Source organism: Streptomyces sp. NPDC028298 (genome assembly GCF_055565895.1).
On the sequence record NZ_JBVHTL010000008.1, the window covers coordinates 342624 to 398675 of the forward strand.

Genomic DNA, 56052 nt, shown 5'->3' on the forward strand with positions numbered 1-56052 from the left:
ACCTCACGGGATTCTGGTCGGCGGTGTGGGAGTTCTACGGGCTGGACGCGGTCTCCGACTACGAGGAGGTCCTGGCCGACGCATCGATGCCGGGAGCCGACTGGTTCCCCGGCGCCCGGCTGAACTTCGCCGAACGCTGCTTCGCCCGAGCCACGGACGCCCGCCCGGCGCTCGTGAGCCTGGCCGAGGACGGCACGCCCGAGGAGACCTCCTGGCGGGAACTGCGCCGGCAGGTCGCCGATGTCTCGGCGGCGCTGCGCGGCATGGGCGTCGAGCCCGGCGACTGCGTGGCCGGATACCTCCCCAACCTCCGCCAGACCGTGGTGGCGCTCCTCGCGACGGCCGCCGTCGGCGCCGTGTGGACGGCCTGCTCCCCGGACTTCGGCACACCCGCCGTGCTCGCCCGGCTCCGCCAGGCACGGCCGAAGGTCCTGGTCGCGGCGGACGGATACCGCTACGGCGGCAAGACGTACGACAGGCGCCCGCAGGTCGCCGAACTCGTGGACGGCCTGCCCACCGTCCGCCACCTCCTCGCCGTCGACAACCTCTTCACCTCCCCGGCCGACCCGTGGTCCGGGCGGCCCGGCGTACAGCGGCACCTGTGGTCCGCGCTGCCGTGCGCGGACGGCGAGCCGGAGTTCGCCGAGGTGCCCTTCGACCACCCGCTGTGGATCCTCTGGTCGTCCGGAACGACCGGGATACCGAAGGGGATCGTCCAGGGGCACGGCGGCATCGTGCTCGAACTGCTCAAGGCCCTGGGCCTGGGCATCGACCTGCGCGCCGACGACCGCTATCTCTTCATCACCTCCACGAGCTGGATGGTGTGGAACTTCCTGGTCGGCGGGCTGCTGCACGGCAGCACGGTCGTCCTGTACGACGGCAGCCCGACGTATCCCGGTCTCGACGGCGTCTGGGAGATCGCCGAACGGACCGGCGCGACCGTGCTCGGCGTGGGGGCCGCGTACCTCACCGCGGCGGAGAAGGCCGACACGCGTCCCGCGGACACGTTCGGTCTGGGCCGGCTGCGGACCGTGCTGCAGACCGGATCGGCCCTGCCGCCCGGCACCTGGCGGTGGGTCCACGACCGGCTGACGCCCGGAGTGCGGCTCCAGTCCATCTGCGGCGGCACCGACGTCTGCTCGGTCCTCGCCGGGAGCACCCCGCTGCTGCCCGTCCGCGTCGGCCGCATCCAGGCGCCCGCCCTCGGCGTCGCCCTGGCCTCCTGGGACCCCGAGGGACGCCCGCTGACCGGTGAACAGGGTGAGCTGGTGGTGACCGCGCCGATGCCCTCGATGCCGCTCCGCTTCGTCGACGACCCGGACGGGACCCGCTACCGGGCCGGCTACTTCGACACCTACCCCGGAATCTGGCGGCACGGCGACTGGGTCACCGTCGACACCGATCTGTCCGTCGTCGTCGCGGGGCGCTCGGACTCCACCCTGAACCGTTCCGGCGTACGCATGGGTTCCGCCGACATCTACGCCGTGGTCGACCAGCTCCCCGAGATCGCCGACAGCCTCGTCATCGGTGTCGAACAGCCCGACGGCGCCTACTTCATGCCGCTGTTCGTCGTACCCGCCGAGGGCACCGCGCTCGACGACGGGCTGCGCCGGCACGTCGCCGGGGCCATCAGGAGCCGGCTGTCCCCGCGCCACGTGCCCGACGTCATCGTGCAGGTCCCCGCCGTGCCGCGCACGCTCACCGGCAAGAAGCTCGAGGTCCCGGTCAAACGCGTCCTCCAGGGCGCCCGCCCCGGCGAGGTCAGCAGTGAAGGGTCCATCACCCACCCGGAGATGCTGGCGTGGTTCGCGGAGTTCGCCGTCACGTGCGCACCGGGCGCGGGGCGCCAATCGTGATCAACGACAGCCCAATGACGATCAATTAACTGTCCCCTGACGCGCCTTTCGATGCTCCTTCCGTCAGTCCCGAAAGAAGCCGGATCTCCCCGGCGGGCGGTCCGTAGGGTCCGGGTCACCGGCCGGTCGGGAACTCCTCCGTCCGCGCGGTGACCCGAAGGAGACATCGGTATGGCAAATGTGGAGATCTCCCTCAAGGAGACGATGACGTCGATCGAGGGCGCGCTGGGCGTGGCCCTCGTCGACTACACGAGCGGCATGGCGCTGGGCACGCTGGGGGGCGGCAAGGACCTCGACCTGAACGTCGCCGCGGCCGGCAACACCGACGTGGTCCGGGCCAAGGTGCGCACGATGGAGCACCTCGGGCTCAAGAGCAAGATCGAGGACGTACTCATCACGCTGGAGAGCCAGTACCACCTGATCCGTCCCCTGACCGGCCGCGACGGCAACGGACTGTTCCTGTACCTGGTGCTCAACAAGGGGACGTCCAACCTGGCCATGGCCCGCCACCAGCTCGCACGCATCGAAGCCGAACTAGAGGTGTAGACAGCCACGTTCTCCGCGCTTTCGCATGCCCACGACTTGAAGACTTCTTCATTTAGGTACATCCAGATGGAGTCAATCTCGTGGGCGTGCGGAGGTGGAGCCGCCAGGATCGGTCCTTCGGGCACCGTTCGCGGCGGGACGCGGACAGCCACCGCACCAGCCCGGAGAAACAGCCCGTCCCCAGGCGGCAGGGAGCGAACGATTTTGAACAGGCAGGTTCCCCTCTACCAGGCCAAGGCCGAGTTCTTCCGCATGCTCGGACACCCTGTGCGCATCCGCGTCCTGGAGCTGCTGCAGAGCGGCCCCGTCTCGGTACGCGACCTGCTCAGCGAGATCGAGGTCGAACCGTCCAACCTCTCGCAGCAACTGGCCGTGCTGCGCCGCTCGGGCATCGTGGTGTCCATCCGCGAGGGCTCGACCGTCAGTTACGCGCTCGCCGGCGGCGACGTCGCCGAACTGCTGCGTGCCGCCCGCCGCATCCTCACCGAACTGCTCGCCGGACAGACCGAGTTGCTCGCCGAGCTCCGCCAGGCCGACGTCGAGACGGGCCTGCCTCCCGGTCCCCGCGAGGGTGACCTCGTCGTCACCCGGTCCGTACGGCCCTCACCCGCGGTCCGCGGACACTGACGCACGCGCACCCGGCTCGCTCCCCCGTCGAGCCCCCGCCCGCCACGAAGCGGGCCTCAGGCCCAGCCCCGGCGCGCGGCGTGCCAGCCGAGCTGGATACGGCTCTCGGCGCCGGCCCGCGCCATGAGTTCACCGATGCGCCGCTGCACGGTGCGCCGCGAGACGCCGAGGCGCGCCCCCACCGCCTGGTCGGTGAGCCCGGCCAGCACGAGGGCCAGCATCCGGGCGTCGAACTCGTCTATCTCGTCCGGGCGTTGCTCGACGATCCCGTCGCCGGCCGTGTGCGGCGCCAGCGGATAGGCGTGCTCCCAGGCCAGCTCGAAGTAGGCGACGAGGGCGTCCAGGAGTCCCCCGGCGTGCACGAGCACCGAGGCGGCGGCGGTGTTGCGGCCGCTGTACAGGGGGAGCATCGCGAGATCGTGGTCCGCGATCATGAGTTTGACCGGGACGGCGTCGGCGACCCTCACCTGCTGTCCGGCCCCCAGTACGGCGAGGGCCTGGGTGACCAGACCGGGCTCGCTCAGCGCGTCCCGGTGCAGGATCGTCCGGTAGAGCACCCCCCGGTGGATCCCGCCCTCCTCCGCCGTGTTGTCGTCGCGTGACACGACCGTCTGTTCGGGCACCATCATCGACCGCACCTCGTGCCGGGCGGACTCCTGGAGCTGCCGGAACCGGTGCCGGACCGCGTCGATGTCGCCGATCACCTCGACCGCACCGCCCTCGGCCCCCGAGCGGTGCTGCTCGGCGAGCGTGAGCACCGCGTGCTCCGCCGCGCTCAACTCGTCGCGCCGACGCCGCAGTTCCCCGCCGAGGGCGACCGCGGGAGGCGCCGCCACGAAGACGGTGGCGGCGCCCTCGGCCGTCTGCGGCACGACGAGACCGCGCCCGGCCAGCGTGGTGAGGATGTCGCGCGCCTCGGACTCGGGGCGGCCGCTGCGGGCCGCCAGTTCCTCGACGGCCGCCCGTCCCCGCGCCACCAGGAGACGGTAGATCTCCTCCTCGGCCGGACCGAGACCGAGCGCGGTGAGCATGGGCACTCCTTGAGGGCGGCTGGGGGCCGGGCGGGGACCTGCCGGTGCGGCCCGGGGGACCCGCGCGGTGGCGCGGTCGTCCCAGGTCTACTTCACCCTCCGGCCCCCTGTCACCTCCGGGTGACGCACTTGCCCGCATCGCCCGAAGTGCCTGTCCCGAAGCGGCCGCCGGGAGGGCATTGTCAGTGGTGGCAGGCAGGATGACGGGTATGACAACACCTGTTGCAGTGATCGTGGACGCCGTCGCCTACGCGCAGGCGGTCGAGGACGCGTTGAAGGCGTCGGCAGCCTATTACGAGGGCGGCACGTCCGTGCTGGACGACGACGCGTACGACCGGCTCGTGCGCGGCATCGCCGCGTGGGAGGCGGCCCATCCCGAGCAGGTGCTGCCCGACTCGCCGACCGGGAAGGTCGCGGGCGGCGCCGTCGAGGGGGACGTCCCGCACACGGTGCCGATGCTGAGCCTGGACAACGTCTTCTCCTCCGAGGAGTTCGTCGCCTGGACGGCGTCGCTGGCCCGGCGCACCGGTCACGAGGTGGAGCGGTACAGCGTCGAGCCGAAGCTCGACGGCCTGGCCATCGCGGCGCGGTATCAGGAGGGGCGGCTCACCCGGCTGATCACCCGCGGGGACGGCACCGCCGGTGAGGACGTGTCGCACGCGATCGGGACGATCGAGGGCCTGCCCGGCGAACTCGCCGAACCGCTCACGCTGGAGGTGCGCGGCGAAGTCCTCATGACGACGGCGCAGTTCGAGCACGCCAACGAGGTCCGCACCGCGCACGGCGGGCAGCCGTTCGCGAACCCGCGGAACGCCGCGGCGGGCACGCTGCGCGCCAAGGAGCGCGCCTACACCGTTCCGATGACCTTCTTCGGCTACGGCCTGCTGCCGGTGCCGGGCACCGAGGCCGCGGAGGCCGCCCGGCTCGGCGAGCTCGCGCACAGCGAGCTCATGGCCCGGGCGGCCGGTCTGGGCGTGAACACGACCGCGAGCACGGCCGTCCCCGGTGTCACGGCGGCGAACGCCGAGCAGGTGCTGGCCCGGGTCCAGGAGATCGGGGCGCTGCGCGCCGAGCTGCCGTTCGGGATCGACGGGATCGTCGTCAAGGCGGACCTGGCCGCCGACCAGCGGGCCGCGGGGTCCGGTTCACGCGCGCCGCGCTGGGCGATCGCGTACAAGCTCCCGGCCGTCGAGAAGATCACCCGGCTGCTGGCGGTCGAGTGGAACGTGGGCCGCACCGGCATCGTCGCCCCGCGCGCGGTGCTGGAGCCGGTCGAGATCGACGGCTCGACGATCACGTACGCGACCCTGCACAACCCGGCGGACATCACGCGTCGCGATCTGCGGCTGGGCGACCATGTGATGGTCCACCGCGCCGGGGACGTCATCCCCCGCGTCGAGGCTCCGGTCGCCCATCTGCGCACCGGCGAGGAACAGCCCATCCTCTTCCCCGAGACGTGCCCGAACTGCGGGTCCGCCATCGACACCAGCGAGCAGCGGTGGCGCTGCGAGCAGGGCCGCAACTGTCATCTGGTGGCCGCCCTCTCGTACGCGGCGGGCCGCGACCAGCTCGACATCGAGGGCCTCGGCCACACACGGGTCGTCCAGCTCGTCGAGAGCGGACTGGTCGCCGATCTCGCCGGTCTGTTCCACCTGACGCGCGAGCAGCTCCTCGGCCTGGAGCGGATGGGCGAGACCAGCACCGACAACCTCCTCGCCGCGATCGAGACGGCCAAGGGCAGACCGCTGTCCCGGGTGCTGTGCGCGCTGGGTGTCCGCGGCACCGGCCGTTCCATGTCCCGGCGCATCGCCCGGTACTTCGCGACGATGGAGCACATACGGGCGGCGGACGCGGAGGCGATGCAGCGGGTGGAAGGGATCGGCACGGAGAAGGCCCCCTCGATCGTCGCGGAGCTCGCCGAGCTGGCCCCGCTGATCGACAAGCTCGCCGCCGCGGGCGTCAACATGACCGAGCCGGGCGCGACGCCGCCCGCCGCGCCCGGCGAGGACGGCCCGGACGCGGAGGGCGGCGAGACGGCCGGCGGGCCGCTGGCCGGGATGACGGTGGTGGTCACGGGTGCGATGACCGGCGCCCTGGAGCAGCTCAGCCGCAACCAGATGAACGAGCTCATCGAGCGCGCCGGCGGCCGTTCGTCCTCCAGTGTGTCGAAGAAGACGACCCTGGTCGTCGCCGGCGAGGGTGCCGGATCCAAGCGTGCCAAGGCCGAGAGCCTCGGGGTCAGGCTCGCGGCGCCGGAGGAGTTCGCCGAGCTCGTCGCCGACTACCTCTCCTGATCGCTCCGGGCACGCGGTACGCCGACGCGCCGGGCCAGCACCTGGCCCGGCCAGGCTCCGGAGAGGAACCGCTCGGTGGGGGTGAATCCCTGGCGCTCGTAGAACGCGACCAGTTCGCCCCCGCCGCCCGCCCAGCAGTCGACCCGCAGCAGCTCGACGCCGGACCGCCGTGTCTCCTCGACGGCGTGGGCGAGGAGCGCGGCCCCGATGCCGCGGCCGGCGTGCCGTCGGTCGGACACCAGCAGCCGGACGTACCGCTCGGGTTCTCCGGCGGGCTCGATCGGCATCTGCGGGCTGGGCCCGGTGTCGAGGACCATGGCGCCGACGGGTACTCCCCCGGCTTCCGCGACGAAGGGCGCGTTCTCGGTCATGTACCGCCGGACACGCTCGGCCCCGCCCGTCGTCGCCGAGTACGGGGTCGTGCCCCACTGCTCGGTGTTGCCCCGGGCGTTCATCCAGGCCACCGCTCCGTCGAGCATGTCCAGAACCGCCCGCGCGTCGCCCGGTCCGCCGGGCCTGATCCGTATCGCCCCTGAGAGATCCCGCTCGGTCTCGATCATGGCCGAAGCCTAGGGCGTGTCCTCGGCGTCCCGCCCGGGACATGCCACGCGACGCGGGTACGCCCTAGGCGCACGAAGGGCACAGCCCCCGGTAGGTGACCTCGACGGCGGCCACGGTGAAACCGAATCGTTCCGTCGCGGGAAGGTCGGCCAGCGGGTTGCCGGTGGGGTGGACGTCACGGACGGTGCCGCAGGCGGAACACACCAGATGCTGGTGCGGGCGGTGCGCGTTCGGGTCGTAGCGTTTGGCGCGTCCGTCGGTGGTGACCTCGATCACCTCGCCGAGCGAGACCAGCTCCCCCAGGGCGTTGTAGACGGTCGCCCGGGAGATCTCGGGCAGCCGTTCGGCCGCACGGGCGTGCACCTCGTCGGCCGTGAGATGCACATGATCGCCGTCGAGGACCTCCGCAACGACGCGCCGCTGGGAAGTCATCCGCCAGCCACGCCCTCGCAGTCGCTCCAGCAGGTCACTCATATCGGTTCACCTTTTCAGGATCGGTGGGAACCCGCAGTTTATCCGTGTGCATCCTGGGTCCGATCGAATATGGGTCTGGTGTCCTTCTTGACTTGGACTCTGTCCATCGTAGGATCGGTTTTGGCACTGGCCAAGGGACAAGAACACTTCGGCACGAGCAGGAGAGACACAGATGTCGGGACCACCGCCGTGGAACCACGCGGCGGCGGCCTGCGCGTGACGGCCGCCGTGACACGCAGCCCGGGAAGCTCCCGGAGCCCGGAACCGCCCCGGCGGCGACGCGATCGCCGCCGCGGCGGGCGACCCGGCGCCGCACCTCCCCGCACGTGGCACACAGCCCTCCGTCCGCTCGCCGTGGCGGGATCCGTACCCCGCATCGGACCGGTCCAGCCGGTCCGGCGCGCGCCGCGTACGGCACTCCCACCCCCGGTCGCGCGACGGATCGCCCCCTTTGCGCGTTATCGTCCGAAAACAACGGCCTCCCCGTCGGCTCCGCCGAAGGTTCCGGGGCCGGATTCCGGGGCCCGGCCCCGGCTGTTCCCCCCACCCGTAGTCGCTGAGCACGTAGATCGGCCCTTCCGGAAGGATTCCCATGTCTGAGAACCACGACGCGATCGTCACCGACGCGAAAACGGAGGGGGCGGGCGGCTGCCCGGTCGCGCACGGCCGCGCTCCGCACCCGACCCAGGGCGGCGGCAACCGCCAGTGGTGGCCGGAGCGTCTCAACCTGAAGATCCTTGCCAAGAACCCCGCCGTGGCCAACCCGCTCGGCGAGGACTTCGACTACGCCGCGGCCTTCCAGGCCCTCGACCTCGCCGCGGTGAAGCAGGACATCGCCGAGGTGCTCACGACCTCGCAGGACTGGTGGCCCGCCGACTTCGGCAACTACGGCCCCTTCATGATCCGTATGGCCTGGCACAGCGCGGGCACCTACCGCATCAGCGACGGCCGCGGCGGCGCCGGTGCCGGACAGCAGCGCTTCGCCCCCCTGAACAGCTGGCCGGACAACGGCAACCTGGACAAGGCCCGCCGTCTGCTGTGGCCCGTGAAGAAGAAGTACGGCCAGAGCCTCTCCTGGGCCGACCTCATGATCCTCACCGGCAATGTCGCCCTGGAGCAGATGGGCTTCGACACCTTCGGCTTCGCCGGTGGCCGTGAGGACGTGTGGGAGTCCGAGGAGGACGTGTACTGGGGCCCGGAGACCACCTGGCTCGACGACGAGCGCTACACGGGCGACCGCGAGCTGGAGAACCCGCTCGGCGCCGTCCAGATGGGTCTCATCTACGTCAACCCCGAGGGCCCGAACGGCAACCCGGACCCGATCGCCGCGGCCCGCGACATCCGTGAGACCTTCCGCCGGATGGCGATGAACGACGAGGAGACGGTCGCCCTGATCGCGGGCGGTCACACCTTCGGCAAGACCCACGGCGCCGGACCGGCGGAGAGCGTCGGCGACGACCCCGAGGCCGCCCCGATCGAGGCGCAGGGCCTGGGCTGGAAGAGCACGTACGGCACCGGCAAGGGCGCCGACGCCATCACCTCCGGCCTGGAGGTCACCTGGACCACCACGCCCACCCAGTGGAGCAACGGCTTCTTCGACAACCTCTTCGGCTACGAGTGGGAGCTGACCCAGAGCCCGGCCGGCGCCAACCAGTGGAAGCCGAAGGACGGCGCGGGCGAGGGCACCGTCCCGGCCGCGCACGACCCGTCGAAGAAGATCGCCCCCTCGATGCTCACGACGGACCTGTCGCTGCGCTTCGACCCGATCTACGGGCCGATCTCCCGCCGCTTCCACGAGAACCCCGCCGAGTTCGCGGACGCCTTCGCACGGGCCTGGTACAAGCTGACCCACCGCGACATGGGCCCGAAGTCCCTCTACCTCGGCCCGGAGGTCCCGGAGGAGACGCTGCTGTGGCAGGACCCGCTGCCGGAGGCGCAGGGCGAGGTCATCGGCGCCGAGGACGTCAGCGCCCTCAAGGCGAAGATCCTCGCCTCGGACCTGACGGTCGCGCAGCTCGTCTTCACCGCGTGGGCGTCGGCCTCGACGTTCCGCGGCAGCGACAAGCGCGGCGGCGCCAACGGCGGCCGCATCCGTCTGGAGCCGCAGCGCGGCTGGGAGGCCAACGACCCCGACACGCTGGCCACGGTGCTGCGCACGCTGGAGAGCGTCCAGCGCGACTTCAACGCCGGTGACAAGCACGTCTCGCTGGCCGACCTGATCGTCCTCGGCGGTGTCGCCGCGGTCGAGAAGGCCGCCAAGGACGCCGGTCACGACATCCAGGTGCCCTTCACCCCGGGCCGTGTCGACGCGACGGACGAGCACACCGACGCGGAGTCCTTCGCCGCGCTGGAGCCGACCTCGGACGGCTTCCGCAACTACCTGGGCAAGGGCAACCGCCTCCCGGCCGAGTACCTGCTGCTCGACCGCGCGAACCTGCTGACCCTGAGCGCACCGGAACTCACCGTCCTCGTCGGCGGTCTGCGTGTCCTGGGCGCCAACCACGGCCAGTCCGCGCACGGTGTCCTCACCGCGACCCCCGGACAGCTCACGAACGACTTCTTCGTCAACCTGCTCGACCTGGGCACGACGTGGACGGCGATCTCCGAGGACGCGACCACCTTCGAGGCCCGCGACGACGCCACCGGCGAGGTCAAGTGGACCGGCACGCGTGCCGACCTCGTCTTCGGCTCGAACTCCGAGCTGCGCGCGCTCGCCGAGGTCTACGCGAGCGACGACGCCAAGGCGAAGTTCGTGAAGGACTTCGTCGCCGCCTGGGACAAGGTCATGAACCTGGACCGGTTCGACCTCGTCTGAGGTCGGGCGGCGCGTGACGCCGCCTCACACGGCCTGACGTCGGGCGGCGCGTGACGCCGCCCGACACGGCCTGCCGTACGGGCCGGCCCCTGCCCGGGGCCGGCCCGTCGGCGTGCCACGGCCCGCCCTTCCCGCGGCCTCCACGGCCGCGCGCCCGTCACGTCGCCGGGCGGGGTGGCGTTCTAGGCTGAACGCCATGAGCGCACACTTTGACGTTGTGGTCCTGGGCGCCGGCCCGGGAGGATATGTCGCGGCGATCCGGGCCGCCCAGCTCGGACTCAGCACGGCGATCATCGAGGAGAAGTACTGGGGCGGTGTGTGCCTCAACGTGGGGTGCATCCCGTCGAAGGCGCTGCTGCGCAACGCGGAGCTCGCCCACATCTTCACCCAGGAGGCCAAGACCTTCGGCATCCAGGTGAACGGCGAGGTGACCTTCGACTACGGCGCCGCCTTCACCCGCAGTCGCAAGGTGGCGGACGGACGCGTCAAGGGCGTCCACTACCTGATGAAGAAGAACAAGATCACCCAGTACACCGGCCGCGGCACCTTCCGCGACGACCGCACGCTCGACGTCGCCCTGACCGACGGCGGCTCCGAGACCGTCACCTTCGGCAACTGCATCATCGCCGCCGGCGCCACCACCAAGCTGCTCCCGGGAACCTCGCTGAGCGAACGCGTGGTGACGTACGAGGAGCAGATCCTGTCGGACACCCTCCCGGACAGCATCGTCATCGCGGGCGCCGGCGCCATCGGCGTGGAGTTCGCCTACGTGCTCCACAACTACGGCGTCCAGGTCACCCTCGTCGAATTCCTCGACCGGATCGTCCCGTTGGAGGACGAGGAGGTCTCCGCCGAACTGGCCCGCCGCTACAAGCGGCTCGGCATCAACGTACTGACGTCCACCCGCGTCGAGGCGATCGACGACTCGGGAGGCTCGGTCAAGGTCATGGTGACCACGGGCGGGCAGCGGCAGACGCTCGAGGCCGGCAAGGTGCTCCAGGCGATCGGGTTCCAGCCGCGCGTGCAGGGCTACGGCCTGGAGAACACCGGGGTGAAGCTCACCGACCGCGGCGCGATCGACATCGACGGCCGCTGCCGTACGAGCGTGCCGCACATCTACGCCATCGGGGACGTGACGGCGAAGCTGATGCTCGCCCACGCGGCGGAGTCGATGGGCATCGTGGCGGCCGAGACGATCGGCGACGCCGAGACGATGGAGCTCGACTACGTCATGATCCCGCGGGCCACCTACTGCCAGCCGCAGATCGCCAGTTTCGGCTGGACGGAGGCGCAGGCGCGCGAGCGGGGCTTCGACGTCAAGGTGGCGAAGTTCCCGTTCACGGCGAACGGCAAGGCCCACGGCCTGGGCGAGACGGCGGGCTTCGTCAAACTCCTCAGCGACGCGCGCTACGGCGAACTCCTCGGCGCCCACCTGATCGGTCCCGAAGTCACCGAGCTGCTCCCGGAGTTGACGCTCGCCCAGCAGTGGGACCTGACGGTCAACGAGGTCGCCCGCAATGTGCACGGCCACCCGACTCTCGGAGAGGCCGTCAAGGAGGCCGTCCACGGACTGGCCGGCCACATGATCAACATGTGACGGGCGAGTGCCGCCGCACGGCTTCCGACCGGCAGCGGAGCCGGCCCGGAAGCGGTGCGGCGGAGCCTCGGCGACGCCTCACGCGGAACGTCTCCGCGACGCGGACCGCGTGCCGTCGCCGAAGGCGCCGGTCCGTGCCACGGGGACGGTGGATCCGCTCACGCTGCCCGACCTGCCCCGGACCCGCGCTCCTGCCTGGGCCTCGGAGACCAGGCGGTGGTAGTCCAGGTCCGCCGAGTCCGTGGCCCGCACGGTGAGAAGACTTCCGTCGAGCCTGCGCAGCAGGGCGGCACGGCCGTGAGCGTAGGCCGCCTCGTGCTGAGGCGTGATTCCGCGCGGCACCCAGGAGATCAGCAGGATCTTGTTGCGGCGCGCTCCGTCGACCGACGCGAAGGCCAGGTCGAGGAGGACGAGTCGGGGCTCGTGCGCGGGCAGCGCCGACAGAAGCTCGTCGTGCGTCAGATTGGCCCGGCGTTCGACGACACAGGTGTCCAAGGCGTCGCTGAGCCGGTAGAGCACCGTGTTGACTTCACGCTTCCCCTTCAGCTCCCAGAACGCGCTGACGCAGGTGTCGTCCACGGAGATGTGGTTGCTCATGGCACTCTCTCCCTCCGCCCCGGATACGTAGGCCGATCACGGTCTTGCGGCAGGAGCGTGTCGTGAGGTGATGATCGCGGGGTCGGCCGCGCGCCGAACGGGCAGGAACCTCCGCCCCTCAAGCCCGGCGACTGGTCGCCGAGTCCCGCGGGACGGCCCTGGCGGTGGTGTCGGAGGTCGCGGAGGCGACGCGCTCCACGGTTCGGGCGAGGCGGGGCAGCATGCTTCGGTGCCGCAACTGGATCAGGAGGTCGAGAGGCGCCGCGTGCAGGGCTCCTCCCGGTCCGCGCAGCGGGTGCTCGTCGACCAGGACCAGGGTCTGTCCGCCCCAGGGGCGCACTTCGACGGCGATGCGCGCCGTGCCCAAGCGGCCGCTGTCGGCTTCGAGTTCCAGCCGGCGGGGCGGTTCCCACCGGCGGACCACCGTCCGCCCTTCCAGGGTCCAGGGGCCCAGGTCCACGCGATACGCGAGCGCCGCGTCGACCTGCGGCCATCGCCTGTCCAGTGGCCAGGAGGCGGAAGTCCCCACGACCCACTCGGCGTAGAGCCGGGGATCCTCGAGAACCGCCCAGACGGCGTCAGGAGGCTGCTCGATCACTTGGTGTCGAATGGCCACGACAAACCCCAGGAGTAGCGGAGAACACGCGGAGACCGACGAGTACCCGTCCGCACCGGGATCATGCGGCGGTCCGCACGGGCATCACGCGCGGGTCTCCACGGGCATCATGCGCGTCTCCACGGGCATCATGCGCGTCTCCTCCCGGCACGAGGGCCGACAGGTCGTCCGCCTTCCGCCGCTCCCTCGGACACAGCACAGGTCCCGGCAGCCTGGCCCGCAGGACGGGGCGGCTACCGGGACCGGCCGGCGGGGACTACTTGGGCTTGATGGCGTCCTTGGCCTTCTCCTTGGCCGTGCGCAGATCACCCTTGGACTCTTCGGCACGCCCCTCGGCCTTCAGGGACTCGTTGCCCACGGCACCGCCCACGACCTTCTTGACCTTGCCCTTGGCCTGCTCGCCCTTGGCCTGAGCCTTCTCGTCCGCAGCCACAACCGCTCACATCCTGTTTCCTGAGGAGAAATATTTCCTCTCCTGTGTCACCACTTATGACAGTCTCAAACCCGGAACACACCCCACAGAATTCCGGCCACTCCGAGGCCGTAGGAAATATTCGAGATCCGCTGGAGTGGAGATCGTCGGGCAGGGCACACGACGGCTCGGAGGTTGATAATCATGGTTCCTGTTCTTCTCGTTCTCCTGCTCGCCCTGATCCTCTTCGGTGCCGGTTTCGCACTCAAGGCCCTGTGGTGGATCGCTGTCATCGTGCTGGTCGTATGGGTCCTCGGCTTCGTGATCCGGCCCACGGCCAGCGGCGGCAAGCGGGGCCGTTGGTACCGCTGGTAGAAGAATTGATGTGTAGCGTCCGATATTCAGGACACTCGACATCACGAGGAAAGTCACCGAATTTTGATGACGCCTGTACGACTCCGCGGTCTTTCCTGCGGACCCTGAACACAATTTCGATGAGGGAGCCGTTTCATGAGTGACAGCATCTGGGGCTACCAGCCGACCACCGGCCACGTCGCGGGCACCGACCTGACCGGATACAAGGTCGAGGCGACCGACGGCAGCATCGGGAAGGTCGACAAGCACTCGGACGACGTCAGCTCCTCGTACCTCGTCGTCGACACCGGCGTATGGATCTTCGGCAAGCACGTCCTGCTTCCGGCCGGCACCGTGCAGTCCGTCGACCAGGACGAGCAGAAGATCTACGTCGCGCTCACCAAGGACCAGATCAAGAACTCCCCCGAGTTCGACAAGGACAAGCACGTCGGCGACGCCGGATACCACGAGCAGGTCGGCGGCTACTACGAGAACAACCGCGCCTGACCTCGCGGCACCGTACGCCGAGTGGGGCCGCCCGGAAGCACTCCGGGCGGCCCCGCTTTCCGTGCGTCCATGGACTGGCGTTACGAAGGGACAGCGGGCGCGTGAACCCTTGCGACGGCCCCTGTTTGACAGGGCTTCGCTCGGGAACTCGGCGCACGTGGACGATGGTGTCAGGGGTCTGGATCCGTCCGCTGCAGCGGACGGATCCCAGGACATCGAGCTGACGTTGGTGCAGCGGCTGGCGGAGGCCATCGAGTCGATCCGCTCGCGGAGAGCGATGATTCCGGACGTGCCACCGCAGCCGATTGATCGGGCGGATTCTGATCAGTGATCACACCGCCCGCTGTGGAGCGGGTTGACGGCGCACGCTGTCGGGCCTCGGCCGATCGGCCGAGGCCCGACGGTTTCCGGCTCGGCCAGCCGAACCGCGAGGTCAAGGTCCTCGCTCGGGCAGCCGAACCGCGAGGTCAAGGTCTTCGCTCGGGCAGCCGAACCACGAGGTCAAGGTCTTCGAAGGCACGCGGGTCGCGCCGCTTCTGTCGCCGGCCGGGCGCCGCTTCGCATCCGTCCGCGGTCAGCGGCGGGGGCTCCCCTGTTCGGGGTCGTCATCGGGAGTGCTCCAGCCTTCGCCACGCTGTGCGGGGTCGGCCAGGGCCCGTTGTGCCAGTTCCGTGTTCGGCGCCGGGGTGGACACCTTGCGCCGGGTGGCACGTCGACCGCCGACAACGAATGCCGCGATCAGGACGGCGACCACAGCGACACCCGCCACCGTCAGCCAGAGAGCGCCCATGGAAGAAAGGGCCAGTGTGGTGTGCGCTTCGTCGATCATGGATGCCGGGTACCCAGATCCTCGCAAAGCACCCACTTCCGCAGGCCGTGGCGCCTGGAGGCCCAGCGGCCCCCACCTCTTCGGCCGCCCATCGCGGTACGGCGCACCCTGCCTGCCGTTCGGCGACGGCCCACCGACGACGGGGAGCGCCGCGGCGTACGGGGCCACGCGCGACAATCACCCGCATGAACGACGGATCGAACGACACCCAGAGCCGGCTCATCGGCATCGAACGGCTCCTGGAGTCCGGTGAACGCGAAGTGGCCCCCGCCTGGCGGAGGGTGACGCACGGGGAGCCGCGCTGGGCGGTGACCGCCGCGATCCTGGTGGCGGTCGTCCTCCAGCTCAAGCTTCCTGAGCGGTTGACCCTCCTGCCGTTCGGCGTGCTGCCGGCCCTCGAAGTGGTCCTGCTGCTGGGGCTCGTCGCCGCCAACCCCCGCCGGGTCGAGCCCCGGAACAAGTGGCTGCGGTCGCTGGGGCTGGCCCTCATCGGGCTCATCAGCCTGGCCAACGGCTGGGCCGCGGCCGAGCTGGTGCGGGGCCTCGTCCACGGCGGCGAAGGGACGAACGCCACGACGCTGCTGCTGACCGGCGGCAACATCTGGCTCACCAACGTCATCGTGTTCGCCCTGTGGTTCTGGGAGTTGGACCGGGGCGGGCCGGCGAACCGCATGATGGGCCACCGCCAGTACGCCGACTTCCTCTTCGTCCAGATGCAGAGCCCCGAATCCGCGCCGCCCGACTGGGAACCGGCGTTCCTGGACTACCTGTACCTCTCCTTCACCAACTCCGCCGCCTTCAGCCCGACCGACGTGATGCCGCTGTCCCGCTGGGCCAAGATGCTGATGATGCTCCAGTCCACCGTCTCCCTGGTCACCGTGGTGCTGGTGGTGTCCCGCGCCGTCAACATCCTGAAGTGATCGTGAGCCGCCCACGGTGGAAGGGCGTCCCTCGGCTCAGCGCGCTCGCGGCCGACCTGGCCGAGCGCGACCCTGCGCCGTCCACCCAGCGGACGCGCCAGCAACAAGATGCGCGCTGCATCTACTCTGCGAGACGCGACGACCGATCGAGGGGAGAGCGGACATGGCCGAGGTGCGGACCGAGCCGGACGCCGGCGGCCCGGGGACGGTGGTCGCCCTCCGCGACGTGAGCGTCCACCGTCACACGACCCGCCAGGTGATCCTCTCGGAGATCGACTGGACGGTACGGGCCGGTGAGCACTGGGCCCTGCTCGGCGCCAACGGCGCGGGCAAGACCACCCTGCTGCGTCTCCTGGGCGCGCTGATGCATCCGACGACCGGGAGCGTCGAGGTGCTCGGCTGCCGGCTCGGCCGGGTCGACGTGCGTGAGCTGCGCGCCCGCATCGGCCATGTGAGCACCGCACAGCGCGTGCCGCAGGACCTCGACGCCCACGGCGTCGTCCTGACGGGCCACACCGGGACCGTACAGCCGCTGTGGCGGAAGTACGACGCCGAGGTGCGCCGGCGCGCTCACGAACTGCTCGCCGAACTGGACATCAAGGAGCTGGCCGACCGGCCGTACGGGGTCTGCTCGGGCGGGCAGCGGGCCCGCGTCCTGATCGCCAGGGCCCTGATGGCCGAGCCTGCCCTGCTCCTGCTCGACGAGCCGTTCAACGCCCTGGATCTGCCCTCCCGGGAGGACCTCGTCGAAGCGATGCAGCGGCTGGCCGAGAGCCGCCCGCACCTCGCCACCGTGACGGTCACCCACCACCTGGAGGAGCTGTCCCCGGCCGTCGGCCGGGCGCTGCTCCTGCGCGAGGGGCGCGTCCTGGCGCAGGGGCCCGTCGAGGACACCCTGACCGATTCCCGGATGACCGATTGCTTCGGCCGGCGGATCAGCGTGGTCCGGCACGGCGGCCGATGGGCTGCCTATTCCGGCTCCCACCAGGGTAGTTGACAGCGGTACGAAGCAACTCGCGGCGCGGGAAAGGAAAGCGACGGGCGCCATGGCCGCCCGTCGAGTGCGGACAGCGCGTGTGGGCCGCCCCCGGTGAGGTCCCCCGACGTGGGCCCAACCGCATGGCGGGGCGCACCAGTTGATGGAGTGTGCCCTGTACGCGCCCCCGTCCGTACGGCGAAAATGCGCCTGTCGACGGTCTTTTCGCCAAGACACCGAGTACCCCGCCGCCAAGTCACCAGGAAAGCAGGTCGGCTGTCGTGCTGTTGCGTCTGCCCACGTCCGTGTCCGAAGCACAGGAGTACCTGACCCAAGGGGCGGTGCCGATCGGCGGCGCCACACTGGTGTGGGCCACCTGGCAACGGGACGGGTTCCCCGACCACGCCATGTCGCTGCGTGAACTCCCGGAGGCCAACACGATCGAGCCCGACGCCCTGGGCGCGGCCGTGGTGCTGAACCGCATCGACGGCCGTGTACCGGAGGTGCTGCGCCGCGCGGCCTCCACGGTGGGGACCGGCGCGGTCCGCCGGACGGCCACGGTGGGCGGCAACATCGTGGGCAGCACGCTGCGTTGCCTGCTCCCCGCGGCCCTCGTCCTGGACGCCCGCGCGGTGGTCCTGGAGCCGGAGGGTGTCACCGAGACCGATCTGGCCGAGGTGATCGCCAAGCGTCATCTGCTCCTGAGCCTGCGCTGGCGCACACCGGTCACCAGCAACTACGTCAAGGCCCCGGCCGAGCCGGGCGGACCGTCGCCGCTCGTCGTCGCCGCCGCCCTGCACTCCGTCGACGGCGACGGCGACGGTGACGGTGACGGTGACGGCATCGGAGACGGCGTCGGGGACCAGGACAGCAACGGCACAGGCGCAGGCACAGACACAGACACCACCAGCGGCACCACCACCGGCACCACCCTCCTCCGCGTCGCGGTCCGCTCCGAGGACGAGGTGTTCAGCGAGAACGCCGTGTACCGGGGCGACACCGAGGCGGCCCTGCACGCACTGCGGGACGGTTCCCTCGGCCGGCTCCCGGCCCCGGCATGGGATCTCGTCGCCCGACAGGTGACCGACCTTCTGGCACTCTCCACCGACCACTAGGGCCGCTCCCCCGGCCCCCGACACAGGCGACCGGAAATTCAACAGGTGGTGAGCGGTCGTACGGATCCGGGGACGGGGGCGTCGGCGCGCTCGTCCCCGGCCGTCCGCGGGCCCGGGGCCCCCGGCCCGTTGACCGGCGTCTCCGCCCGACTCGGGTGCGGGGGCCGGGTACGGACGCCGCCCCGGGGCACCGGCCGACGGGCCGCATCCGTAATTCATCAACGTGGAAATCGCAGGGCCGACTCCCGACTCTGGGTCCAGGCACCGGGAACCTCCCGGACCGCTCGGACGAAGGACGGAGCCCATGCCCTCCACCCGCACCCCAGCCGCCGGTCCCGCACCGGCCGTACGACACAACCTGGTTCTGGTGGTCACCTGCGTCGCCCTCGGCACGGTGGTGGCCGCCATGGCCTCGCTCAACGTGGCGCTTCCCGATCTCGCCCGCGAGACCCATGCCTCGCAGACGCAGTTGTCCTGGATCATCGACGCCTACAGCCTCGTGTTCGCGTCGCTGCTGCTGCCGGCCGGCGCGCTGGGTGACCGGTTCGGCCGCAGGCGGGCCCTGATCGCGGGGCTGACGATCTTCGGCGCCGGGTCCGCCGCCGCCGCGCTGACGACCGAGCCGTCGGCGCTCATCGCGCTGCGGGGCGTCCTCGGTGTGGGTGCGGCGCTGGTCATGCCGGCCACGCTGTCGACCATCACCACGACGTTCCCGCGCGCTCAGCGGGCGCGGGCGGTGAGCGTCTGGGCGGCGGTCGCCGGAGCCAGCGCGCTGGTGGGACTGTTCGCCTCCGGCGCCCTGCTGGAGGGCTGGTCATGGCGCTCGGTGTTCCTGCTGAACGTCACTCTGGCCCTGGTGGCCCTGATCGGAACGCTGCTGTTCGTGCCCGAGTCCGCCGAAGCGAAGCAGCCCAGGCTCGACGTCGGGGGCGCCCTGCTCGCCGTGGCCGGTCTGGTGGCGCTCGTCTACTCGGTCATCGAGGCGCCGACCCGCGGGTGGGCCGACCCGGTCACGCTCGCCGGGATCGGGCTGGGTCTGGTCGTGCTGGCCGGCTTCGTCCTCTTCGAGCTGCGCCGCGAGAACCCGTTGCTCGATCCCCGGCTGTTCCGCAACCGCCACTTCGCCGCGGGCTCGCTGTCGATCATGCTTCAGTTCTTCGTGTTCTTCGGGTTCATCTTCGTGATGATGCAGTACCTGCAACTGGTGCGCGGCGACAGCGCCTTGATGGCCGCGACCGCCATGCTGCCGATGGCCGTGACCATGGTTCCGGTCTCCCGGGCGGCCCCGGTGCTGGTCGGCCGGTTCGGTTTCCGGGGACCCTGGGTGGCCGGTCTCGTCGGCGTCGCGGCGGGCATGGGGATCCTCTCCCTGCTGGACGCGTCGAGCCCGTACTGGCTGATCGCGACCGGTCTCGTGCCGCTGGGCGCGGGGATGGGGCTGGCCATGACACCGGCCACGACCTCCATCACGGACGCCCTGCCGCGGTCGCTGCAGAACGTGGGCTCGGCCATGAACGACCTGGCGCGGGAGCTCGGCGGCGCCCTGGGGATCGCCGTGCTCGGCAGCCTGCTCAGCGCCGCCTACCGCGACCACCTGAGCCTGCCCGGTCTGCCGCAGCAGGTGGCGGACGCGGCCCGTTCCTCGCTGGCCGCGGCCCACGCCATCGGCGGCCCGGTCTCCGGCCGGGCGACGACCGCCTTCGTCGACGGCATGCACGTGGCGCTCCTCGGCGCCTCGGCCGCCGCCGTCCTGGCCGCCGTCGCCGTCGCGGCGCTGCTGCGCTCCGCCCCGCGGCCCGAGGAGTCCGCCGAGGCTCACGAGGTCCCGGAGACCTCCGGCGCGCAGGAGCAGCCCTCGTACCTCTGAGCCGTACTCCGCCGGCTCGAAGACCGGTGCCTCGCGCGGTGCGAGGCGCCGGTCTTTCGCACGCCGCGCGGGGCGCGGGCATCCGGCCGCCGGGGCCCCCGGTCGAAGGACGGTAGGGACGGTAGGGACGGTACGGAGCCGGTGCGTCAGGGACGCGCGGCCGGTCGCCCCCTGGCCCCGGTGTCCCGGGCCGGGCGTCCGGGGCCGCGCAGGGCCTGGCGCAGCTGTGGGCTCATGAGGCGGACCAGGTCGTCGGTCGTCATGGAGGAGATCGGCTCCAGGCGCAGCAGATAGCGGGTGGCGATCAGCCCGGCGATCACCGTGGTGAACGCGGTGGCACGCTGACGGGCGTCCCGTCCCGGCACGAGCGTCGCGATCCGGTCGACGATCTCGCGCTCCAGCGCCTCCTTCACCAGTGCGCCGAGGGAGTCGTCGTCGATGGCGGTCTTCATCATCGCGAGCAGGGGCGGCCCCGTCACGGGGTCGTCCCAGACGGCGACGACCTGACGGACGACCCGCTCGGGGAACGTGGTGAGGTCGCCTTCCTCCACGACCCGCGCGAGGAGTTCGGCCGGGTTCGCGCCCAGCGCCAGCGCGGCACCGAACAGCCCCTTCTTCGATCCGAAGTAGTAGCTGATCAGCGCGAGATCGACGTCGGCCTCGGCGGCGACGGACCGGAGGGTCACCGCGTGATAGCCGTCCTCCAGGAAGCGGCGCCGGGCGACCTCCAGGATCGCGGCCCTGGTGTCCGGGCTTCCCGGCCTGCGACCGCGCTGCCCACCGGGTTTATTCATCACGGACGAATTCTAAGGCGCCGTCCGGCACGGTTGCGGGGCGTTCCGATCCGCCACCCTGTGTACCGATGTCGACCTCTTCTTACGAAATGGCATCGTTCATCCGAATGAGTGGTACATCACACATCGAGGCCGTAGCGTCGAGCCAGAGCCGACACCTCGACGGCCATACGAAAGAGCGTCCCGCACGGAGCTGATATGCGCACAAACTCGATCCGGACCGCGTTCACCATCTGCGCGGCCGCGGCGCTCACAGCGGTGATGGGTACCGCTTCCGCCACCCCCGCGACCTCGCACGCGACCTCGCACCCCGCGCGGCACCGCCAGGCGTCCCCCGTACTCGTGGACTGCTTCTGGCATCCGGACGTGCGCCCCGCCGAGTTCATCCTGGCCTGCGGCGACGGCAACAGCCGCCTCGTCTCGCTCCACTGGTCGCAGTGGAACCAGGACTCCGCGGTCGCCCGGGGAGTGAACATGGTGAACGACTGCAAGCCGTACTGCGCGGCGGGCAAGTTCCACTCGTACCCGGTCGTCGTCCGGCTGGACCACCCGCAGCAGTGGAAGAAGAACCCCCACCTGCGGCACTACACGCAGATGACGCTCACCTACACCCAGAACCACCCGGACGGATACGCGCAGAAGGTCAGCTACCCGTTGTGGAACTGACGCCGGGGTCCCTCGCGGACCCGGCACCGCGCGCCTGGGGCCCCGCCCGAGGCCGCCCCAAGGGGTCACCCGAGCACCGGCGCCCGCGCCGGACTCGCCGACGGTGAACACCGCCCGGAACCCCGTAGCCACAGAAACAGGTACAAAATGGGGCATGTGGGTATCCGGCGCATGTCAGTGGACCGTCTCGTCGAACAACCGTCCGGTCGCGGTCTGGTGGCGATCCCGCTCGCGTTGATCGTCGTGATCACCGTGGTGGACATCCGCTCCCCCACCGACGTCCACCTGGGACCCCTGCTCGTCATCGCACCGACCCTCACGGCCTCGCTCGCGGGCCCCGCCCTGACGGCCCTGGTCGGCGTCCTGGCGGTCGCCGCCCAGGTGGTCGTCGCCATCCTGCACGGCGGGATCGGCACAACCAATCACATCGCCCAGCTCATCGCCCTGGTGGTGCTCTCCGCCCTCGTCGTGTTCGTCTGCCGGGTACGGGAGCGACGGGCCCAGGAACTCGTGCGGGCCCGCTCCGTCGCCGAGACCGCGCAACGGGTGCTGCTGCGGCCGCCACCGCGCCGGATCGGCCCGCTGCGCGTGGCCTGGCTGTATCTGGCCGCCGACGACGACACGCAGATCGGCGGCGACCTGTTCGCGGTGACCCGGGCCGTCGACGCGTCCACCCGCGTCATCATCGGCGACGTCCGGGGCAAGGGGCTGGCCGCCATCGGCGAGGCCTCGGTGGTGCTGGGCGCCTTCCGCGAGGGCGCGCACCGCTACGCCACGCTGCCCGAACTGACGGCGGCCCTCGAGGTGAGCGTGTGCCGGGACCTGGACGAGGTGGCCGACACCGAGCACGACCCGGGCGAGCACTTCGTCACGGCGCTCGTCCTCGACATCCCCGATGACGGCAGACAGGTCGAAATGATCAACTGCGGTCATCCGCCGCCGCTGCTCCTGCGCGATCACCAGGTGAGCGTCCTGCACGCACGCCACCCCGTGCCCCCGCTGGGCATGTGCGAACTGCCCGCCTCCAGCCACCACACCGATCCGTTCACCTTCGAGGCCGGCGACTTCCTGCTGCTGTACACCGACGGCGTGATCGAGGCCCGCTCCCCGGAGGGCGCCTTCTACCCGCTGGCCGAGCGCGTCGCCGGCTTCGCCGCCTCCAACCCCGACGTCCTGCTGCGCCAGATCCACGACGACCTCGTCCGGCACATCGGCGACCAGCCCGGTGACGACGCCGCCTTCCTGGTCATCGAACGCACCGCCGCGCACCACCTCCGCCTCGCCCACCACCCCCTGGACGGCCATCACCGGCTTCCCACCGACGGATCGACCCCGCCCGCGCAACGCTGAACCACCGGCGCCGGGGCGCCCCGGCGCGCGCCGCGCGCACATGCCCGGTGGCGAGGCCGGTCGCCGCGGGGCCACGATGGAGGGAGATCGACTCGACGCAGGGGGCACACCCAGGGAGGCTCCTGTGGCCCACACCTTCGCAACGGACGTCCTGGTGGCGGGCGCGGGCCCGGTGGGTCTCACCGCGGCCGCGGAACTGCGCAGGCGCGGGGTCCGCTGCCGTATCGTCGACCGGCTTCCGGAGCGGCTGCCGTACGCGAAGGCCGTGGGCATCCAGCCGCGCACGCTGGAGATCTGGGACCACATGGGGCTCACCCGCACCGTTCTGGAGGCGGCGGCACCGATGTACGGGCAGCTCGCCTACGTCAACGGCGCCGAGAAGGCCCGGATCGACTTCGCCCTGCCGCCCGAGGTGCCGTACGGCTTCGCGGCCCTGCCGCAGTACGAGACGGAACGCATCCTGGAGGAACACCTCGCTCGGTTCGGGACCGCGATCGAACGGGGAACGGAACTGGTCTCGTTCGACCAGGACGCCGACGGTGTGACCGTCTCCCTGCGATCGGCGTCCGGAGCCGAGGAGGAGGTCAGGGCGCGCTATCTGGTGGGCTGCGACGGCGCGCACAGCGTCGTGCGCAAGAAGCTGGGTCTCAGCTTCGAGGGGAGCGCGTTCCCCGAGGAGTACATGCTGGGCGACGTCGAGGTGGACTGGGACATGCCGCCGGGCTACGGCGTCCGTGCCATGCACCACGACGGGGACGGCGCGGTGGACGACATCCTGGTGTGCATCCCGCTGCCCGGCGACAACCGGTACCGGACCTCGATGATGGTCCCGCCCGAACTCTCCGCCGCGGCGCGGAACGACGGGCCGGGCGACCCGTCCGACGGCGTCGCCCACGGCCTGGACGGCAGCGTCGCGCCCGCGCTCTCGGACATCCAGGCGGTGCTGGACCGGATGTCCCCACGGCCCGCGACCGCCTCCCGCCTGCGCTGGTCCTCCGTCTTCCGCATCAGCCACCGGATCGTCGACCGCTACGGCGACGGCCGCGTCTTCGTCGCCGGCGACGCGGCGCACATCCATCCGCCGACGGGCGCCCAGGGTATGAACACCGGCATCCAGGACGCCTGGAACCTCGCCTGGAAACTCGCCCTGGCCGTCGAGGGCGGCGCGCACCCCGAACTCACCGCCAGTTACGACGCCGAGCGGCGGCCCGTGGGCGAGGAGGTCGTCGCGCGCACGGTCCGCCACGCGGCACACGGCGTCCAGGCCGACCCGGACGACCCGACGACCGTGATGCTGCGCGAGGCACAGCTCCTCGTCGGCTACCGCGGCAGCCCGCTCGTGGGCCCGGCCGCGGAATGCCCCGGCCCCCAGCCGGGCGACCGGGCGCCCGACTGCACCGGCCTCACGGCGCACATCGCCGCGTTCCCGCTGCGCCTGTACGACCTCCTGCGCGACCGCGGGCACGTGCTGCTCGTCTACGGGGACGGCGAGCAGGGCCGACAACTCGCCGAAGCAGCGGACGAGTTCTCCTCGGGGCGGGTCGGCACCTGTGTGATCCGGCCCGCCGGAAGCGCCCCGGACACCGCCGGCCCGCCGCAGTACATCGACACGCTCGGCGAGTTCGCCCGTCTCTACGGGGTCTCCGACGGGGCGACCGCCTTCCTGGTCCGCCCGGACGGCTATGTCGGTGCCCGCCTCCGCCCGCCGACGGCGGCGGAGCTGACCGCCCACCTCGCCCGCACCTTCGCCCCGGCCGACTCCGGCACCCGGTGACGGCGTCGGCCCTCCTCGGCCCCGACAGGCCTTCTCAGTCCATCAGTTGGGCCGCGAGGGTCGCGCCGAGCTCCCAGCACGCCTCGATGTCGGCCTTGCCCGGCTCGCCCGTCACCTTCACCGCCTCGGCCGCACGGCGCCAACCGAGGCCCGTCGTCACGGACTCGATGCCGCGCACCGCCCCCGTGACGTCGTTCCCGCCGTGCACGTAGTAGCCGAAGGGGCGCGCGGCCGTGGCGTCCAGGCACGGGTAGTAGACCTGGTCGAAGAAATGCTTCAGGGCGCCCGACATGTACCCGAGGTTGGCCGGGGTGCCGAGCACATAGCCGTCGGCGGCCAGCACGTCGGACGCGGTGGCCTCCAGCGCCGCCCGCCGCACCACCTGGACGCCCTCGATCTCGGGCGCGGTCGCGCCGGAGAGCACCGCTTCGAACATGGCCTGGCAGTTGGGCGAGGGCGTGTGATGCACGATCAGCAGAGTAGGCACACCCCGCACCCTGCCGCGCCGCCCGGCACCACCGCAAGCACCACCCGCCGCGCCGCCCGGCGTCCACGCGAGCAGCACCCGCCGCACTGCCCGGCGTCCACGGCGAGCAGCACCGGCCACGCGGACGTTCACCACCCCGAGCACCACCGGCCACGCCGACGTTCACCACCCCCGGCACCACCGGCCGCGCCAACGTCCGTCTTCCTCCGCACCCCCGGAGATCCGCGCTCCGACACCGTCCGTCACACGCCACGCACATGCCGGAAGGCGGGGTTCCGCCCGGCTGCACGATCGGGCCCACGGTGCAAGGCTTGAAGTAATCCGGAGCCGCTGAAGCCCGGCTGTTTCGGCACACCTAGACCGAAGGGTGATCCGATGACCAGCCGCAAGAAGAAGGACGGCCAGCACACCTCCGGGGCCGGAGCAGCCTCCGCCCCCACCGCCCGGTCCGGCTCCGCCGGGGTCGAGCAGGACGTGGACGAGCTGGTCGCTCGCGGCCTGGAGGCACTGGACGAGTACGCCGACTACACCCAGGAGCAGATCGACCACATAGTGAAGAAGGCCAGTCTGGCCGCGCTCGCCGAGCACACCCGGCTCGCCATGATGGCGGTCGAGGAGACCGGGCGCGGCGTCTTCGAGGACAAGGCCGTCAAGAACATCTTCGCCTGCGAGAACATCACCCACTCGATGAAGGGCGTCAAGACCGTCGGCGTGATCCGGCGCGACGACATCGACGGGATCGTGGAGATCGCCGAGCCCGTCGGGGTGATCGCGGGCGTCACCCCGGTCACCAACCCCACGTCCACCACCATCTTCAAGGCCCTGATGGCGCTGAAGACCCGCAACCCGATCATCTTCGGGTTCCACCCGGCCGCGCAGAACTGCTCCGCCGAGGCCGCCCGGATCGTCCGGGACGCGGCCGTGCGCGCCGGAGCCCCCGCCCACTGCGTGCAGTGGATCGAGCGGCCGTCCAAGGAGGCCACCAGCGCCCTGATGAACCATCCCGGGGTGGCGTCGATCCTGGCCACGGGCGGCAACGCGATGGTCCGGGCCGCCTACAGCTGCGGCAAGCCCGCGCTGGGCGTCGGGGCCGGCAACGTGCCCGCGTACATCGAGAAGAGCGCCCGGATCCGCCGTGCGGTCAACGACGTGGTGCTCTCCAAGACCTACGACTACGGCATGGTGTGCGCCTCCGAACAGGCCGTGATCCTGGACCGGGAGATCCGCGACGAGGCCATCGGGGAGTTCCGCAAACTCAAGGCGTACACGGTCAACGACCACGAGAAGGCGCTGCTGGAGGCGTACCTCTTCGGTGTCGGCGCCGAACAGCAGGGCGGACGCGACTGCGCGGGCGCCCAGTTGAACGCCGACATCGTGGGGCAGAGCGCGGTCGCCATCGCCGAGGGTGCCGGGTTCGAGGTGCCCGAGGACACCTCGGTGCTCCTGGTCGAGGTCTCCGAGGTCGGCGTCGAGGAGCCGCTGACCCGGGAGAAGCTCTGCCCGGTGCTGGCCGTGCTGACGGTGGACAGCCGGGCCGACGGCGTTCGACTGGCCACGGAGATGGTGGAGTTCAACGGTCTGGGCCACTCGGCCGCCGTCCACACCGAGGACCCTGCCTTCGCCGAGGAGTACGGGCACGCCGTCAAGGCGTGCCGGGTGATCTGGAACGCGCCCACCTCGCAGGGCGGAATCGGTGACGTGTACAACGCGTTCATGCCGTCCCTGACCCTGGGCTGCGGCTCGTACGGCAGCAACTCGGTCTCCGGGAACGTCACCGCGCTCAACCTGATCAACATCAAGCGGATCGGGCGGCGGAACAACAACATGCAGTGGTTCAAGATCCCCTCGAAGATCTACTTCGAGCGTGACTCCGTCAAGTACCTGGCCGACATGCGCCGGGGCAGCCGGGTCGTCGTCGTCACCGACAAGACCATGGTGGAGATCGGCCACCTGGAGCGGATCCGCACCGTCCTGCGGCGCCGCAGCGAGCCCACCGAGGTCCGGGTCATCGACAACGTCGAGCCCAACCCGAGCATCGACACCGTGCGCGCGGGCGCCGAGATGATGCGCCACTTCGAGCCGGACACCATCATCGCCCTCGGCGGCGGTTCACCGATGGACGCGGCCAAGGTGATGTGGCTGATGTACGAACACCCGGAGGTCGAGTTCGGGGACCTGAAGGAGAAGTTCTTCGACATCCGCAAGCGCGCGTTCACCTTCCCCGACCTGGGGCAGAAGGCCGACCTGGTGTGCATCCCGACCACCTCGGGCACCGGCAGCGAGGTCACCCCGTTCGCCGTCATCACCGACACCGCCACCGGGCAGAAGTACCCGCTGGCCGACTACGCGCTGACGCCGAGCGTCGCCATCTGCGACCCGGCGCTCACGCTCAACCTGCCCAGGGCCATCACCGCGGACTCCGGCTTCGACGCGCTGACGCACTGTCTGGAGACCTACGTCTCGGTGTACGCCAACGACTTCACCGACGGGCTGGCGCTCCAGGGCATCCGGCTGATCTTCGACAACCTCGAACAGGCCGTGGTGAACGGGCCGAACGACCCCGTGGCCCGGGAACGCATGCACAACGCGGGCACCATCGCCGGCATGGCCTTCGGCTCGGCGTTCCTCGGCGTGGTGCACGCCATGGCGCACACCCTGGGCGCGACCTTCCACGTCGCCCACGGCCGCACCAACGCGCTGCTGCTGCCGCACGTCGTCCGTTACAACGGGTCGGCGCCCACCAAGGTCACCAGTTGGCCGAAGTACCACGAGTACATCGCCCCCGAGCGCTACCAGGACGTCGCCCGGATGCTGAACCTGCCGGCCGACACCCCGGAGGAGGGTGTGGAGTCCCTGGCCCACGCGCTGGAGGAACTGCGCGAGAAGGTCGGCATCCCGCGGTCGTTCAAGGACGCCGGGGTCGACGAGGCGGCGTTCCTGGACGCCCTGCCCGAGCAGGCGATGAACGCCTACGAGGACCAGTGCGCGCCCGCGAACCCGAGGCTGCCGATGCTCGCCGACATGCAGGAACTGATGCGCCGCGCCTACTACGGCGACCCGGTGTGAGCCCCCGCGGACGGCGCGGGAACGACCGGACCCCGATCGACGGCGAAGGAGTCGTACACCGATGACCACGCAGCAGCAGCGGCCCGTCCGGAGCGCCTGGGACGGCTTCCGGGGAGGTCTGTGGCGGGACGAGATCAACGTACGGGACTTCATCCAGCAGAACTACACCCCGTACGAAGGGGACAGCTCCTTCCTGGCCGGTCCCACCGAGCGCACCACGGCCGTGTGGAAGAAGATCACCGATCTGTTCCCGGACGAGCGCGCCAAGGGCGTCCTGGACGTGTCGTACGACGTCCCGTCCACCATCACCGCCCATCCGCCGGGCTACATCGACCAGGACACGGAGCTGATCGTCGGTCTCCAGACCGACGCGCCCCTGAAGCGGGCGATCATGCCCTTCGGCGGCTGGCGGATGGTGGCCGGGGCGCTGCAGACCTACGGCTATCCCGTCTCGCCGGAGCTGGAGAAGGTCTTCACCCAGTACCGCAAGACCCACAACGCCGGGGTGTTCGACGCGTACACCCCGCAGATCAGGGCGGCCCGGAAGGCGGGCATCGTCACCGGCCTGCCCGACGCCTACGGCCGGGGCCGCATCATCGGCGACTACCGCCGGGTCCCGCTGTACGGCGTCGACCGGCTGATCCGGGCGAAGCAGGAGGAGAAGGCCGGCCTGGACGCGATGCCCCGCGACGCCTCACGCCTGGAGGAGGTGATCCGTGAACGCGAGGAGATCTCCGAGCAGATCCGCGCGCTGGGCGAGCTGAAGGAGATGGCCGCCTCCTACGGATCCGACATCTCGGGTCCGGCGAGCACCGGGCGCGAGGCCGTGCAGTGGCTGTACTTCGCCTACCTCGCGGCGGTGAAGGAGCAGAACGGCGCGGCCATGTCCCTCGGCCGCACCTCCACGTTCCTCGACGCCTACCTCCAGCGGGACATCGACGCCGGGATCCTCGACGAGAGTTCGGCGCAGGAGATCATCGACGACTTCATCGTCAAACTGCGGATCGTACGGTTCCTGCGCACCCCGGAGTACGACGAGCTGTTCTCCGGCGATCCGACCTGGGTCACGGAGTCCATCGGAGGCATCGGCTCGGACGGTCGCACGCTGGTGACGCGGACCTCCTTCCGCTATCTGCAGACCCTGTACAACCTGGGGCCCGCGCCCGAGCCGAACATGACGGTGTTCTGGTCTCCGGCGCTTCCGCAGGGCTTCAAGGAGTTCTGCGCGCAGGTCTCGATCGACACCTCCAGCCTGCAGTACGAGTCCGACGAACTGATGCGCCCGCGCTTCGGTGACGACACCGCCATCGCCTGCTGCGTCTCGGCGATGGAGGTCGGCAAGCAGATGCAGTTCTTCGGCGCCCGGGTCAATCTCGCCAAGACACTGCTGTACGCGATCAACGGCGGCCGGGACGAACTGTCCGGCGCCCAGATCGGCCCGGCCACCGGAGCCGTCACCGGCGAGACGCTGGACTACGACGAGGTGCTGGGCAGACTCGACCAGCAGATGGAGTGGCTGGCGGAGACCTACGTCCACGCCCTCAACGTCATCCACTACATGCACGACAAGTACGCCTACGAACGGCTGGAGATGGCACTCCACGACCGTGACATACGGCGCACCATGGCGTGCGGCATCGCCGGCCTCTCGGTCGCCGCGGACTCCCTGTCGGCGATCAAGTACGCCGAGGTCACTCCGGTGCGGGACGAGACGGGACTGGCCGTGGACTTCCGCATCGAGGGCGCCTACCCGGCGTACGGCAACAACGACGAGAGGCCCGACGCGATCGCGGTGTGGCTGGTCGAGGAGTTCATGCGCAAGGTGCGCAAGCACCCCACCTACCGGGGCGCCGAGCACACCCAGTCGGTCCTCACCATCACCTCGAACGTGGTGTACGGGAAGAAGACCGGCAACACCCCTGACGGCCGCCGCGCGGGCGAGCCGTTCTCGCCGGGCGCCAACCCCATGAACGGGCGTGACACCCACGGATACGTGGCCAGCGCGCTGTCGGTGGCCAAACTGCCGTACGAGCAGGCGGAGGACGGGGTCTCGCTCACGAACACGATCACCCCCGACGCGCTGGGCCGCACCCCCGAGGACCGGATCCGCAACCTGGCGGGCGTCCTGGACGGGTTCGTCACCTCCCAGGGCTTCCACATGAACGTCAACGTGCTCAACCGGAACACGCTGATGGACGCGATGGAGCATCCGGAGAAGTACCCGCAGCTCACCGTCCGGGTCAGCGGTTACGCGGTCAATTTCGTACGACTGACGCGCGAGCAGCAGCTCGACGTGCTGGGCCGCACCTTCCACGGGTCGCTGTAGCCGTCCGCCTGCCGGGGAGCGCGGACCGCGCACCGCGCTCCCGGGGAACCGCCACGACGGAAGAAGGCTTCGTCATGACCCTGATCCAGCCGGGACACGCTCTGCTGCCCCTCGTCTCCACCGACCCCGACCGGCCGGTCGAGGAGGCCGTCCCGCAGCGCGGCACCGGGCCACGCACCGGGTCGGTGCACTCCTGGGACCTGTCCACCGGCGTCGACGGTCCCGGCACCCGTTTCGTCCTCTTCGTGGCCGGCTGCCCGCTGGCCTGTCTGTACTGCCAGAACCCCGACACCCTGCGGATGAGCAACGGCAAGCGCGCCACGACGGACGAGGTCGTCGCGGAGGCGGCCAAGTACGTGCCGTTCATCCGCGCCGCGGGCGGCGGCTTCACCGTCAGCGGAGGCGAACCGATGCTCCAGCCGGACTTCACCGGCGAGATCCTGGGCCGCTGCCACGACGACCTGGGCCTGCACACCGCCCTGGACACCTCCGGCTTCCTCGGCGCGCGTGCCACCGACGCCTTTCTGGACAGCGTCGACCTGGTGCTCCTGGACATCAAGTCCTGGGACCGCGAGCTCTACATGCGTCTCACCAGCCGTCAGTTGGAGCCGACCCTGGTGTTCGCCCGTCGTCTGGCCGCACTCGGCAAGGAGGTCTGGGTCCGCTTCGTCCTGGTCCCGGGGCTGACCGACCCCCCGGAGAACGTGGCGGGAGTCGCCGCCTTCACGGCGTCCCTCGGCAACGTCACCCGCGTCGACGTGCTGCCCTTCCACAAGTTCGGCGCCGACAAGTGGGCGGGCCTCGGCATGAACTTCACGCTCGCCTCCACCCCCGTCCCGAGCGCCGCCCAGATCGCCGAGGCCCGCTCCGTCTTCGCCTCGCACGGCCTGTACGCCGTATGACGATCCGCTGATCCGCGGGTGCCCGGCGCTCCCCGCGCACCGCCTCCGGCCGGGCGACCGGAGGCGGTGACGTGCATGGTCCGGCCCTCGGCCTTCAGTGGCCGGGGACCACGAGATGCGCCCTGTCCCGGGGGCGGGTCGTGATCAGGTAGTGCTCCTCGGCCAGCCGCCAGCGGGCCTCCCAGTCGATCGGTCCGTGATCGTCGCCGCGGGCCCGCAGCCGGCGCATGGACTCCTCGGGCGGGGTGTCCACGTAGACGACCAGGTCGTAGTGGTCGACGAGTTCGGGCCGGGCGGTGTAGACGCCCTCGACGAGGACGATGCCGTCGCAGGTGACGGCGCACAGCTCGTCCGTCACCAGGGACCCGGTCGGCCAGTCGTAGCGCCGGTAGTGGGCGTCGTGGCCCGTGGCGAGCGGGGTGAGGACCTCGTCGCGCAGCCGCTGCCAGTCGAAGTAGCGGTCGTACCCCTCCGTGGGCGTCAGTGCGGCGCGTTCGTCCGGGTCCATCGGACGGTAGAAATCGTCTCCGTGCACGACCACACCGCCGCCGAGCCGTGCCACGGCCGACGCCAGGGTCGACTTGCCCGACCCGCCCATGCCGTCCACCGCGATCAGCACCAGTCCTTGGTTGCCGCGGGCGCGAGCGGCGGCCACGACGCTCTCCGCGACAGCTTCGATCTTCGTCATGGGGAGATTGTGGCCGCGCCGGGTGCCGCGTTCAGGCCGATTCGGCACACTCGTAGGTTCCGACGACTCACGGGTCCGGACGGGCGCGGCGGAACACACGGCAGAGGGGCCGACACATGGTGTCGGCCCCTCTGACTTCGAGTAGCGGGGACAGGATTTGAACCTGCGACCTCTGGGTTATGAGCCCAGCGAGCTACCGAGCTGCTCCACCCCGCGTCGGTGAACACAACTCTACGTCACGTTTTCCGGTCCCGTGACCATGATCGCCCGCCGTCGGCCGGCGCGCGCTCCGCGAGCGGTCACACGTCGGTGGGCAGACCGCTCACCTCGGCGATACCCCGCAGCTCCTCGTCCTGACGGTGCCGCTCTCCGATGAAGTCGGCGATCTCCCTGCACCGCTCGGGATCGTCCGCCGTACCCGAATCGGTGACGACCCGGACGACACCGATCTCCTCGGTCTCCAGCTCGACGATCCGGTTGTCCAGACGTCCCGTGACGGCGACGGCGACCACGAGGGACGCCTCGTCACGGACCTCCTGCGGGACGCTGTCGGGTTCCGCGCCGTCGAGACACAGTTCGATCGCTCCCACCCTCTCCTCCCTGATCGCTTCGAGTACGGGCTCGACCATGCGCAGCAAGAGCGCGTAGTCCGCCGGATCCATGCGCAGGCGGAGCATTTCGAGGTACAGGTCGAGGGGCCGGTCATCCGGTGCCTGCTCTGATGCGTCCATGGAGCTTCGCCTTCCCCAATGTGGACGACATGATCGCGTCTCACACCAGCATGCTGTGAATCCGCGCGCGGCGCCGGTCGAGACGGCCGTCCGGGACACGGCCGAGGGGGCTCGTGGCCTGTCCTCACAGGCCACGAGCCCCCTCGAAATCGTCCTTCGGAAATCGTCCGTCAGGACTCCGCCGGCGGGTTTCCTCCCTCAGGGCTCATCCCGTCGGGAGTCGCCCGTGGCGGGCCGGTCCGGGTCACCCGTAGGTGCGCCGGATCCGGTAGAGCACGAAGGCGCCGGCGAGCACGCAGATCCCGCCGATGATGCCCGGCCACAGGTTCGCGCCGGTCTCGGCGAGCCCGCCGGTGCCGACGGCCTGCGGTTCGATGCCGGACGTGGCCGGCGGGTAGGAGGTCTCCGCGGCCGGCTGCGTCTGCGCGGGTGTCCCCACCTCGCCGCCCTGGTCGTCGCCCGCGGTCTCCCGCGGCGAGGACGTCACGTCGGACTTGGGCTCCACCGTGGCGGTGGGAGCGTCCCCGGCCGGCTCGGTGCCCGGCGCGTCCTCGGTGGGCTCGGCGGTCTGACCGCCGCCGTTGTCACCGGCGTTTCCGCCCTTGCCGTCGTCCGCGGTGGGCGCCGGCTCCTCGGAGGGGTTCTCAGAGGGGTTCGGGTCCGCCTCGGAGGGGTTGGGGTCAGCCTCCGACGGGTTCGGGTCCGCCTCGGACGGGTTCGGGTCGGCGGTCTGCGACGGCTCGTCGGTGGCCGGCGGGTCCTCCTGCTGGCCACCCCCGTTGCCGTTGCCACCTCCATTGCCGTTGCCGTTGCCGTTGTCGCCCCCGGCGCCCGCACCGCACTTCTTGCCGTTGTTGATGCAGTCGACCATGTCGTTCATCAGGCCTTCGTCGAAGACGTTGATGAAGTCGCCGTGGTCCGTGACCGGCTTGTGGAGGTTCTCCGGGAAGGAGTCCACCGCGAACAGGGGCGACGTACGGCCGCCGTCCTGGAGGCTCGGCGCGTCGATGGCGTAGACGATGCGCTGCACCAACTGCGGAATGGCCTTGAAGTTGGCCGGGCAGTTGCCCTGGGCGTCGGCGAAGGCCACGTGCGTACGGTGGTTGGCGCTGTCGATGTTCGCGCCGTCCCAGCAGCTCTGGAACTTGAAGGTGCGCACGACGTCGCTGCCCTGCGGGCAGAGCGGGTACTTGTCCTTCAACTGCCGGTCCTCGAAGCCGGTGCAGCTCCAGGAGGCGTTGGCGTTCGCGGGCCCGTTGACGAACGCCTTGGCGTCGCCGGTGATGATGCGCAGCAGGCGGGGCATGGCCGTGACCTTGCTGCGCGGGTTGCCGACGAAGGTCAGCGTGACCTGCTTGGGCGTGACGATCTGACCGGCGTTGCCCTCGGTCCCGCCGCCGGGGGCTCCCGCGTCGCGTTCCTGCTTTCCGTTCTGGAGGCGCACCACGGGCCAGTAGTACGAGGACTTGTCGCCCTTGTCCTGGCAGGAGGTGTCGGCCTTGGCCAGGTCGTCGTCACTGGCGAACGCGGTGTTGGACTGGTTGCCGATGTAGTCGTGGAAGTGGTGGGCGCCGTTGCTGACACCGGGGGCCACGATCACGTTGTCCGAGTTGAACAGGCCGTTGGCGTTCACACCGCAGCTCGACACGAACTCGCCCTGGGAGGCGTCGGCTTGGGGCTGCGGGTTCTGGGCGTTCGGCTGCACGGACTTGATGTCGGCGTAGTCGGCGGCCACGGGGCCGTTGCCGGCCGGGGCGCCCTGCTGCTGACCGCCCTGCTGACCGCCCTGGTCCTGCGGCGCGCCACTCGCGCTCGGTGAGGCGCCGCCCTGGTCCTGCGGCGCGGCGCTCTGGCCGGTGTCCGCCCCGGTGCCGGGCTGGTTGCCGGAGGGACGCAGGGTGCAGGCCGCGAAGCCGTCGAGCCCGCTCGGCGGGTCGCCCGCGGCGTCGATGGCGGCCACGATGCGGCCGATCGACTGGGACCGCTTCTCCTTCAGCGGATTCATCACGGCGTCGGCGCCGCTGTCGCCGTTCTGCTGCATCTGGTCCGCACCGGCCTGGAGTTGGCGGTAGGCCTCGGCGATCTGCTGGTCCAGATCCGCGAGTTCCTTGTCGACACCCTCCTTCGCGGCGTCCGGGACCGTCTTCAACTGCTCGCCCACATCGGGGCAGTCGATGGTGGCGGAGCCGGCGGACAGGACCTGTGCGTCCGTCGCGCCGGTCTCGGACGCCGATGCGTAGACGTTGACTCCTACGAGTCCGCCTCCGCCCAATATCAGTGCGAAAGCTGCAGAGGTCGCGCGGCGTGCGCCCGTTGGGCGTCTGCGCTTGTTGCGTCCCAAGGTGGTGCTCCTACGCGTCGTGGTCGGCTCGACATGGAAATCCCCCGGCCCTATACGCACACGGGTCGCGTTGTGTTCAGCCGTCCCTGAAATTCACAGCGACCCCGTACGGAGCAACTTCCCCAGGGCGCTCCGGTGGACGCCGGAAGGCATTCCCCCCGGGGCGGACCGGGGGGAGCGAGCGGGGCCCGCACCCCCTGCGGTTGCGCCGGGCGCGGACCGATGGCCTGATGGGAACACTGCACCACGGGTGTGCCCCGGGCGCGGCCCCGGTCCCGCCCGGGGCCGGTGGAGCAGGGCAGGGTGCTCCGCCGCTTCCACCGTGAGCACGGCCAGGGCAGCGGCACGAGGCGGTGAAAAGTGACGGGAGCGGAGATCGACTTCCGCGGTGTCTTCCACGCCCTGCCCGGCATGGTCGCCCTCCTCACGCCCGAACTGGTCTTCGTGGACGCCAACGACGACTATCTGAGCAACTCCGGGCGCTCCCTCGAGCAACTGGTCGGCCGGTATCTCTTCGACGTCTTCCCCGACCGGCCGGGCGACCCCGCGGCCACCGGGATGCGGAACCTGAAGGCGTCCCTGCGCCGGGTGGTGGAGACCGGGGAACGCGACTCCATGGCCCTGCAGCGCTACGACGTGCAGTCCCTCGACCGGCCGGGTGTCTGGCAGGAGCGTTACTGGAGCCCGGTCAACTCCCCCGTGCTCCGGGAGGACGGCACCGTGGCGCTGGTCGTCCACCGGGTGGAGGAGGTCACCGAGTTCATCCGCGCCCGTGGCGGAATCGAGGAGGGCAGCCGGAGCCCGGTGCTGGAGGCCGAGTTGTTCACGCGGGCCCGCGAACTGCACGAGCTCAACGAGCGCCTGCGGCGCGCCCACGCCCGGGAGCGGGAGGTCGCCGTCGCCCTCCAGGACGCCCTGCTGCCCTCACCGGACCAGGTGGGGCCGCACCGGGCGGCCGTGCGCTACCGGCCGGCCACGAGTTCGCTGAACGTGTGCGGCGACTGGTACGACCTGGTGGCGCTGAACGAAGGGCGGATGGCGGTCGCGGTGGGCGATGTCGTGGGCCACGGCCTCTCCGCCGCCTGCGTCATGGGCCAGTTGCGCAGTGCCCTCAGTGCCGCGTCGCGGGCCGCCGAAGGTCCCGCGCGCGCCCTGGAGGTGCTCGGGCTGTACGCGCGTTCCGTGGAGGGCGCCGAGTCCACCACGGCCGTGACGGCCTGGATCGACTGGGAGACCCGCACCATCACGTACAGCAGCGCCGGGCATCCTCCGCCGGCCCTCCTGCATGGCGACGGGAGCGTGGAGTTCCTGGACGGGGCGACCGACCCGCCGCTGGGAGCCCGGCCGGAGCATGTGGAGCGCCCCGAGGCCGCGACGGACTTCGCCGCGGGCGACACCCTCGTGCTGTACACCGACGGTCTGATCGAACGCCGCCTCGAGGACATCGACGTGGGTCTGGGGCGCCTGGCCGCCGCGCTGGCCCACCACCGCCGGGCCGAGCCCGAGGCCCTCGCCGACGCGCTGCTGTCGGACCTTCTCCCGCCCGACGGCATCACGGACGACACGGCGCTGGTGATCCTCCCGCTGTGAGGCCGCCCGGGGCGTCGGCCGGCCCGGGCATCACCGGGCCGGCCGGCGCCCCGTCCGGAGGAGCGACCGCGACGGCAGCGGGACCCTCGGCGTCAGGCGGTGGAGCCCGCCGTGGTGAGGCGGTGCGAGCGGACGACGGCGAGCACGCATCCGGCGAGGAGGGCCGCGGCCAGGGCGGCCAGGGCACGCAGCGGCCCCGTCGTCACGGGTCCCGTGGCCAGCGCACGGGGCGGCATCCGCCCCTCGGGGTCGTAGACGACGGCGAGGACGTCCCCCGGCCGGGTGGACCGCCCGCATCCCCGCAGGACCCGCACCGTGAGCGGCGCACCGTCCCGGGCGACCACCGAGCAGAGGAGGCGGGTGCGCCCCGCGCCCGCCCTTCCCTCGTCGTCGACGGACGTGACGACCATGGGCGCCACCCGCTCCCCGTCGACCGGCACCACGTCCGCCGCGGCCTGCGGGGCCTGGAGGGCGAGACACACGCCGAGTACCGCGACGATGCCGACCAGGGCCCGCCCCGCCCGCTTGCGGACGAGGTGCAGGACGAGGATCCCGGCGCAGACGAGGCCCGCCTCACCGCTCGCCAGCACGGGTACACCGGTCCGGTCGCCGGCGACCCCGGCGCCGACGATCGATCCGGCTCCGAGCGCCCCGACGAGGAGCCCCTCCCCCACCAGCCGCCTGGGCGGCCATCCGACGAACTCGGCGGGACCCCACACCGTGCTCCGCAGATACGCCGTCAGATCCGGCTCCTGGACGGGCGGAGGACGACGCCACCCGCGCATAGCTGTACCACCCCCGGCAACGTTCCTCGTCGGTCGACGCCTCGTATCCTGCCGCCCTGGTCCGGACCACGGCCCTTCCTCCGTCCGGCAGTGATGACGGGGACGACGTTGCCGGGAGTCGGCAGCGACGCCTGGTCCGCGCGATCCGTCCCGGCCCTCGACCCTCAGTTCCCGACGGCGGGGGCCCGCCGGGGTCGTGCCGCCGGGGACCGCGCGAGCAGGACGCGTCCGCTGAGGCCGGCCAGCAGGAGCCCGGCCACCATGGCGACGAGGCAGAGAGCCGGCCCCGAGGACCAGTCGACGGCGGAGGCGCGGCAGGCCAGGACGACGGTCACGGCGACGGCGGTGCCGGGCAGTGCGATCAGGGCCGGTCCGGTACGGCCCAGGTCGTCCTCGGCGAGCGCCCCGAGGACGCCGACGCCGAGGGCCAGTGCCCATACCCCGAGCCCCTGCGCGTCGGCTCGGTTCACGCTCCACGGCACGAAGTCGGCCCAGAAGCCGGGGCGTACGAGCAGCCCCGTACCGATGCCGAGCCAGGCCGAACCGAGCACGGCCAGCGCCGGTTTCGACCAGCCGGGCAGCGGCGCGCCACGCGGGCCGGGGGGCCGGCCGGGGGTGAGGTACTGCCAGGCGAGCGCGATCAGGGCGCACACGCACAGCGTGCCGAGCACGAAGAGCCAGCCGAGGCTGAAGAGCACCGGGACGATGGAGCCGCCCGTGGCGATGTACAACTGGCCCGCGTTGAGCAGGCTCACCGTGAACAGTCCGACGAGCACGACGGCCAGCGGGTGGACGAGCGAGCGGGCCTCGTGCCAGGCGCGGACCCGGTTCAGCGCGAACAGGCCGGGTGCGGTGCCGAGCATGGCCGCGCCGATCAGCCCAGGCGTCAGCGACTCGACGGAGCGCCAGGCGCCGAAGACGTGTCCGGTGAGCGCCACGGCCGCCAGCAGGCCGCCGACGAGGACGCCGACCACGGCGACCGCGGTGGCCAGCATCACCACTCCCGCGGTCAGCGGCCGCCCGTCCGCGGCGCGGGCCGTGGGCTGCTCCGGGACGTCGTCGTCGGTCCGGGGCGGGTCGGATGCGTTCGGCATGAGGATTCCGTTTCCGGGCGAAGGGCGCGGTGGAGTGGACGAGTTGACCGGGAGCGACGGCACGAGGGGCCGGAGCGTGGGCTACGGGACCGGCGCCGAGAGACGACCGGCCGAACCGGGGGCGGGCACGGCCCGCTTGAGGACCTCCCGGGCGTACATGACGCGCAGGCTCACCATCAGGGTCGCCGCGAACGCCGTCATGCCGCAGCCGATCGCCGCCCCCGCGGCCAGCGCCGTGAGCCCGTCGAGTCCCAGCGACCGCTCGAAGAGCGGGGCGGCCCCGACCGACAGCACCGGCGCCAGGCACAGGGCGACCCAGTGCAGGCGCCACTCCTCGCGCGCCCAGAGGCGGCCCTCTCGGCCGGCGGTCCTCGCGCGCAGGGCCATCACCGTGTACGTGACGGCGTACGGCAGGAGATAGGCGAGCAGGAGCCGGCGCCCCTGTGCGCCGTGGTCCAGCGAGGCGCGCGCGATCCAGGCCAGCGCGGCGGCCCCGGCGAGGTGCGCGACGGCCAGGACGGGGACGGGCGCCCACGACCCGGACACCCCGGCGACCCGCGAGCGCCGGTCGAGGGACCGCGAGGCGATCAGGGCGCCGAACGCGACGACGGAGCCCAGGTGCATGGTGGCGAGCTGGTTGATCTCGGCCATGGACAGCCCGGGCAGGAGCATCGGCAGGCCGCCCCACTCGAACCGGAGCAGCGGGGCGGTCAGCAGGAAGCCGTAGCACAGCAGCATCCAGCGCTGGTGCAGGTCGGGGAACCCGCCGACGGCGGCGAGCACGCCGAACGTCACGCTCATCACGGTGCCCACGAGGATGGTCGCGAGCACGATCCAGAACGCGGCGCCGCTGAAGGCGTCCTCGGGGGCCGTGCGTGCCAGGTACAGGCCGGCGCCGGCCATCGAGGCGTACACGGTCAGCGCGAAGACCACCCCGAGCGCCCGGTGCAGCCGTACGCGCCGCCGTACGGCGGTGAGCACCTGCGCGGGGCCCAGCAGCATCAGCACTCCGCCGAGGACGGAGTGCACGATCATCGGGACGAGGCTGTGGCGGTAGGGCCCGATCCGGGTGGCCAGCGCGTCGGCCACGTACCGCGGGGAGACCACGTGGGCCAGGATCCACTCACCGTACGCGGGCGCGCCGGGGCGCGCGTACGGCCACAGCTCGGTCATCGCGATCGGCGCGTAGCCCACACACACGGCCGTCAAGGCGATGACGGCGAGGCGGCGCCAGGTGGTACCCGTCGGACGACGCACGACGACTCCCTGCTCGTGGCCGCGACCCGGCCAGCGATAGTCTCGTTTGGACTATCGAGACGGTAGGGCCGTCCGCCGCCGGGGTCAACGGTCTGTCGTGTCCTCGTCCCGGCGCTGCACCCAGCCCCAGAAATCGATCATCATCCGCTCGTACCGGATTCCGAACTCCAGCGCGTCCCGCTGTCCCCGCGTCAGCAACTCCCCGACGGTCTCGGCGAGTTCTTCGTACTCGCGCAGGGTCCTGCGGTGCTCGTCGAGCTGTACGGGACCGAGCACCTCGGGCCGGCCGCCGAACCACAGCTTGAGGATGCCGCGCTCACGGGCCTCCACCGGTACGAACGCGGAGTCGTCGAGCCAGCCCCGCAGAGCCGCCCTGCCCTCGTCGGTCAGCGTCAGCACCCTGCGGTTGCGGCCGCTCTCCTGCCGCACCTGGGACAGCATCCCGGCGTCGAGGAGCCGGTCGCACTGCGCGTACACCTGCGCGTGCGGCACCGACCAGAAGGGCGCGACCGTCCGCGCCGCCTCCCCCTTGACGTCGTACGCGCTGGCCTCGCCCAGCTTGTCGATGATGCCGAGGACGAGGTACGAGGCGGTGGTCAACCTAGCGTCAGCCATGGGGCGACGGTATCGCCACGCGATCACCGCACGGGCGGCGGCGCCGGGTCCCGGCCACCGCCCGGCCGACTCCGCCGGACCCACGGCCGCGGCACGCGGGCGGCGTCCGACGCGAAGAAGATCCGGGTGCCCGGCACAATGCGGGGTATACGGGCGATCACACAACCGACCGCACTTCAGGCCCTCGCGCCGGCCGCACTAGGAGTTCCTGTGACCACCTACGTCATCACCGTTCCCGGGACGTTCGTCCACGGCCTGCCCGACGCCTCCCGTGCCGACGTGGAGCGCAGGCTTCGCCCCCAGGATCCGCAGAACACGGACCTGGGCGAGACCGAGGAGCTGAGCCTGCTCTCCGTCGACGAGGACAACAGGTTCTCCGTACGGCTCGAGGTCGAGGCGGCGGACCGCAGAAGCGCCGAGGCCGAGGCCGTACGGCTCGTCTCCGGCGCGCTCCAGGACAGCGGCCTGTCGGCCGATGACGCCCCGCTGGGACCCGCCGCCGTCACGGGGATCGACAGCGAGTTCTGACGTCGGTACGTCCTGGACCTACCCGGTACCGGATGGGTCCAGGACGGCCGAGCCGCGGCCTCAGGCCGGGCGTACGACGCTGTGGACGGCCGCCCGCCCGGCGTAGTCGACCGACTCCTCGCTGATCCGCGCTCCGGGGCTCGGCGCGTGGACCATCAGGCCGTCACCCACATAGAGGCCCACGTGGCTCACGTTGGCGTGGAAGAAGACCAGGTCGCCGGGCTGGATGGCGGCGAGGTCGACGGCCGCGCCGGCCTGCGCCTGGTCCTGCGTCGCCCGGGGGAGCATGACTCCCGCGCTCTTCCAGGCCGCCTGGGTGAGACCGGAGGGGTCGTACGAACCGGGTCCGGACGCTCCCCACACGCACGGGCTGCCGATCTGGGCACGGGCGAAGGCGACCGCCTCGGCGGCCCTGCTGTCGTGGCCGACGACCGGCGGGGCGGCGGCTGCGCCGGCGACGAGGCTGTCGATGTCGAACCCGGGGCTGGTGCCGGCGGCCCCGGGAGCGGCGGGCCACGCCTGCTGGTTGCCGTTCGGCCGCAAGGACTGCCGCCAGGCGTCGTCGACCGGCGGGGGCGGCGGCTGGTTCGCGGGGGGCATCGGGGCCGACGGGTAGGCGGCGGGGCGCGGGGTGGCCTCGTACGCGGGCGGCTGCGGTGCCGGCTCGCTCACCGGAGGCATGGGGGCCGGCTGGTAGGCGGCGGCGCGCGGCGCCGTCTCGTACGCCGGGGGCTGGGGCGCCGGCTCACTCACCGGAGGCATCGGGGCCGGCTGGTACCCGCTGGGCCGCGTCGGCTTGTCGTACGACAGCGGCAGGAGCACGGAGGTGTACTCCGGGGCCGGGGCGGGCGCTTCGTACCCGGGGGGCAGGATGACCGCCTTGGGCTGGGCGGCCGGGGGCGCGGGCTCGTACGGCCGGGGCATGGAGCCCGTGTCGAAGACCCCGGGCGCGGGCGCGGCCTGCGGGGCCGCCTCGTACGCGGCCGGCTGGGGCGCCGCCTGGAACGCGGGCGCCTGGGCGACCGACGGGAACGTGCCGGTCTGAGCGGCGGACGGGAACGGGGCGGCCTGCGGAGCCGACGGGAACGCGGTGGGCTGGGCGACCGACGGGAACGAGCCCGACTCACCGACCGCCGGGAAGGTGCCGGACTGACCGACCGCCGGGAAGGAAGCGCTCTGGGAGACGGCCGGGAACGAACCTGTCTGGCCGACGGTCGGGAAGGAACCCGACTGACCGACCGAGGGGAACGAACCGGTCTGGCCGACGGACGGGAAGGAGCCGGTCTGACCGACCGACGGGAAGGTGCCGGACTGGCCGACCGACGGGAAGGTGCCGGACTGGCCGACCGACGGGAACGAACCGGTCTGGCCGACCGACGGGAAGGAGCCCGTCTGACCGACGGACGGGAAGGAACCGGTCTGGGCCACGGACGGGAACGAACCCGATTGACCGACCGCCGGGAACGAACCGGTCTGACCGACCGACGGGCGGTACTCGATCGCCGGCGCCTGCGCCTGCGCGACGGGCATGCCCTGCCGTGCCGCGTGCCGCGCGATCAGTTCCCGGGCGACGCCGAGCTTGCGCCGGGCGCTCTGCTTCTTGACGTACGGCGAGGACTGCTGCGACGCGGCGGCCGGAGCGGCCCCGGCGCGGAGCCCCGCACGGACCGCCACCTCGGATCCCGGCACCGCCGGAGCACCGCCGGCCGGGAGCGCGGCCACCGGACCGGCGGTCAGCTCCAGGGCGGGCCGCCCACCCGGTTCCGACGTCGGACCGGCGGTCAGCTCCAGCACCGGAGCCGCCGTCAACTCGGCCACCGGCCGGACGAGTTGTTCGAGCTCGTAGATCGTCGGAAGGTCCGAGGAGGATCCCTTGGACCCCTTCGCACCCTCCTTCGGACGGGCACCGGCGCCACCGCGTTCGGGCTTCCTGTCGGCCGGGAGCGAGGCCGGAGCCGAGGGTCCGAACCGGGAACGCGCCCCGTCGAACCACTGCCGCATCAGGTCGTCCTGGGCGGCGTCGGAAACCCCGCTCCCCTGCCCCGGGCCCCGCCGGCCCTGCCTGCGACTGGAGTTCGCCAGCGCGCGGGTCCCGTTGAAGTTACCGGTGGCGAGCTCCGCCTGGTCGTAGAGGGACGAGAGTCTTCGGGCGACTTCTTCGCCACTGGGCGGGGTGCGTTCCGGCGCCATGGAGTGGTGCTCCTTCCGTCGTCCGCCTACCGGGTTAGCTGTCGGGTTCGGGCGGACGATTCCGGAAGGTATGCCCTACGGCCCCTGCCCCGAAAGGCAGTTGACCGATTCACCCCAGGTTCGGTGGGTCCCCGGCTCCCGCAGTCACAAGGACGGGCAGGACTCGGCGGAGGCCGCACCGCCCGGCGAACTTCGCCGGAGGGAGTCGGGCGGCCTGGTCGCCAACTTAGCGAGGGTGTGCACCCGATGTGAAGATCCACGTCCCAGATGTCCGATACATTTTCGTGACCTTCATCGCACCATCCCGCAGCGCGACCGTGAGGACACGGGCCGTACTCGAAAAGGCGGCTGAGCACGGCCGTTGAGGGGACCGGCACCCGGCGCCCGGTCCGGACCCGCGGAGGACGCGCGGAGCCGAGCCGGATGTGTCGAAAGTGTGCACGGAACTGGCGTTCCCTGGCAGGTCGTTCGACATCGGCGGCGCCCTTTGGTCACACCTTGACCGGTTCTGGCCGAGCTGGCCGGATCACCGCTGGGACCACGTGCCGCCCGTACCGTCGATGCACGTCAGACCACGCGAGCGAGTCGAGGATCCCCACGTGCACGATGCGCCGATCTATGCCCAACTCATCTCCGAACGCGGTGACATACCGACACTCGTGCGAAGCGAAGCACGTCGGCTGCAACGCGATTTCGAGTGGATCCTGAGCTGGGATCCGTCGTCGGGCGTCCCGCTCCCCTCCTCCGCCGCGCGCCCGGCGTCCGGTTCGCGCCGCGCCTTCTCCCCCGCCCCCGACCCCGACGACCGACTCGACACACCGGGCTCGGGCAACTGAGGTGGGCGCACTCTAGAGAACGTCCGGCTCCCCGCCCGGTCGTTCGGCGGGGAGCGGGTCGAGGCCGTCGCGGATCCGGGTCACCAGCTCGGCGACCGTCGCAGCCGTGGCGCGGTGCCAGGTCCGCGCACGGCGGAGCATCGCGTGGTCACCGCCCTCGACCCGCACGGCGCTCGCGGAGGAACCCTCCTCCAGCGCCCGGCGGACGAGGGCGAACGACTCCGCAGGGTCGGTGACCCGGTCCCGGTCCCCGTGGAGCACGATGACGCGTTTGTCCCGCAGGTGGGCCACCGGCTCGCCTTCCGGGCACCAGGGTGCCAGCGCCACCACGGCACGGACCCGCGGCGCGGCCGCGGCCCGCAGCGCCGCGCGCCCGCCCATCGAGTGACCCACGAGCACGACCGGCACCTCCCCCACCAGAGCGGCGAGTTCGTCGAGTGCCCGCAGGACGTCGGCGAGGGGGTCGGCGTCGGCGCCGTTCCATCCCCGGTGCCGGTAGCGCACCTCCCCGACGAAGGTGTCCGCGTCCGGCAGGGCCCGTGTCACGGAGCGCACGAAGGGCCGCATCCGGGCGCGTGCCAGGTTCCACGGCCGCAGCGGAGCCTTGCTGTCGGCGGTGCCGCCGTGCAGGACCAGTACGGCCGCACGCGCCGGTGCCGCGTCCGGACGGGGGGTACGGCAGGGCCGCAGCGCCACGGAGTCGGCGCTCTCCCCGGACCCGGACACATCGTCCGCGGACATCCGCACAGAGCCTCGCATGACACCCCTCCACTCTCGCGGCGCTTCGTCCACGCCTCGCACTGGACCGTGAGGAGGGATCCTCTCACCGGCCACGGGCCCGCCCCAAGCTCACTCCTTGGGCTCGGGCCGCGGGCGGTAGCCGTTGCGCCACTCCTGGTAGAAGCGCCAGAGGCGGGCCGCCTGCGGGCAGCGTCCCGACTCCCGCTGGCACGTGCGGCAGTTGCCCACGTGACTGACGTAGGCGGACTCGGGGGCGTCCCCCGGTTGCGGATTCGGCATGGCCCTCGGCACCCGTCGGCGCGACGCGCACGGGCGCGACGTCGCTTCTGATGCCGTACTTCCGCGCCGAGGGCCCCGGCGGATGCACCTGCCCGGCTGCATCTGCCGGGGCCCGCTCCGGCGTCAGTCGAGAAGGCCGGCCTCGTACTCCTCGGTCGCGGGGAAGGGCCTGCCGACCAGGGGTCTGCGGACCGTCAGCCGGGCCACCTCGAAGTCCATCTCGGAGGCCTCGGGAGGAGGCGGCGGATGGTAACGCCCAGCGCAGACGGAGAGGTTGACGATGAGATAGGCGTGCCAGGACCTGCCCACTCCGCGCCGGTCGTCGAAGGCCCGGATCCCGTTCACCCACCACACGACCCGGAGGGCGCCGAACTCGACCACGAGGTCCACCCAGGCACCCGGCTGGATCGCCTGGTTGCGGTAGTAGCGGTGGGTGTTGCGCACATGGTTGGACAGTTCCAGCAGGTCGGGGTTGTCGGGGTGGTACTCGAAGACATCGATCTCCTGACCGCCGTCCCGCCACGTCCAGATCGCCGGCCAGGCCCCCGTCACCGTCGGCAGTTTGACCCGCGCCTCCAGCACGTCCCCGGTGCGGACCATGAACCCGTCCGCGCTGCCCTCGGTGGTCAGCAGACCCGCGTCCCAGTCGCCGTCCGGACGCCTGGTGGCCCGGAACCGGCCTGTCCGGCTGTAGGAGGGGTCCGTGACCAGATGGTCGAGCTTGCCGTCGTCCGGGTTGACCGGACCGCCGTCGGGATAGGCCCAGGAATGGCCCGCGACCCACTGGCGGGTCGAGGCGAAATCCGCCGTGAAGACGACATCGGACACGGGGCACTCCTCGATGACGGCGTTTCGCGAACGTCCAGGTTCTCCCCGAGCCACGGACATCCACGCCCCGTTCACCCCAACTTGCCACAAAACAACCCATCGGGGTGAACCGGCGGCACTCCGGCGCGCGGCGCCTTCCGCTTACCGCGCCCTGACGCCCGCGTCCCGCGCCCCGCACGCCTCGGAGGTCGCACCACGACGCCCGCCGCCCAAGCACCGGTTCGGCCGGCTGCCCGGCCGGGCGCCGCATCCCGCGGTCCCGGCCGGGCGCCGCCCCGCTACAGGTAGGGGCGGGTGATCAGCTCGATGGCGTGGCCGGCCGGGTCCTTGAAGTAGACGCCACGGCCGCCGTGTTCGTCGTTGATCTCCCCCGGGCGCCGCATCTGCGGGTCGGCCCAGTGCTCGACGCCGTCGGCTCGGAGCCGTCGGTACGCGCGGTCGAACAGTTCGTCGTCGATCAGGAACGCGTAGTGCTGCATCTGGATGTCCACCGGCGGCTCGGCGAACTGCAACAGCACGCCGTCCGTGAGCTGGATGTTGGTGAACGGCCCCCAGGACGGCGCTTCCGGCAGTTCCAGCAGTTCCCGGAAGAAGCGCGCCGACTCGTGGCGGTCCTTGGCTGCGACGATGGTGTGGTTGAAGGTGACTGTCATACGGCTGACCTCAGCAGTGCTCGACACGGGAGACGGACTCGCGGTGCACGAGCACGGGGAGGTCCACGCGCCGGGCCGGGTCGGTGCCTTCGGCACGCCCGTCGCGCGATCAGCCCTCCACCGGATTGCCGATCCGTGTGTGGCGAGGCGCCGGTCCGGTGTTCACGCCGGTGACGGTACTTGATCGGACCGGCCCCGACAACGCTCCCGGGAACGGCAGACTGGTCGCCATGACCTCACCGGATGCCAAGGCCGACCTTCACCGCTACCTGCAGTCGGCTCGCGACGCCCTGATCTGGAAGCTCGACGGTCTCTCGGAGTACGACATCCGCCGCCCGTTCACCCCGACCGGGACCAACCTCCTCGGTCTCGTCAAACACGTGGCCACCATGGAACTGGGCTACCTCGGCGACACCTTCGGACGGCCTTCGGACGAGCCGCTGCCCTGGCTGGAGAACGCGCACGAGACGAACGGCGACATGTGGGCCACCGCCGACGAGACACGCGAGTTCGTCGTGGGGCTCTACCACCGGGCCTGGGCCCACGCGGACGCGACGATCGAGGCACTCCCGCTGGAGACGACCGGCACCGTGCCGTGGTGGCCCGCCGGCAAGAACGAGGTCACGTTGCATCACGCGGTGGTCCGCGTGATCGCCGACACCCAGCGGCACGCCGGGCACGCCGACATCATCCGCGAACTCATGGACGGCTCGGCCGGGTTGAACGAGGACAACGACAGCCTGATGCCGGGCGACGCGGCGTGGTGGGAGGACTATCGGGCCCGGCTGGAACAGGCGGCCCGGGACGCCGGCAAGGACGACTGACGCCGAAGCCGCGTCCGCCGGGCCGAGATTCGGGCGACCATGCGGCCGAACGCCGGGGGGCGGTCCGCCCCGACGACCTCCGGGTCACCCGAGCGCCCCCCCCAGCCCGCGATCCGCCGCACCGAGACCGGGTGACCGTCAGACGCCCGGCCAGGCCCCGCGTCCCGCCAGGTCCAGGACCAGCGCGGCGATGTTCCACGCGTCGTCCTCGCCCCGGTGGTGCCGTCCCTCCAGGGGCAGTTCGGCCAGGCGCAGGGCCTGCGCCATCCCGGGCCGCTTCCGCAGCCCGTGCGCGTCGGTGAAGACCGCCTTGGCGTTGGTGTGCCGTCGCCCGAAGGGGTACGGAGTCGCCGTGGCGGCGCACTGACGGGTGAACTGATGGCGGTCGTAGTCACCCCAACTCGCCCACGGCCGCTCCCCCGCACCGTGCAGCGCCGCCAACTGGCGGCACGCGTCGGCGAATTCGAGCCCCTCCTCGACCTCGCCCTGTGTCAGTCCGGTGAGTTCGGTGCAGAACGCGCTCACCACCGACCGCGCGGGCCGGACCAGAAGGCGGTGCTTGGCCACCCGGACGCCCTGGTCCAGGTCGACGACGGTCAGCCCGATCTCGATGATCTCGCTGACCGCTCCCGGCGGAGGCTCCCCCTCCCAGCAGGTCGCCTCGACATCGACGACGTTCAGCAGTCCCCCCGTACTTTTCATGCGGGCGAGCCTAGAACGCGACCCGGCCCCGCGTCGCCGGGTTTTCCGCTGCGGCGCGGGCGGTTCGCCACGAGGCTCCGGCACGGCACCGGCCGGGCCCCGGTCACGGGTGGGGACGGCGGATCAGAGGACGACGGTGAGGGCGCGGCGGGTCAGGGGCGCGGCCAGGGGCGGCCGCCGATGCGCTCGATGTCCGTGTTGAAGCGCCGCAGGTAGGAGGCGAACGCGGCGATGTCCTCCTCGGGCCAGTCGGCCATGACGCGGTCCAAGGAGTCGATGAGCCCCTGCCGCTCCTGATCGAGGAGCCGGGACCCTTCGCCGGTGATGCGGAACTTGCGCGCCATCCCCCCGTCGGGGTCGGGGATGCGCTCGACGAGCCCGGCACGCATGGCCGCCGCGGTCTGCCGGTTGAGGGTGGAGGCGTCGAGCCCGAAGGCGTCGCTCAACTCACCGATCGACATGGGCCCTTGGATCCGGATCCGGCTGAGGAGGATGTACGCGCTGCGCTCCAGGACACCGTCCTTGGTGCGGCCGCCCCGGTGGTTCATCCATCCGTGGCGGCTGAGCAGCATCTGCTCGTACTCGACCTCGTGTGTGGGCCTGTCCATCCGCCTGCCGCCTCCCGCTGTCACCTGGGCCGCGCGTCCCGCGCACATCGGTGCGGCCCGGCTCCATGCTCCCACACCCACATGCAGGGGCCACATCACATGCATGAACCACATCACATGCGTGATGCATAAGGCATGTACGATGCACATCCCTTGCCCTCAGACACATCCCCGAGGAGTCCCTCATGGACGCCCCCCAGCCTTCCGCCCGAGCGGGCGGCGTGGTCGCCACGCTCGCCTTCGCCGGCACCGTGGCGGCGATCATGCAGACGCTGGTCACTCCGCTCATCGCCGAGCTGCCCCAGATCCTGCACACCACGCCCGCGAACTCCGCGTGGGTCATCACCGTCACCCTGCTCGTCGCGGCCGTCTGCGTCCCGGTCTCCGGCCGGCTGGGCGACCTGCTGGGCAAGCGACGGATGCTGCTCGCCTGTTCCGTCCCGCTCGCGGTGGGCTCGGTCGTGTGCGCGCTCTCCTCGTCCGTCGTCCCGATGATCGTCGGACGAGGTCTGCAGGGCATGGGCATGGGCATCGTGCCGCTCGGCATCGCCCTGCTGCGCGACGTGGTGCCGACGGAGAAGCTGAGCTCCTCCATCGCGCTGGTCAGCGCCTCCATGGGCATCGGCGGCGGCCTCGGCCTGCCCATCGCCGCCGCGGTCGCCCAGTACACGAACTGGCGCGTCCTCTTCTGGGGCTCCGCCGCGCTGGCCCTGGCGATCGGAACGCTGATCTGGTTCCTCGTCCCGGACGTGCCGGCCAGCGCCAGGGGTCAGCGCTTCGACGTCCTCGGCGCGCTCGGCCTCGGCGCCGGCCTGGTCTGTCTGCTCCTCGGCGTCTCCAAGGGCGCCGACTGGGGCTGGGGTTCCGCGACGACGCTCGGGCTGTTCGCCGCCGCCGTCGTGGTCCTGATCGCCTGGGGAGCCTGGGAGCTGCGCACCCAGGACCCGCTGGTCGACCTGCGCACCACCGCCCGCCCCCGGGTCCTGCTCACCAACGTCGCCTCGATCTTCGTCGGCTTCAGCATGTACGCGAGCATGCTGATCATCCCGCAGCTGCTCCAGTTCCCCGAGGCCACCGGCTACGGCCTGGGCCAGTCGATGCTCGCGGCGGGCCTGTGGATGGCGCCCGGCGGCATCATGATGATGATCGTCTCCCCGCTCGGCGGGAAGCTGACGGACGCCCGCGGCCCGAAGTTCACGCTGGTCTGCGGTGTCCTCGTCGTCGCCCTCGGCTACGGGCTGTCGCTGGTCCTCATGGGCTCGGCCTGGGGCCTCATGCTGACCCTCATGGTCACCAGCAGCGGTGTCGGCCTCGCCTACGGTTCGATGCCGGCCCTGATCATGAGCTCGGTCCCGCTCTCCGAGACCGCCGCGGCCAACGGCTTCAACACGCTGATGCGCTCGCTGGGCACCTCGGTCGGATCGGCCGTCGTCGGCGTCACCCTCGCCCAGATGACGACCACCATGGGCGGCTACACCTTCACCTCCGAGGACGGTTTCCGCACCGGCCTCGTCGTCGGTGGCTGTGTCGCCCTGGTGGCCGCGGCCATCGCCGCCGTGATCCCGGCCGCGCGCGCCGCCGCCGGAGACGACAAGGCAGGCCCCACGGCCGCGCCGGAGGCGGCCGCGGTCACGCGCTGAGGCTCAGGCACTCCCCGCACCGGTCCCGGCGGCTCCTGTCCGCCGGGACCGGTGCGTTCACGTCTCCGCCACCGCCGTCGCCCTGCCCAGGTAGGTGAGCGGCCCCGGGTCCCCGACGGGGATCTCGTGGAAGCCGACACGGTCGTAGAACGCCCTGGCCGGTCTGTTCGCGGTGACCATGCCCAGGTGGACCGCCGGCACCCCGCGGTCGTGCAGTGCGGCGAGGAAGGTGTTCATCAGCGTCCTTCCATGGCCGCGCCGCTGGAAGTCCGGCAGCAGGTCGATGTGCAGGTGGGCCGGATAGGCGGCGAGTTCGGGCAGGACCATGCGCTCGGGAGTGTGCAGGAGCCCGACCATCTCCTCGGCGGGCGTGCGAGGCGGGGTCGTGGGTTCGGGATAGCGGTGCGCGACCAGGGGGATCCATTCGGCGCGGAACCGGGCGGCGAAGTCCGCGGTGTCTCCGGTGCCGACCACGTAGCCGACGGCCCGGCCGTTTCCGTCGTCGAGGACGAAGGCCAGGCCGGGATCCAGATGACAGTAGGGCGCCGCGAAGAGCGCCGGCATCAGCTCCTCGTCGGGGTACAGGGCACGCGAGTCCCCGCCGAGGTCGGCGGTGCTCACGCACACCTCCGCGACGGCGGCGCGGTCGGCGGGCCGGTAGGGGCGAATGGTCGGCACAGGGGTCATGGCGGCATCCTGCCTCGCGTGGGAGCGCTCCCACAAGAGGGTTGTCACGTCCTCCGCGAGGCGATCCGCCCGGTCACCATCCGGCACGGGACGCCGCATGGTGCCATGCTGAAGTACCGGATCACGACCTGGGAGCAGGGAACGACGGCAGCGTGAGGACAGTGACTCGGCCGAACCGAGCGGCGCTCTGGAACCGGTTCGTGGCATCCGACCCGGGGCTGCTGCGGCTCATGGCCGGGCTGCGGACCGTCGGCGCGATCGCCCTCACCCTCGCCGTCCTCGCCATGATGGGGGCCGGCCCCAGCCGCATGGTGACCGGGGCGATGACCGCCATGGTCGCCACGTTCTCCATCAAGGAGAAGCACCGCGGCGAACAGGCCGTCACCCTGGCGCTCGGTCTGCCCGTGGCCCTCACGGCCATGTCGCTCGGGGCGCTGCTGCGCGGTCACACGTTCGCGAGCGACGCCTGCTTCGTCGCCCTGATCTTCGCCGCGGTCTACTGCCGCAGATACGGGGACCGCGGCACGGCGCTCGGGCTGATCGCGTTCCAGATCTACTTCCTGTCCCTGTTCGGCGGAGCGACCTACTCCTCCCTTCCCGAACTCTGGGCGACGCTGGCCATCGGGTTCTTGTGCAGTGCCCTGGTCCGCTTCGCCGTGATCGCCGAGACGACCGAGCGGGTCCTGAAACGGCTGCGCAAGGCGTTCCGGGCCCGCGTGGCCCAGTTGGTGTCCGTCCAGATCGATCTTCTCGACGCCGGTCCCGACGACGTCGAGAAGGCCCTGGACGACGTACGGCTGCACACCGCGCGGCTGCACGAGAGCGCGATGATGATCCAGGACCGCCTGGACGAGGGCACCGCCGACGGCGCGACCGCCTCACTGCTCCAGCGGCGCGTCGCCGAGGCCGAGATCGCCGCGGAACGGCTCGGGATCCTCATCCTCACCGCGCGCAGCGCCGAACAGCCCGACACGCTCGCCCTGCACCTGCCGCACGCTCCACTGCCCGCGGCGGCGGACCGGCTCCGGAAGCAGGACGACACCCTCGCGACGCTGCACCGCGACCTCGAAGCGCTCCAGGTACTCGTCGCGGGCCCGGTCTCGGGCGAGCGCGGCGCCGGAGTGGCCCAGCTCCGCAACCGGCTGCTCGGCTACCGGGACGAGGACAACCTGCCGCACGCCCCGGCGCCCGTGCAGGACGTCTTCCGCGGCATCGGCGAGGCGACGCGGGCGGCCCTCGGACTGCGGCTGGCGCTGGACGGCCCCCAGGACGAATCCGACGACTCCCCCGAGACGAAACGTTCCCGCGAGGAGCTGGACGCCGAGGACGCCTCCATCGCGGCCGAGGAGGGCGAGGAGGAGGAGCCGCACCCCACGGGTCTGGACCGGCCGACGACCCGGGCGGCGGTACAGGTCTCGGTCGGCTCGACCCTGGCCATCGCCGGCGGCGAACTGCTCTCCCCGCAGCGGTGGTACTGGGCCGTGCTGACGTGCTGGGTCGTCTTCCTGAACACCTCCTCGACCGGGGAGATCCTGGTGAAGGGCTATCGCCGGCTGCTGGGGACGGTCCTCGGCGTGGTCGCCGGTGTCCTCCTGGCAGGCGTGGTGGGCGGCCACACCTGGACCGCGTTCACCCTGGTCCTGGTGTTCATCTTCGCCATGTACTTCACCGCCCCGGTGTCGTACGTCCTCATGTCCTTCTTCGTGACGGCGATGCTGGGGCTGCTGTACACGGTGCTCAACACCTACAGTCCGGCGGTGCTCGTCCTGCGGATCGAGGAGACGGCGCTCGGCGCGATCTGCGGGATGGTCGCGGCCATCGTGGTCCTTCCGGTGCAGACCGACCGCCGCACGGACGAGCTGCTCGCCGCCGTGCTGGTACGGCTCGGGGACGTCAGCGGTGCGGCTGTGGAGCAGCTCAGCGGCGGTTTCGCCCTCGATCTGCTCGGCAAGGCCCGTGAACTGGACGTGGCCCTGGACAAACTCCGGGCCTCCACCAAACCGCTGACCCACCCCATCACTCCGTGGCGGGCGCGCCGTCAGACCGCCCGCTACATCGTCGCCCTGCTGGAGACGTGCGCCTATCACGCGCGGTCCCTCGCCGCGACGGCCGAACTGCTCCCCTACAGCAGCTCGGTGGCCGCGGATCCCCGGCTCAAACTGGCGGGCCGCCGGATCAGCCACAACATCGACATCCTCGTCGCCCGGGTGGCGGCGGACGCCGGGGACGGGGTCGCGGAGACCGGGGCCAGCCTCGCCGCCATGCTGGAGCCGGACACACCGGACTCGCCCCGGCACGACCGCGTCACGGGACGCGTGCTGCGCCATCTGCAACGTCTCGACGAAGGCGTGATCGGTCTGGCCCGCCCCCTGGGGGTGCGGATCTCCACACCCGCCAAGAAGCCGGCCCGGAGCGCGGCGCGCTAGGCCTGTCTGGCACTTCCCGTCTGCCCGGAGGGCGACTACGCGAAGTGTCGGACAGACCTGGTTGATCAATTTCAAGGGGCGGCGGTGCTGCCTCAGGACTGATTGACGGAGACGCGTGAAGGGCGGCCGGGCCGGGCTCCGCCGGCTTCGGCGGTTGTGCGAACGATTACAGTGGCGCAATGTTCGAAGGCAAGTTGGTGAGGCTGCGTGCGCTGCGCACCGAAGATGCGGAGCATCACCTTCGGTGGCGCAACGATCCGGAAGTGGTGCGCTGGGCCACGGCCGGCGATCCGTGTTTCGGCCCGGTCACGGCGGAGGCGATCGATCTCGGCTTCGAGACCATGCTGCGTCTGAATCCGAGGGAGTCGGCCGTGTTCACGGTCGAGGACCTGGTGAACGGAAGCGTGATCGGCATGGCCGATTACCGGGACTTGGACCCGTACGTCGGGGTGGCCACGCTCGGAGTGACCATCGGCGAGCGGGAGTTCTGGGGCCGTGGCCACGGCAGTGACGCGCTGCGGCTGCTCGTGGACCACCTGTTCGGCTCGTATGGCCTGAGCCGGCTGGAGCTGGACACCTGGAGCGGCAACGAGCGCGCCGTGCGCGCCTTCACCAGGCTGGGTTTCCTTGAGGAGGGTCGCCGCCGGTCGGCCGTGCTGCTGGACGGGAAGCGCTACGACAGCGTGCTCTTCGGGATGCTCCGCGAGGAATGGGCGAACCCCGCATGACGGCGTCGTTGGTCTTCGGCGCTGTCCGCGGACGCTCGGACACGGGCCACCGAGATCATTGTGTGACGAACGACCTGGACGCCCTCGCCATGATGCAGGCCGCGCTCGGGTTTACCACCCGGCGTGCACCATCCAAGGCCTGCCTGTCGCCTTCGCGCTGACCGGAAGCCAGAGGAGCCGATGGGCGCGAGACCCTGCTGGACCTCCAGGTGCCGCAGCCGACCGCAAGGGCGAACAACGGCGTTTCGGCGGGCCCTGTTCAAGCCGCCTCGGCAGGTCGTCGAGTCGGTCGGCGAGACCTTGGAAACCCCGGCGACGGTGTGGCTGTCGTAGGGGGCGGCTCAGCCCACGTTCCAGAGGAACCGGTGCGTGTGGATGCCGAAGTAGGGGAACGACTGCACCTGCCGGACGCCCTCGATCTGCCGTACGACGTCGTTGACGAAGTCGAGCAGATCCCGCGGCCCGGGACAGACGACCTCGGCGAACAGGTCGAAGCCACCCGAGGTCAGCACCTGGTAGACGACCTCGGCCCGTTCGGCGAGCGCGTCGGCGACCGCTCGCGGATCGCCGTCCACGGCGATGCCGAGCAGGGCCATCGCCTGTCCGCCCATGCCCATCGGATCGGTGACGCCGACGACCTGGACCGCCTGTGAGTCGAGCAGGCGTTGCAGACGCTGGCGGGCCGCAGAGGCGGACAGCCCTACCTTGGGGCCGAGTTCGGCATAGGCGATACGGCCGTCGATCTGCAGCTCACGCAGGATGGCCCGGTCGATCTCGTCCACGCTGTTCCTCTCCGGCCGGCGGGTCCGAGTCCATCGGCGGCGCTCAGCCGGCCAGTTCGGCCAGGGCGGCGGCGAAGACCTCGGTGTGGCGGTCCACGTCCTGTTCGGTGGTCGCCGGGCACATGAGCGCCATGTTGTGGAACGGGGTGAGCAGGATGCCCCGGTTGGCGAGGTACAGGTGGAGGAAGTCCTCCAGCTCGGTGTCGGCCGCCGCGGCCGATTCCGTTCCGGTGCGCGGCGCCGGGTCGGCGAACCGGTATTCCGTACGGGCTCCGAGCCGGCTCACCGACCACGGCAGACCCCAGGCGTCGATACCCGCCCGCACACCGGCCTCGAAGCGTTCGGAGAGCTTCGCCATCGCGTCGAACGCGGCGTCGGTGAGGACGTGTTCCAGGGTGGCCCGGGTCGCCGCCGTGGACAGGGCGTTTCCGGCGAGGGTGCCGCCGACGCCTCCCATGTCGATCAGGTCCAGATCGGCGCGGCCCAGCAGTGTGTCGGCGAGTTCGGCCGAGAGGCCGTAGGCCCCCGCCGGGATCCCTCCGCCGATCGCCTTGCCGATGGTGAGCATGTCCGGCTCCAGGTTCCAGGCGGCGGTGCAGCCACCGGGCCCGGCGGAGAAGGTGTGCGTCTCGTCGTTGATGAGCAGCGTTCCGTACCGGCGCGTCAGCTCGCGGACGCCTTCCAGATAGCCCGGCTCGGGCAGCACGATGCCGATGTTGGTGAGCGCGGGCTCCATGAGGACGGCGGCGACGTCGCCGTGGGCGAGCTCGCGTTCCAGTTGCTCCAGGTCGTTGAACTCCGCGACCCGGCTGGTGAGAGTCACGTCGCAGGGGGCGCCGACGTTTCCGGGGCGGGCCTCGCCCCGCCCGTCCGGGCCGACGACGATGAGCGACTCGTCGACGCTGCCGTGGTAGCTGTAGCTGTTCACCAGGATCTTCGGGCGGCCGGTGACCGCCCGGGCCAGGCGGATGGACCAGCGGTTGGCGTCGGTCGCCGTGAGCGAGAAGCTCCAGCGGGCGAGTCCGAAGCGGCGGGTCAGTTCGGCGCCCACCCACTCCGCGTCCTCGGTGGGCAGCATCGCGGTCGCGCCGCCGCTCTCGGCGAACCTGGTCCGCACCGCCTCGGCGACCACCTCGGGCG

The 56052-nt window shown here is 71.4% G+C and carries 51 protein-coding genes, 1 tRNA gene and 1 riboswitch (2 of these 53 running past the window's edge); of the genes, 25 read left to right on the forward strand and 27 right to left on the reverse strand.

Annotated elements, in window-relative coordinates; translation table 11 throughout:
- From ACZ4TO_RS32135 to ACZ4TO_RS32145, 3 genes are all read left to right on the forward strand, one after another.
- Window positions 1-1856: the 3' portion of an acetoacetate--CoA ligase gene (locus ACZ4TO_RS32135; protein WP_468026091.1), read on the forward strand. It extends 145 nt beyond the left edge of the window; the window shows 1856 of its 2001 coding nt (coding positions 146-2001); the start codon falls outside the window, past its left edge; its stop codon occupies window positions 1854-1856.
- 171 nt (window positions 1857-2027) lie between these two features.
- Complete coding sequence (locus ACZ4TO_RS32140; protein ID WP_382778739.1) at window positions 2028-2402, forward strand: hypothetical protein; 375 nt, start codon at window positions 2028-2030, stop codon at window positions 2400-2402.
- 204 nt (window positions 2403-2606) lie between these two features.
- Window positions 2607-3029 (forward strand): ArsR/SmtB family transcription factor, encoded by a 423-nt coding sequence (locus ACZ4TO_RS32145; RefSeq protein ID WP_382778740.1) that lies wholly within the window; start codon window positions 2607-2609, stop codon window positions 3027-3029.
- 56 nt (window positions 3030-3085) lie between these two features.
- On the opposite strand, the gene ACZ4TO_RS32150 is transcribed toward ACZ4TO_RS32145, so the two are convergent.
- Window positions 3086-4060 (reverse strand): helix-turn-helix domain-containing protein, encoded by a 975-nt coding sequence (locus tag ACZ4TO_RS32150; protein ID WP_382778741.1) that lies wholly within the window; start codon window positions 4058-4060, stop codon window positions 3086-3088.
- 200 nt (window positions 4061-4260) lie between these two features.
- Here ACZ4TO_RS32150 and ligA point away from each other — a divergent pair, with 200 nt between their 5' ends.
- Entirely contained in the window at window positions 4261-6354 is a 2094-nt protein-coding gene (ligA, locus tag ACZ4TO_RS32155) for an NAD-dependent DNA ligase LigA (protein ID WP_382778742.1), read from the forward strand.
- Here the strand turns inward: ligA and ACZ4TO_RS32160 are convergent.
- Together ACZ4TO_RS32160 and ACZ4TO_RS32165 are read right to left on the reverse strand one after the other, a co-directional pair.
- Entirely contained in the window at window positions 6342-6914 is a 573-nt protein-coding gene (locus tag ACZ4TO_RS32160) for a GNAT family N-acetyltransferase (RefSeq protein WP_385044833.1), read from the reverse strand. The two genes, ligA and ACZ4TO_RS32160, sit on opposite strands and share 13 nt — an antisense overlap.
- Before the next feature lie 64 nt (window positions 6915-6978).
- Complete coding sequence (locus tag ACZ4TO_RS32165) at window positions 6979-7389, reverse strand: Fur family transcriptional regulator (protein ID WP_355767177.1); 411 nt, start codon at window positions 7387-7389, stop codon at window positions 6979-6981.
- Between the two features lie 592 nt (window positions 7390-7981).
- Here ACZ4TO_RS32165 and katG point away from each other — a divergent pair.
- Both katG and lpdA read left to right on the forward strand, forming a co-directional pair.
- Entirely contained in the window at window positions 7982-10204 is a 2223-nt protein-coding gene (katG, locus tag ACZ4TO_RS32170; protein ID WP_468026092.1) for a catalase/peroxidase HPI, read from the forward strand.
- Window positions 10205-10400: 196 nt separating this feature from the next.
- On the forward strand, window positions 10401-11801 hold the full coding sequence (gene lpdA / locus ACZ4TO_RS32175; RefSeq protein ID WP_382778745.1) for a dihydrolipoyl dehydrogenase: 1401 nt from the start codon (window positions 10401-10403) through the stop codon (window positions 11799-11801).
- A 78-nt stretch (window positions 11802-11879) separates the two neighbouring features.
- Here the strand turns inward: lpdA and ACZ4TO_RS32180 are convergent, their stop codons facing one another.
- From ACZ4TO_RS32180 to ACZ4TO_RS32190, 3 genes are all read right to left on the reverse strand, one after another.
- Complete coding sequence (locus ACZ4TO_RS32180; protein WP_468026093.1) at window positions 11880-12398, reverse strand: actin depolymerization factor/cofilin- and gelsolin-like domain-containing protein; 519 nt, start codon at window positions 12396-12398, stop codon at window positions 11880-11882.
- A 118-nt stretch (window positions 12399-12516) separates the two neighbouring features.
- Window positions 12517-13014 (reverse strand): SRPBCC family protein, encoded by a 498-nt coding sequence (locus ACZ4TO_RS32185; RefSeq protein ID WP_451076280.1) that lies wholly within the window; start codon window positions 13012-13014, stop codon window positions 12517-12519.
- A gap of 256 nt (window positions 13015-13270) precedes the next feature.
- Entirely contained in the window at window positions 13271-13447 is a 177-nt protein-coding gene (locus ACZ4TO_RS32190; protein ID WP_382778748.1) for a CsbD family protein, read from the reverse strand.
- Between the two features lie 183 nt (window positions 13448-13630).
- Here ACZ4TO_RS32190 and ACZ4TO_RS32195 point away from each other — a divergent pair, with 183 nt between their 5' ends.
- Complete coding sequence (locus ACZ4TO_RS32195; RefSeq protein ID WP_356288335.1) at window positions 13631-13801, forward strand: hydrophobic protein; 171 nt, start codon at window positions 13631-13633, stop codon at window positions 13799-13801.
- A 135-nt stretch (window positions 13802-13936) separates the two neighbouring features.
- Entirely contained in the window at window positions 13937-14287 is a 351-nt protein-coding gene (locus tag ACZ4TO_RS32200; protein WP_382778749.1) for a PRC-barrel domain-containing protein, read from the forward strand.
- A gap of 574 nt (window positions 14288-14861) precedes the next feature.
- Here ACZ4TO_RS32200 and ACZ4TO_RS32205 read toward each other — a convergent pair.
- Entirely contained in the window at window positions 14862-15116 is a 255-nt protein-coding gene (locus tag ACZ4TO_RS32205) for a DUF6479 family protein (RefSeq protein ID WP_468026094.1), read from the reverse strand.
- A gap of 185 nt (window positions 15117-15301) precedes the next feature.
- Between ACZ4TO_RS32205 and ACZ4TO_RS32210 the strand changes: the two genes are divergently transcribed.
- The 4 genes from ACZ4TO_RS32210 (at window position 15302) to ACZ4TO_RS32225 (ending at window position 19994) form a co-directional block, all read left to right on the forward strand.
- On the forward strand, window positions 15302-16036 hold the full coding sequence (locus tag ACZ4TO_RS32210) for a hypothetical protein (RefSeq protein ID WP_382778751.1): 735 nt from the start codon (window positions 15302-15304) through the stop codon (window positions 16034-16036).
- A 163-nt stretch (window positions 16037-16199) separates the two neighbouring features.
- Window positions 16200-17033, forward strand: coding sequence for an ABC transporter ATP-binding protein (locus tag ACZ4TO_RS32215; RefSeq protein WP_382778752.1), 834 nt, complete (start codon window positions 16200-16202; stop codon window positions 17031-17033).
- 260 nt (window positions 17034-17293) lie between these two features.
- On the forward strand, window positions 17294-18127 hold the full coding sequence (locus tag ACZ4TO_RS32220; protein ID WP_468026095.1) for an FAD binding domain-containing protein: 834 nt from the start codon (window positions 17294-17296) through the stop codon (window positions 18125-18127).
- A 304-nt stretch (window positions 18128-18431) separates the two neighbouring features.
- Entirely contained in the window at window positions 18432-19994 is a 1563-nt protein-coding gene (locus tag ACZ4TO_RS32225) for an MFS transporter (RefSeq protein WP_385044812.1), read from the forward strand.
- A 146-nt stretch (window positions 19995-20140) separates the two neighbouring features.
- Here ACZ4TO_RS32225 and ACZ4TO_RS32230 read toward each other — a convergent pair whose 3' ends face one another.
- Entirely contained in the window at window positions 20141-20788 is a 648-nt protein-coding gene (locus ACZ4TO_RS32230) for a TetR/AcrR family transcriptional regulator (protein ID WP_382778755.1), read from the reverse strand.
- 198 nt (window positions 20789-20986) lie between these two features.
- Between ACZ4TO_RS32230 and ACZ4TO_RS32235 the strand changes: the two genes are divergently transcribed.
- The 3 genes from ACZ4TO_RS32235 to ACZ4TO_RS32245 all read left to right on the forward strand — a co-directional run bounded on the left by ACZ4TO_RS32235 (window position 20987) and on the right by ACZ4TO_RS32245 (window position 24578).
- The gene (locus tag ACZ4TO_RS32235) at window positions 20987-21454 is read left to right on the forward strand and encodes a hypothetical protein (protein WP_382778756.1); all 468 of its coding nucleotides are present in this window, start codon (window positions 20987-20989) and stop codon (window positions 21452-21454) included.
- Between the two features lie 171 nt (window positions 21455-21625).
- Entirely contained in the window at window positions 21626-22804 is a 1179-nt protein-coding gene (locus ACZ4TO_RS32240; RefSeq protein WP_468026096.1) for a PP2C family protein-serine/threonine phosphatase, read from the forward strand.
- Window positions 22805-22928: 124 nt separating this feature from the next.
- Window positions 22929-24578 carry an FAD-dependent monooxygenase gene (locus ACZ4TO_RS32245; RefSeq protein WP_468026097.1) on the forward strand — a complete coding sequence of 550 codons (1650 nt, stop codon included), beginning with the start codon at window positions 22929-22931 and terminating at the stop codon, window positions 24576-24578.
- A gap of 34 nt (window positions 24579-24612) precedes the next feature.
- On the opposite strand, the gene ACZ4TO_RS32250 is transcribed toward ACZ4TO_RS32245, so the two are convergent.
- A complete protein-coding gene (locus tag ACZ4TO_RS32250) occupies window positions 24613-25065 on the reverse strand; it encodes a flavodoxin family protein (RefSeq protein ID WP_355764289.1) in 453 nt (150 codons plus the stop codon).
- A 375-nt stretch (window positions 25066-25440) separates the two neighbouring features.
- Between ACZ4TO_RS32250 and adhE the strand changes: the two genes are divergently transcribed.
- From adhE to pflA, 3 genes are all read left to right on the forward strand, one after another.
- Window positions 25441-28131 (forward strand): bifunctional acetaldehyde-CoA/alcohol dehydrogenase, encoded by a 2691-nt coding sequence (gene adhE, locus ACZ4TO_RS32255; protein ID WP_382778759.1) that lies wholly within the window; start codon window positions 25441-25443, stop codon window positions 28129-28131.
- 61 nt (window positions 28132-28192) lie between these two features.
- Window positions 28193-30457, forward strand: coding sequence for a formate C-acetyltransferase (gene pflB, locus ACZ4TO_RS32260; RefSeq protein WP_468026098.1), 2265 nt, complete (start codon window positions 28193-28195; stop codon window positions 30455-30457).
- A gap of 74 nt (window positions 30458-30531) precedes the next feature.
- On the forward strand, window positions 30532-31359 hold the full coding sequence (pflA, locus tag ACZ4TO_RS32265) for a pyruvate formate-lyase-activating protein (RefSeq protein ID WP_382778761.1): 828 nt from the start codon (window positions 30532-30534) through the stop codon (window positions 31357-31359).
- Window positions 31360-31453: 94 nt separating this feature from the next.
- On the opposite strand, the gene ACZ4TO_RS32270 is transcribed toward pflA, so the two are convergent.
- The 4 genes from ACZ4TO_RS32270 to ACZ4TO_RS32285 all read right to left on the reverse strand — a co-directional run bounded on the left by ACZ4TO_RS32270 (window position 31454) and on the right by ACZ4TO_RS32285 (window position 35056).
- Window positions 31454-32047 (reverse strand): uridine kinase family protein, encoded by a 594-nt coding sequence (locus ACZ4TO_RS32270; RefSeq protein WP_382778762.1) that lies wholly within the window; start codon window positions 32045-32047, stop codon window positions 31454-31456.
- A 142-nt stretch (window positions 32048-32189) separates the two neighbouring features.
- Window positions 32190-32263 (reverse strand) — tRNA-Met (locus ACZ4TO_RS32275).
- Between the two features lie 83 nt (window positions 32264-32346).
- Entirely contained in the window at window positions 32347-32778 is a 432-nt protein-coding gene (locus ACZ4TO_RS32280) for a hypothetical protein (protein WP_382778763.1), read from the reverse strand.
- 244 nt (window positions 32779-33022) lie between these two features.
- Window positions 33023-35056, reverse strand: coding sequence for a DUF1996 domain-containing protein (locus tag ACZ4TO_RS32285; protein ID WP_468026150.1), 2034 nt, complete (start codon window positions 35054-35056; stop codon window positions 33023-33025).
- 474 nt (window positions 35057-35530) lie between these two features.
- Between ACZ4TO_RS32285 and ACZ4TO_RS32290 the strand changes: the two genes are divergently transcribed.
- Window positions 35531-36709 carry a PP2C family protein-serine/threonine phosphatase gene (locus tag ACZ4TO_RS32290; protein WP_468026151.1) on the forward strand — a complete coding sequence of 393 codons (1179 nt, stop codon included), beginning with the start codon at window positions 35531-35533 and terminating at the stop codon, window positions 36707-36709.
- A gap of 92 nt (window positions 36710-36801) precedes the next feature.
- On the opposite strand, the gene ACZ4TO_RS32295 is transcribed toward ACZ4TO_RS32290, so the two are convergent.
- The 4 genes from ACZ4TO_RS32295 to ACZ4TO_RS32310 form a co-directional block, all read right to left on the reverse strand.
- Window positions 36802-37494, reverse strand: a complete 693-nt coding sequence (locus tag ACZ4TO_RS32295) for a hypothetical protein (RefSeq protein ID WP_382778765.1) — start codon at window positions 37492-37494, stop codon at window positions 36802-36804.
- Window positions 37495-37658: 164 nt separating this feature from the next.
- Window positions 37659-38588, reverse strand: coding sequence for a hypothetical protein (locus tag ACZ4TO_RS32300; RefSeq protein ID WP_468026099.1), 930 nt, complete (start codon window positions 38586-38588; stop codon window positions 37659-37661).
- Window positions 38589-38669: 81 nt separating this feature from the next.
- Window positions 38670-39845 carry a DUF2306 domain-containing protein gene (locus tag ACZ4TO_RS32305; RefSeq protein ID WP_468026100.1) on the reverse strand — a complete coding sequence of 392 codons (1176 nt, stop codon included), beginning with the start codon at window positions 39843-39845 and terminating at the stop codon, window positions 38670-38672.
- A gap of 84 nt (window positions 39846-39929) precedes the next feature.
- On the reverse strand, window positions 39930-40460 hold the full coding sequence (locus ACZ4TO_RS32310; RefSeq protein WP_382778768.1) for a helix-turn-helix transcriptional regulator: 531 nt from the start codon (window positions 40458-40460) through the stop codon (window positions 39930-39932).
- Window positions 40461-40670: 210 nt separating this feature from the next.
- On the opposite strand from ACZ4TO_RS32310, the gene ACZ4TO_RS32315 reads away from it, so the two are divergent.
- Window positions 40671-40988, forward strand: a complete 318-nt coding sequence (locus tag ACZ4TO_RS32315) for a hypothetical protein (RefSeq protein ID WP_382778769.1) — start codon at window positions 40671-40673, stop codon at window positions 40986-40988.
- Between the two features lie 60 nt (window positions 40989-41048).
- Here the strand turns inward: ACZ4TO_RS32315 and ACZ4TO_RS32320 are convergent, their stop codons facing one another.
- Complete coding sequence (locus ACZ4TO_RS32320; protein ID WP_468026101.1) at window positions 41049-43178, reverse strand: C40 family peptidase; 2130 nt, start codon at window positions 43176-43178, stop codon at window positions 41049-41051.
- Between the two features lie 7 nt (window positions 43179-43185).
- Window positions 43186-43357: riboswitch (cyclic di-AMP (ydaO/yuaA leader) on the reverse strand.
- A gap of 480 nt (window positions 43358-43837) precedes the next feature.
- Here ACZ4TO_RS32320 and ACZ4TO_RS32325 point away from each other — a divergent pair.
- Window positions 43838-44014, forward strand: coding sequence for a hypothetical protein (locus ACZ4TO_RS32325; protein ID WP_382778771.1), 177 nt, complete (start codon window positions 43838-43840; stop codon window positions 44012-44014).
- Between the two features lie 12 nt (window positions 44015-44026).
- Here the strand turns inward: ACZ4TO_RS32325 and ACZ4TO_RS32330 are convergent, their stop codons facing one another.
- The 4 genes from ACZ4TO_RS32330 to ACZ4TO_RS32345 all read right to left on the reverse strand — a co-directional run bounded on the left by ACZ4TO_RS32330 (window position 44027) and on the right by ACZ4TO_RS32345 (window position 46515).
- Entirely contained in the window at window positions 44027-44773 is a 747-nt protein-coding gene (locus ACZ4TO_RS32330; RefSeq protein ID WP_468026102.1) for an alpha/beta fold hydrolase, read from the reverse strand.
- 90 nt (window positions 44774-44863) lie between these two features.
- Window positions 44864-45034, reverse strand: a complete 171-nt coding sequence (locus ACZ4TO_RS32335; protein WP_382778773.1) for a hypothetical protein — start codon at window positions 45032-45034, stop codon at window positions 44864-44866.
- 123 nt (window positions 45035-45157) lie between these two features.
- Window positions 45158-45862, reverse strand: a complete 705-nt coding sequence (locus tag ACZ4TO_RS32340; RefSeq protein WP_385044777.1) for a LamG domain-containing protein — start codon at window positions 45860-45862, stop codon at window positions 45158-45160.
- A 278-nt stretch (window positions 45863-46140) separates the two neighbouring features.
- Window positions 46141-46515 carry a VOC family protein gene (locus tag ACZ4TO_RS32345; protein WP_382778775.1) on the reverse strand — a complete coding sequence of 125 codons (375 nt, stop codon included), beginning with the start codon at window positions 46513-46515 and terminating at the stop codon, window positions 46141-46143.
- A 230-nt stretch (window positions 46516-46745) separates the two neighbouring features.
- Here ACZ4TO_RS32345 and ACZ4TO_RS32350 point away from each other — a divergent pair, with 230 nt between their 5' ends.
- A complete protein-coding gene (locus ACZ4TO_RS32350) occupies window positions 46746-47339 on the forward strand; it encodes a DinB family protein (protein ID WP_385044774.1) in 594 nt (197 codons plus the stop codon).
- 138 nt (window positions 47340-47477) lie between these two features.
- On the opposite strand, the gene ACZ4TO_RS32355 is transcribed toward ACZ4TO_RS32350, so the two are convergent.
- Together ACZ4TO_RS32355 and ACZ4TO_RS32360 are read right to left on the reverse strand one after the other, a co-directional pair.
- The gene (locus ACZ4TO_RS32355; protein WP_468026103.1) at window positions 47478-48041 is read right to left on the reverse strand and encodes a 3'-5' exonuclease; all 564 of its coding nucleotides are present in this window, start codon (window positions 48039-48041) and stop codon (window positions 47478-47480) included.
- A 152-nt stretch (window positions 48042-48193) separates the two neighbouring features.
- The gene (locus tag ACZ4TO_RS32360; RefSeq protein ID WP_468026104.1) at window positions 48194-48649 is read right to left on the reverse strand and encodes a MarR family winged helix-turn-helix transcriptional regulator; all 456 of its coding nucleotides are present in this window, start codon (window positions 48647-48649) and stop codon (window positions 48194-48196) included.
- Window positions 48650-48834: 185 nt separating this feature from the next.
- Between ACZ4TO_RS32360 and ACZ4TO_RS32365 the strand changes: the two genes are divergently transcribed.
- Window positions 48835-50289, forward strand: a complete 1455-nt coding sequence (locus tag ACZ4TO_RS32365) for an MFS transporter (protein ID WP_468026105.1) — start codon at window positions 48835-48837, stop codon at window positions 50287-50289.
- Between the two features lie 57 nt (window positions 50290-50346).
- On the opposite strand, the gene ACZ4TO_RS32370 is transcribed toward ACZ4TO_RS32365, so the two are convergent.
- Window positions 50347-50976, reverse strand: coding sequence for a GNAT family N-acetyltransferase (locus tag ACZ4TO_RS32370; RefSeq protein ID WP_385044767.1), 630 nt, complete (start codon window positions 50974-50976; stop codon window positions 50347-50349).
- A 152-nt stretch (window positions 50977-51128) separates the two neighbouring features.
- On the opposite strand from ACZ4TO_RS32370, the gene ACZ4TO_RS32375 reads away from it, so the two are divergent.
- Window positions 51129-53402: an FUSC family protein gene (locus tag ACZ4TO_RS32375; RefSeq protein ID WP_468026106.1), complete on the forward strand. Its 2274-nt coding sequence runs from the start codon at window positions 51129-51131 to the stop codon at window positions 53400-53402.
- A gap of 179 nt (window positions 53403-53581) precedes the next feature.
- Window positions 53582-54130 (forward strand): GNAT family N-acetyltransferase, encoded by a 549-nt coding sequence (locus ACZ4TO_RS32380; RefSeq protein ID WP_468026107.1) that lies wholly within the window; start codon window positions 53582-53584, stop codon window positions 54128-54130.
- A gap of 341 nt (window positions 54131-54471) precedes the next feature.
- Here ACZ4TO_RS32380 and ACZ4TO_RS32385 read toward each other — a convergent pair whose 3' ends face one another.
- Both ACZ4TO_RS32385 and ACZ4TO_RS32390 read right to left on the reverse strand, forming a co-directional pair.
- Window positions 54472-54912 carry an Lrp/AsnC family transcriptional regulator gene (locus ACZ4TO_RS32385; protein ID WP_328664593.1) on the reverse strand — a complete coding sequence of 147 codons (441 nt, stop codon included), beginning with the start codon at window positions 54910-54912 and terminating at the stop codon, window positions 54472-54474.
- Window positions 54913-54955: 43 nt separating this feature from the next.
- Window positions 54956-56052 carry the 3' portion of a transaminase gene (locus tag ACZ4TO_RS32390; protein WP_468026108.1) on the reverse strand. The gene runs 253 nt beyond the window's last position, so 1097 of the gene's 1350 nt are visible here — the last part of the coding sequence; the start codon falls outside the window, past its right edge — the gene reads right to left on this strand; its stop codon occupies window positions 54956-54958.

What these genes read in the sequence shown, in the direction of transcription:
- ACZ4TO_RS32140 (WP_382778739.1), top strand. Translation starts at nt 2,028, where the DNA reads ATGGCAAATGTGGAGATCTCCCTCAAGGAGACGATGACGTCGATCGAG.
- ACZ4TO_RS32150 (WP_382778741.1), bottom strand. Translation starts at nt 4,060, where the DNA reads ATGCTCACCGCGCTCGGTCTCGGTCCGGCCGAGGAGGAGATCTACCGT.
- ligA (WP_382778742.1), top strand. Translation starts at nt 4,261, where the DNA reads ATGACGGGTATGACAACACCTGTTGCAGTGATCGTGGACGCCGTCGCC.
- ACZ4TO_RS32160 (WP_385044833.1), bottom strand. Translation starts at nt 6,914, where the DNA reads ATGATCGAGACCGAGCGGGATCTCTCAGGGGCGATACGGATCAGGCCC.
- ACZ4TO_RS32165 (WP_355767177.1), bottom strand. Translation starts at nt 7,389, where the DNA reads ATGAGTGACCTGCTGGAGCGACTGCGAGGGCGTGGCTGGCGGATGACT.
- katG (WP_468026092.1), top strand. Translation starts at nt 7,982, where the DNA reads ATGTCTGAGAACCACGACGCGATCGTCACCGACGCGAAAACGGAGGGG.
- lpdA (WP_382778745.1), top strand. Translation starts at nt 10,401, where the DNA reads ATGAGCGCACACTTTGACGTTGTGGTCCTGGGCGCCGGCCCGGGAGGA.
- ACZ4TO_RS32180 (WP_468026093.1), bottom strand. Translation starts at nt 12,398, where the DNA reads ATGAGCAACCACATCTCCGTGGACGACACCTGCGTCAGCGCGTTCTGG.
- ACZ4TO_RS32195 (WP_356288335.1), top strand. Translation starts at nt 13,631, where the DNA reads ATGGTTCCTGTTCTTCTCGTTCTCCTGCTCGCCCTGATCCTCTTCGGT.
- ACZ4TO_RS32200 (WP_382778749.1), top strand. Translation starts at nt 13,937, where the DNA reads ATGAGTGACAGCATCTGGGGCTACCAGCCGACCACCGGCCACGTCGCG.
- ACZ4TO_RS32205 (WP_468026094.1), bottom strand. Translation starts at nt 15,116, where the DNA reads ATGATCGACGAAGCGCACACCACACTGGCCCTTTCTTCCATGGGCGCT.
- ACZ4TO_RS32210 (WP_382778751.1), top strand. Translation starts at nt 15,302, where the DNA reads ATGAACGACGGATCGAACGACACCCAGAGCCGGCTCATCGGCATCGAA.
- ACZ4TO_RS32215 (WP_382778752.1), top strand. Translation starts at nt 16,200, where the DNA reads ATGGCCGAGGTGCGGACCGAGCCGGACGCCGGCGGCCCGGGGACGGTG.
- ACZ4TO_RS32225 (WP_385044812.1), top strand. Translation starts at nt 18,432, where the DNA reads ATGCCCTCCACCCGCACCCCAGCCGCCGGTCCCGCACCGGCCGTACGA.
- ACZ4TO_RS32230 (WP_382778755.1), bottom strand. Translation starts at nt 20,788, where the DNA reads ATGAATAAACCCGGTGGGCAGCGCGGTCGCAGGCCGGGAAGCCCGGAC.
- ACZ4TO_RS32235 (WP_382778756.1), top strand. Translation starts at nt 20,987, where the DNA reads ATGCGCACAAACTCGATCCGGACCGCGTTCACCATCTGCGCGGCCGCG.
- ACZ4TO_RS32240 (WP_468026096.1), top strand. Translation starts at nt 21,626, where the DNA reads ATGTCAGTGGACCGTCTCGTCGAACAACCGTCCGGTCGCGGTCTGGTG.
- adhE (WP_382778759.1), top strand. Translation starts at nt 25,441, where the DNA reads ATGACCAGCCGCAAGAAGAAGGACGGCCAGCACACCTCCGGGGCCGGA.
- pflB (WP_468026098.1), top strand. Translation starts at nt 28,193, where the DNA reads ATGACCACGCAGCAGCAGCGGCCCGTCCGGAGCGCCTGGGACGGCTTC.
- pflA (WP_382778761.1), top strand. Translation starts at nt 30,532, where the DNA reads ATGACCCTGATCCAGCCGGGACACGCTCTGCTGCCCCTCGTCTCCACC.
- ACZ4TO_RS32270 (WP_382778762.1), bottom strand. Translation starts at nt 32,047, where the DNA reads ATGACGAAGATCGAAGCTGTCGCGGAGAGCGTCGTGGCCGCCGCTCGC.
- ACZ4TO_RS32280 (WP_382778763.1), bottom strand. Translation starts at nt 32,778, where the DNA reads ATGGACGCATCAGAGCAGGCACCGGATGACCGGCCCCTCGACCTGTAC.
- ACZ4TO_RS32290 (WP_468026151.1), top strand. Translation starts at nt 35,531, where the DNA reads ATGGTCGCCCTCCTCACGCCCGAACTGGTCTTCGTGGACGCCAACGAC.
- ACZ4TO_RS32295 (WP_382778765.1), bottom strand. Translation starts at nt 37,494, where the DNA reads ATGCGCGGGTGGCGTCGTCCTCCGCCCGTCCAGGAGCCGGATCTGACG.
- ACZ4TO_RS32300 (WP_468026099.1), bottom strand. Translation starts at nt 38,588, where the DNA reads ATGCCGAACGCATCCGACCCGCCCCGGACCGACGACGACGTCCCGGAG.
- ACZ4TO_RS32310 (WP_382778768.1), bottom strand. Translation starts at nt 40,460, where the DNA reads ATGGCTGACGCTAGGTTGACCACCGCCTCGTACCTCGTCCTCGGCATC.
- ACZ4TO_RS32320 (WP_468026101.1), bottom strand. Translation starts at nt 43,178, where the DNA reads ATGGCGCCGGAACGCACCCCGCCCAGTGGCGAAGAAGTCGCCCGAAGA.
- ACZ4TO_RS32330 (WP_468026102.1), bottom strand. Translation starts at nt 44,773, where the DNA reads ATGCGAGGCTCTGTGCGGATGTCCGCGGACGATGTGTCCGGGTCCGGG.
- ACZ4TO_RS32335 (WP_382778773.1), bottom strand. Translation starts at nt 45,034, where the DNA reads ATGCCGAATCCGCAACCGGGGGACGCCCCCGAGTCCGCCTACGTCAGT.
- ACZ4TO_RS32345 (WP_382778775.1), bottom strand. Translation starts at nt 46,515, where the DNA reads ATGACAGTCACCTTCAACCACACCATCGTCGCAGCCAAGGACCGCCAC.
- ACZ4TO_RS32350 (WP_385044774.1), top strand. Translation starts at nt 46,746, where the DNA reads ATGACCTCACCGGATGCCAAGGCCGACCTTCACCGCTACCTGCAGTCG.
- ACZ4TO_RS32355 (WP_468026103.1), bottom strand. Translation starts at nt 48,041, where the DNA reads ATGAAAAGTACGGGGGGACTGCTGAACGTCGTCGATGTCGAGGCGACC.
- ACZ4TO_RS32360 (WP_468026104.1), bottom strand. Translation starts at nt 48,649, where the DNA reads ATGGACAGGCCCACACACGAGGTCGAGTACGAGCAGATGCTGCTCAGC.
- ACZ4TO_RS32365 (WP_468026105.1), top strand. Translation starts at nt 48,835, where the DNA reads ATGGACGCCCCCCAGCCTTCCGCCCGAGCGGGCGGCGTGGTCGCCACG.
- ACZ4TO_RS32370 (WP_385044767.1), bottom strand. Translation starts at nt 50,976, where the DNA reads ATGACCCCTGTGCCGACCATTCGCCCCTACCGGCCCGCCGACCGCGCC.
- ACZ4TO_RS32380 (WP_468026107.1), top strand. Translation starts at nt 53,582, where the DNA reads ATGTTCGAAGGCAAGTTGGTGAGGCTGCGTGCGCTGCGCACCGAAGAT.